This is a genomic window from Streptomyces sp. R818, assembly GCF_056172735.1.
In genome coordinates this window covers 95,166-151,105 of the sequence record NZ_JAOCNE010000002.1, presented here as the reverse complement: position 1 = coordinate 151,105, position 55,940 = coordinate 95,166, and the positions used below count along the sequence as shown (strand labels likewise).

The window sequence follows — 55,940 nt, the reverse complement described above, 5'->3', positions numbered from 1 at the left end:
GCCACCGCGCGCGCCGGGTCAGCACCCAGGAGCGGTACAGGGCGGCGAACGGATTGCGGCCCCCGACGACCGTCTCGGCGGTCGCCACCGCCAGGCGGGAGTACAGCAGCAGGCCGAGGCCCGCCATGGCTGCCGGGAACAGCCAGTCCGTCCACGACTCGTCGGCGCGTGCCGCGCGGTACCCCGACAACCAGGCCGCCACGCCCGCGGCGCCCACCGCCAGCCAGGTCAGCCCGCTGACCACGAAGGCCGCGGGCAGGCGGCGACGGCTGCGCCGCCACAGCTCGCCGGCGGAGAGCGGGCCGGCACCGTCGTCGCGCGCGGCGTGCGACGCGGCGACCGCGTATGCGCCGAGCAGGACGGAGACGACCAGCACGGCGAGGACGAGGAACAGCGGCGTCACCATGAAGAAGACCCTGGCCAGCTCGGGCATCGAGCCGTCGGCGTAGGCGTAGTAGGAGTCCTCGTCGGCGATGCTGCGGTCCGCGTACTCCCGGACGCGTCCGAAGGTGTCCCAGGCGGCGGCGAAGGCGCCGGCCAGGATCGCGCAGCCGAGCACGGCCGTCAGGGCGGAGACCCGGAGGGTGAATCCGTACAGCGCGGCCGGCCGTCGTCCGTCGTGTCGCATGGGCTGGTCCGACCTCCGCACGGTTCCGGGTGACGGTGGTCAGGACGCCGTGCGGGGCGTGCGGGGTTCCCGGCGCCGGTTCAGGCCACGGGCGGCAGCGCCAGCCACTCCCGCCAGCTGAGGTCGCGGCCGATGCGGCGGGGCTTCCGGAACGGCCAGTCGGCGGCGATCCACCGCGGCACCAGCGCGTCGAGCGCCCGCTCCTCCGCGCTGCCGACGAGGTCGTCCACGACCCACCAGGAGATCTCGGCGTCGGCGCCGGTGCGCTCGGGCGGGTCGACGTAGACGCAGCCGAGGAGCTTCGTCTCGTCCTCGTCCAACAGGGCGTAGTTGAACGACTGGTGGGCCGCTATCTCCTTCTCGTGGCGCAGCAGGTCGATGCGGTCCTCGTCGTACGTCATCGTCGCCGCGGGCCAGCCCCAGGCGGGGCCGAAGATCTCCCACAGGCGCTCGCGCGAGCCCATGACGGCGGGGTAGTCGATCGGGGTGTCGGCCTCGCGGATGGGGCGCAGGTGCAGCGCGGTGGTGGGCACGGGGACGTGGACGGGGTGGACGAAATCGTCGGGCAGCCAGCTCATGAGGGGCGAGAGTACAGCCGAAGGCCCCGCGCACCGACTGGTTTTACCGGCGGTCCCGCAGCGGCGGCCGCCTCCCGCCAAGACGCCCGCCTCCGCGGTGGCCGGCCGCCTCCCGGGCGGCTCACCTCACGCCAGCACCTCATGGTTGGCCCAGGCGACCTTGTACGGGTGCCGCGCCTGCCAGTGAGCGATGACGTCGTGCAGGGCGGGCACGGTGAACGCCTTCGCGAGGGTGTCCATGTCGGCGACGGCGAACCGCACGACCACGGTCGCGATCAGGGCCGGGATCGCCTCCTCCCCGGGGACGGGCAGGTGGCGGCGGGCCGCGAAGGACTGGACGAGGCCGCTGTCGGCCATGACGCGTTCGATGTCCGCGAGGTACTGGTCGAGGTCGGAGTCGGGCGGGGTCTCGTCGAAGGAGACGATCATCGTGTGCTGGATCATGTGGCCATTCTTGGCCGCACCGACCCCGGCCGTCCAAGACCGGTCGGCCATCCGGCGATAACCTGTGGGCATGGATGAGCGAGACCCCTGGCCCCCGGACGAGCTGGAGACCCGCGAACTCCGCTACGTCGTCGCGGTCGCGGAGGAGCTGCACTTCGGCCGGGCCGCCGCCCGGCTGTCGATCGCGCAGCCGGCGCTGTCGAAGGCGGTCCGGCGCGTCGAGGCGCGGCTCGGTGTCCCGCTCTTCGTCCGCTCCAGCCGCCACGTCGAACTGACCCCGGCGGGTGAGGCGCTCCTCGAACACGGACGGCACGCGCTGAACGCGGTCGCCGCCGCCGTCCGCAGGGCCCGCGGCGCCGGTGACAGCCGGGCCCCGCTGCGGCTCGTGCTCAAGCCCGGCGGCGACGCGGGCCTGCTGTCCGGGCTGCTCGCCGCCTACGCGCAAGAGCCGGATGCCCGGCGGGTCGACATCCTGTTCAGCGGCCCGGCCGACCGGACCGACTTCCTGCGCGACGGACGGGCCGACGTGGGCCTGCTCCACACGCCGTTCGACGCCCTCGACGGACTCGACCACGAGCCGCTGCACACCGAGGGCCGGGTCGCCGTCGTCCCGGCCGGTCACCGGCTCGCCGGGCGCGCGGCCGTGCGGATGGCGGACCTGGAGGGCGAGACGCTGCCGCGTTGGCCGGGCGTACCGGGTGCGCCCGCGGGCGGCGGTACCGGCCCCGAGGTCGCCGACGTGGTCCAGCTCCTGCACATGATCACGACGGACCGGATGATCGCGGTACTGCCCCGCTCCCTGGTCGCACCGCTCCCGCCAGGCCTGGTCGCCGTACCGGTGGCCGACGCTCCGGCGAGCACCCTCGTCCTCGCGTGGAACGAGCGGGACCGCCGACCCGTGGTCGCCTCGTTCGTCGCGGCCGCGCAGAGACTGGGCGAGGAGAGCCCGGAGTGATCAGCGACACACTCGTACAGGCGTCCGGACAGGGTTGAGAGTCAAGATCGGGGACACCCCATAGCAGGATGTGCTGCGGGGGCGGTCGTAATCACTGGGGAGTGTCAGACCGCCCCCGCACCACTCTGTCCGGGCGCGGCCGTCGAGCCGCGCGGGGTGAGCGTCGGTCGCGGTACCGGGTGCGCCGGAACCCGCTCGCCCTCCAGGATGTCGTGGAGCGTACGGGCGACGTCGGCGCCGAAGGCGTGGATGTCATGGCTCATCGCGGAGAGCGTCGGGTGGGTGAGGCGGCACAGCTGCGAGTCGTCCCAGGCGAGCAGGGAGAGGTCGGCGGGGACACGGAACCCCATCTCGGCGGCGACCGAGAGTCCGGCGACCGCCATCAGGTCGTTGTCGTAGAGGATCGCCGTGGGGCGGCGCGCGGCGGTGAGCAGCGAGCGGGTGGCCCTGGCGCCCGACGCGCCGGAGAAGTCCGTGTCCACCTGCAGTCCGGCGCCGAGCCCGAGCCGGCCCATGGCCCTGGCGAACGCGGTGCGGCGGATCACGCTGTGCCCCAGCTCCGGTGAGCCGCCCACGCGGGCGATGGCGCGGTGCCCCAGCGCCGCGAGATAGCGCACCGCTTCGGCGACCGCCGTGGCGTCGTCGGTCCAGCGCGAGGTGAACGGCCGCGTCAGGGACGGGTGGCCGACCGCGACGGCCGGTATTCCGAGCCGGGCGAGGACGGGCCCGCGCGGATCGTGCTCGCGGAAGTCGACCAGGACCGAGCCCGCGATCCGCCGGGTCCGCCACCAATGGCTCTGCAGGGCGATCTCCTCGCCCACGGTCCGCACCAGGCGCAGGAGCACCGCGCCGCAGTGGTCCGAGACGACGCTCTCCAGACCCGACAGGAACTCCATGTAGAAGGGTTCCAGGCCGAGTTGGCGCGCGGGCCGCCGCACGACGAGGCCGATCGTGCCCGCGCCCTGCCGGTTGCGGGTCCCCGCCGCACGGTTCGACCGCCAGCCCAGGGCTTCGGCGGCGGCGAGGATGCGGGCCCGGGTCGCGTCGGAGACGCCCGGCCTGCCGTTGACGGCCAGGGAGACGGCGGCGCGGGAGACCCCGGCGCGGGCCGCGACGTCGTGGATGGTCACCCGCTGTTCACCCATACGGCCACCCGTCGCTCGTCCATGAGGCGCTCCCCATAGACCGGTTGAGTCGACAACTGCCCAGCTCGGCAGGAAAGGGACTCGGGAAAGCCCTTGCATTACTTGCATTTTACTTAACTTGCTCAACGCCTAGACAACGATGTCGGCGGTGTGCAAAGTGTCCCGCCAGCACGGTCTCCATCCACTCCCCCCTTGGAAGGGAACCCGTCCCCATGAGCACAGCTCTGCACAGAAAACCGCTGACACGGGCGCGCGGCCTCACGCTGCTCACCGCTCTTGTCGTCTCCGCTCTCGTGGCGCTGACGCTGGTACCCGACGCCGAGGCGTTCCCCAGCCGCTCCCGGCAGCAGGTGATCGACTACCTCAAGTCCATCAGCGGCTCGAACATCGTCTCCGGTCAGCACAACAAGGAACCGGCCAGCAACCCCGGCCAGTACACCCAGCAGGTCAAGGACATCACCGGCCAGTACCCGGGCCTGTGGGGCGGTGACCTGATGTTCAACGCCACGGACGTGGCGAACCGCCAGCGCGTGATCGACCAGGCGAAGACCGAGTGGAACAACGGCTCGCTGGTGACGCTGACCTGGCACGTCTGCCCGCCCACCCAGGGCAGCTCCTGTGCCTTCGAGGGCGGCGTCAAGTCGAGCATCAGCGACACCCAGTTCAACCAGATCGTCACCGACGGCACGTCGCTGAACACCGCGTGGAAGCGCCGCCTCGACGAAGCGGTGCCCTACCTCAACCAGCTGAAGAGCGCGGGCGTGCCCGTCCTCTTCCGTCCGCTGCACGAGATGAACGAGACGTGGAACTGGTGGGGCCACCGCCCCGGCGCCAACGGCAGCGCGAAGCTCTACAAAATCACGCACGACTACCTCGTCGGCAAGGGCCTGGACAACCTGATCTGGGTGTGGAACGTCCAGGACAACCCCGCGGGCGGCTGGTCGAACTACTACCCGGGCTCCGCTTACGTGGACGTCGTGTCCCTGGACGTCTGGTACAAGAGCTACCCCAGCTCGTCGGACTACTCGCAGATGCAGTCCATCGCGGCGGGCAAGCCGATCGCCCTCGCCGAGACGGGGAAGATCCCCACCGCCTCGCTGCTCGACAGCCAGACCCGCTGGGCCTACTTCATGATGTGGTCCGAGCAGTTGCGGGGCCAGAACAGCAACACCGAGATCCAGAACGGCTACTTCCACCCGCGCGTCCTCAACCAGGGTGAGGTGAAGCTGTAATACCACCGGAGGTCATCCGTGGATGACTGTGGCCCGTCCCCCGAGAGGGGCGGGCCAGAGTCATGTGTGCGGTCGGCCGGTCAGCCGCGTCGGGCGCGCGGCGCCGCCGTCGAGGCACGGGGTGTCAGCGACGGCATGGGCACCGGGTGGGACGTGACGGTCCTGCCCTCGATGAGGTCGAACAGCACACGGGTGACATCGGCGCCGAAGCCGTGCACGTCATGACTCATCGCCGACAGGGTCGGGTGGGTGAGCCGGCACAACTGCGAGTCGTCCCAGGCGAGCAGGGACAGCTCGTCCGGCACGGAGACACCCATCTCGGCGGCCACACCGAGCCCGGCCACCGCCATGATGTCGTTGTCGTAGACGATGGCGGTGGGCCGCTCCGCGCGCAGCAGCAGCGAGCGGGTGGCCCGCGCGCCCTCCTCACCCGCGAAGCCGGACGCCATCTGCAGCGTGCCGTCGAGCCCCAGCGACTCCAGGGTGCCGCGGAACGCCTCCTCGCGGATGGCGCTGTGGCCCAGGGCCTCCGGACCGCCGACCCGGCCGATCCTCCGGTGGCCGAGGGCGGCCAGGTAGCGCACCGCCTCGGCCATGGCGGTGGCGTCGTCGGTCCACACCGACGGGATGCCGCCCGTCAGATCGGGGTGGCCGACGGCGACCGCCGGCATACCCAGCTCCCTGAGCGGGCCGATGCGCGGGTCGTCCTGGTCGAAGTCGACGAGGACGGACCCGCCGATCTGCCGCTCGCGCCACCACGTCTGCTGCAGCTCGATCTCCTCCTCCCGGCTGCTGACCAGGCGGAGCAGCAGGGAGCACGAGCGCTCGGCGAGGACGGACTCGATGCCGGAGATGAACTCCATGTAGAACGGTTCGAGCCCGAGGAGCCGGGCCGGCCGGCAGATCGCCAGGCCGACCGTGTCCGTGTGCTGCCGGGACAGGCTGCGCGCCGAGGAGTTCGGCGCCCAGCCCATCTCCCGGGCCACCGCGAAGATCCGCTCCCGGGTCGCCTCGGAGAGCCCCGGTTTGTGGTTGAACGCGATGGAGACCGCGCCCTTGGAGACCCCGGCGGCGGCCGCGACGTCCTTGATGGTGACGCGCTGCGTGGGAGCGCTCACGCGGGTTCCACGCAGAAGAGGGCGGCCCGTACGGTGTTGGCGCCCGCGCCCCGCGTGCCGTGCACACGGATGCGGGTGGACTCACCGGGCAGCAGGGTGATCAGGCCGCGCTCGGCCCGGGCGTGCGGGTCGATGCGGTCGGCCTGGAGGAGCAGGTCGCGTACGAGAGTCTGGGCGGTCACCACGACATCGACTGTATCCCGCTCCTGGCCGACGGTCTCGACGGCGATGTCGAACCGGGGCTCCGGGTAGTCGAAGTCCTTGTCGCGTGCCTCGAAGTGCAGGGCGCGCAGCTCGTCGGCGTCGGCGACGAGGTACTCCTTGCCGGAGCCCGTGGCCGGGGTGACCTCCGGCGGCACGGGCAGCCGTACGGTCTCGCGCGGCCCTGCGCTCAGCCCGAGGGAGACGCGGGCGGCGAGGGTGCCGTCGGCGCGCATCAGGCGCAGCGTCACGTCGCAGCTCCACGGCGTGGGGCCCTGGTTGGACAGGACGAGTTCGGGGCCCTCGGCGCCGGGCTGCACGGTGAGCAGGCGGTCGGCGTAGAGGCGGCGCAGCTCGTGGTAGAGGGGCTTGAGGCGGCCGTCGCCGTCGATCGCGGCCCAGGAGCTGACCGGCCAGCAGTCGTTGATCTGCCAGACGACGGTGCCGGCGCAGCGCGGCCAGTTGGAACGCCAGTGCTCGATGCCGGTGGCGACGGCGCGGGCCTGGGTCACCTGGGTGAGGTAGTGCCAGCGGTCGAAGTCGCCCTCGGGCAGCGTGAAGTGGCGGGCGACGCCGCGGTTCAGCTTGCCGTTGCCGTCCTCGGCCTTCTGGTGGTGGAGCATGCCGGGCGAGTCGGGGGCCAGTTCCTCGCCGGGCAGGGCGCGGCGCAGGGTGGCCATGGCCGGGGGCGCCTGCCAGCCGAACTCGGAGACGAAGCGCGGCACGTCGGCGCGGTACTCGGTGAAGTCCTGCCGGTTCCACACCTCCCACGAGTGGTAGGTGCCGTGGTCGGCGTCGTTGGGGTGGTGGTCCCACGAGCCCGACCAGGGGCTGCCCGCCATGTAGGGGCGGGTGGGGTCGAGTTCGGCGACGACGCGGGGCAGCAGGCCGAGGTAGTAGCCCTCGCCCCAGGAGTCGCCCGCGAGCTGCTCCTCCCACTCCCAGTCGCGGAAGCCCCACAGGTTCTCGTTGTTGCCGTTCCAGGCGACGAGGCTGGCGTGCGGCATGAGGCGGACGACGTTGTCGCGGGCCTCGGCCTCGACCTCGCCGCGCAGCGGCTGCTCCTCGGGGTAGGCGGCGCAGGCGAAGAGGAAGTCCTGCCAGACCATGAGGCCGAGCTCGTCGCAGATATCGTAGAACGCCTCGTCCTCGTAGATGCCGCCGCCCCAGACGCGGACGAGGTCGACGTTGGCGGCGGCGGTCTGTTCGAGGCGGGTGCGGTAGCGCTCAGGGGTGATGCGGGAGGGCAGCACGTCGTCGGGGATCCAGTTGACGCCGCGCACGAAGATACGGGTGCCGTTGACGACGAAGGTGAATCCTGTGCCCTGCTCGTCGGCGGAGCGGTCGATCTCGATCGTGCGGAAGCCGACGCGCCGCTGCCAGGTGTCGAGCTGCCCGCCTTCGGCGGTGAGCGTCAACTCGACGTCGTAGAGCGGCTGTTCACCGTAGCCACGCGGCCACCACAGGTCGACGTCGGGGACGTCGAGGACGAGGGTGAGGCTCTCGCCGTCGGTCTCGGTGGTGGCCGTGATCCCGGCGACGGTGGCGTGTGCGGCGAGCCGGCGGCCGGCGCCGCCGGCGGTGCGCTCCAGGTCGACGCGGAGTTCCACGCGACCACGGGTGCCGTCCACGGTGACCAGCGGGCGGACCTGGGCGATGCGCGCGGTCGACCAGCGTTCGAGCCGGACCTGGCGCCACATGCCCGCGGTGACGACGGTCGGCCCCCAGTCCCAGCCGAAGCTGCACGCCATCTTGCGGATGTACTGGAACGGCTCGGGATAGGCGTTGGGCCGCTCCCCCGTCAGCGCCTTGACGGCGTTCGCCTCGTCGTAGGCGGAGTCGAAGGTGACGTCGAGCGCGCCGGAACGGCCCGTGACGTCGAAGCGGTAGGCGCGGTGCATGTTGCGGGTGCGCCCCAACTCCTCTCCGTCCAGGGCGATGCGGGCCACGGTGTCCAGGCCGTCGAAGACCAGGTCCGTGCGCTCGAAGGCGCCGGCCGCGGTCTCCTCGGCCGGCAGGTCCCGGCTGTAGGTCCACGCGCGGCGGCCCACCCAGGCGATGTACTGCTCGTTCCGCCCGATGAACGGGTCCGGAATCAGGTCGGCGGCGAGCAGGTCGGCGTGGACGCAGCCGGGGACCTGGGCGGCGATGCGCGTCCCTTCGTGCTCGAGACTCCATCCCTCGCTGAGCTGGGCGGTGGCCTTCATAGGGCGACTCCAATCGGACGGACGCGGGCCCGGGTTCGTATGAGACGTCCGCCAACCTAACCCCTGGTTCATTAACCGGTCTAGTCCTCGTTCAGTGGCGACGGCCCCACCCATCAGCCCTGGTGAAGCGCTTGCGCACACCGGTCCGCCTCAGAGCACGGTAACGATTGGGTATCGCGGCGGAAATCGAGGCTTTACCGGTTCATAGATGGCTGACATAGTCGCCGTCAGCCCGCTGGGCCTGAGCCGTGACCCTTGGAAGGAGTTGGGCACATGAGGACGAAGCCGCTGAGCGCGATGGCGCTGGCCGCCGCACTGCTGACCGTCGCGGGGTGCGGCGGCGGAGGGAGCTCCTCGGGGGAGGCGGCCGGCTCTCCCTCCGATCCCGCCAAGGTGTCGGGCACCATCACGGTGCTCACCAACCGCACCGACCTCGTGCAGGACGGCACGATGAAGAAGTACGCCGCCGAGTTCAAGAAGACGTACCCCAAGGTCGGCGTGAAGTTCCAGGGCATCACCGACTACGAGGGGGAGGTGAAGATCCGGATGAACACCGAGAACTACGGTGACGTCCTGCTGATCCCCGGCGCGATCGCCAAGGGCGACTACCCCAAGTTCTTCGCCCCGCTCGGCGACACCAAGGACATGGCCAAGAACTACCGCTTCACCGGCAAGACCGACGTCAAGGGGAAGACGTACGGCATAGCCAACTTCGGCACCGCCAACGGCTTCGTCTACAACAAGGCCGTCTGGAAGAAGGCCGGCATCGAGGAGTGGCCGACCAGCCCGGAGGAGTTCCTGGCCGACCTGAAGAAGGTCAAGGACAAGACCGGAGCCACCTACTACACCAACTTCAAGGACGGCTGGCCGCTCAGCGGCGCCTGGACCAACAACGTCGGCTCGGTCACGTGCGACGGCAAGGCGTGGGACGGGCTGGCCTCGGCCGACAAGCCGTGGCAGTCCGGCAGCGAGCTGAACACCGTCGACACGCTCCTCTACGACATCGTGCACGACAAGCTGGCGGAGAAGGACCCGACGACCACCAACTGGGAGGACTCCAAGACCCAGCTGGCCAAGGGCAGGATCAGCAGCATGATGCTCGGCTCCTGGGCCGTGAACCAGATGCGCGGCGCCGCGAAGGACGCCGGGGAGAACCCGGACGACATCGGCTTCATGCCGTTCCCCGCGCAGAAGAACGGCAAGTACTGCGCCACGCTCGTCTCCGACTACCAGCTCGCCGTGAACACGCACTCCGACCACAAGCCGGCCGCCCGCGCCTGGATCGACTGGTTCACCGAGAAGTCCGGCTTCGCCGCCAAGGAAGGTGGCGTCTCGGCGCTCACCTCCATCAGCTTCCCCGAGGTCCTGAAGCCCTTCCAGGACAACGATGTCACCCTCATCGAGCGCTCCGAGGCCAAGACGGAGCAGGTCAACGCGATCGACGACGCCGCCGAGATCGGTCTGTCCAAGCCCGACTACCGGCAGAAGCTGATCGACATCGCCCGCGGCGCCCAGAAGGGGTCCCTCCAGGACTACTTCGCCGACCTGGACAAGCGCTGGGCCGAAGCGGCCTCGGTCGCGGGGAACTGAACCACCCGCGCACCGAACCACCCGCGCACGCGCACGGGGCCCGCGCTCTCCGTCCGGGCCGGGCCCCGTCCGCCAGTCGCCCAGTCGCTCGTCCTGCTCGTCGCGGACCATGAAAGGGCCGTCCCGCATGACCCACACCACTTCGAAAGCGCCACCGGCACCGGGGCGGCGCGCCGCACCCGCCCGGGGCCGCTCCCGCCGCAGCGCCCCGCCCGCACGGTCCTGGCGCGACCACCCGATCCGCAAAGTCACCCCGTGGCTGTTCCTGATCGCGCCGCTCGCGCTGCTCGTCACGTTCACCTACGTGCCCGTGGGCAACATGATCTACTACAGCTTCACGGACTGGGACGGCGTCAGCCCCGACCGGAACTACACGGGGTTCGACAACTACACGCAGCTGTTCACGCGCCCCGAGCTGTTCCGCGTCTTCTTCGTCAGCTTCTACTACCTGGCCGCGTCGGCCGTGCAGATCGTGATCGCGCTGTACTTCGCGACGCTCCTCAGCTTCGACCTGCGCTTCCGCAACTTCTTCAAGGGGATCCTCTTTTTCCCCTACCTGATCAACGGCGTCGCCATCGGCTTCGTCTTCCTCTACTTCTTCCAGGACGGCGGCACGCTCGACTCGGTCCTCTCCTGGTTCGGCGCCGGCTCCGACCACGCCTGGCTCGGCGACCCCGAGTCGGCCAACACCTCGCTCGCCGGGGTCTCCGTCTGGCGGTTCACCGGTCTGAACTTCGTGCTCTTCCTCGGCGCGATCCAGTCGATCCCCGGTGAGCTGTACGAGGCCGCGCAGCTCGACGGGGCGAGCCGCTGGCAGCAGTTCCGGCACATCATCGCGCCGGGCATCCGGCCGGTGCTGAGCCTCAGCGTCATCCTGGCGATCTCCGGCTCGCTCGCCGTCTTCGAGATCCCGTACATCATGACCGGCGGCGCGACCGGCACGTCGACCTTCGTCATCCAGACGGTCAAACTCGCCTTCCAGTTCAACAAGACGGGCCTGGCCTCGGCCTGCGCCGTCGTGCTGCTGCTGATCATCCTGGTCGTCACCTGGATCCAGCGGCGGCTCGTGCCCGACGACAAGGTGGACCTCGTATGACCACGCTCACCACGGACGAACGGCCCACCGCGCGCGGCGGCCGGTTCCGCTTCTCCACGGCGCTGAGCTACCTGTCGCTCGTCGTCGCCTCGCTCGTCGTCCTCGTCCCCCTGGTCGTCATCTTCCTGACCTCGCTCAAGACGTCGCGGGAGGTGGCCGACGGCGGCGCGCTCAGCCTGCCGCACGACTGGTTCAACCTGTCCAACTACGCCACCGCGTTCACCGACGGACACATGCTCACGGCGTTCGGGAACACGGCGTTCATCCTGCTGTTCTCCATCACCGGGACCGTGCTCATCGGCTCCATGACGGCGTACGCCATCGACCGCTTCGAGTTCCGGTTCAAGAAGACGGTGATGGCCCTGTTCCTCATCGCCACCCTGGTCCCCGGCGTGACGACCCAGGTCGCGACCTTCCAGGTCGTCAACAGCTTCGGCCTGGTGGACACGCGGTGGGCGCCGATCCTGCTGTACATGGGCACGGACATCGTGTCGATCTACATCTTCCTGCAGTTCATCCGGGGTATTCCGGTCTCGCTCGACGAGGCGGCCCGGCTGGACGGAGCCAACACCTTCACCATCTACCGGAAGATCATCCTGCCGCTGCTCAAGCCGGCGATCGCGACGGTCGTCATCGTCAAGGGCATCACGACGTACAACGACTTCTACATCCCGTTCCTCTACATGCCCTCCGAGGACAAGGGGACGATCTCGACGGCCCTCTTCCGCTTCAAGGGGCCGTTCGGCGCGCACTGGGAGGCGATCTCCGCCGGGGCGATCCTGGTGATCCTTCCGACGCTGCTCGTCTTCCTCTTCCTGCAGCGCTACATCTACAACGGGTTCGCGCAGGGGGCCACCAAGTAGGTGAAGTGGAGGAGCGGAAGCGGAAGTTGACACGTGGAGTTTCCGCGAACGGGTTGTGTTGAACGTGTGAGCGAATCAGGATGGGGGCGCCTCCCACGCTTCGCGCTCCTCCTGCCCGCCCGCACCCTCCCTCCCTCACCCTCTCTTGCCCGAAGGGGTTCGCCATGCCCGAAGCTCTGCCCCCGCTGTGGCTCCAGGGCCGCTCCGCGGTGATCGACGCCGCGGACGCCGCCGACTGGCGCGAGGGCGTACCGGACTACCACCTCTCGCACACGGTGATGCCCGCCCAGCGCACCACCGAGCACGCACCCGGGTCCCTCGAGGCGATCGTCGAGGGGCTCGTGCAGGTCTTCGAGATGGAGGTCTCGCACAAGCACGACCCGGCGAAGTGGGTCTCCATGGTCGCCGACCGGTTCCGTACGCGGATCAACGGCGGGCCGTGGGCCGACGCCGCCGAGATCGCCGACCGCGGCAGCTACAACGTCCTGATCGGTGACAGCGTCTTCTACGGCGCCGAGGACTTCCGCTCCTCGCACCACGTCTTCCACGAGGCGTTCCCCGGCGGCTTCTACTGGGAGGTGACGGAGGTGCTGTCCGCGCCGCCGTCCATCGCGTTCAAGTGGCGTCACTGGGGCGCGTTCGAGGGCCCGTACAAGGGGTTCGAGCCGGACGGCGAGCAGGTCGAGATGTACGGGATGAGCGTCGCCCGCGTCGACGAGGACCTGCGCCTGCTCGAGGTCGAGCACTACTACGACCCGAACGCCTTCCTCGGCAAGCTCACCCGGGGCTGCCCGGTGACCGGGCAGCCCTGACCCCCTCCCTCCAGGGGCAGGAGCCGGCGCGCCGTCCGCGACGTGCCGGCCCTCACCGGCCGTGCCGCGCCTGCTGCTCTTCTCCGGAGGCGGAGCCGGACTCCGCCTCGGCGGCGGAGGCGGCGCCGGCCGACTCCTGCTCGTTCTGCGCCTTCTCCTCGGCGCCGACGAGGTAGTCGAAGGTGCCGGTGATGGTGAGGAGGCGGTCCAGGCGCGCGGAGCGCTCGACGATCCGCAGGCTCGCCCCGAGGGTGTCGAGGCGGCGGCGCAGGCCGAGGAGCGTGGACAGGCCCATGGAGTCGACCCCGCTGAGCCCGGAGCAGTCCAGGCGCAGGACGCGGATGCCGGAGTGGTCCAGGAGGGCGCGTCCCGCGTGGTCGGTGAAGTACCCGCTGGTGTCGTAGTCCAGAGCCCCCTCGACCGCGAGCGTGAGCACTCCGTCACGCGGTCCGGAGGCGGTGAGGTGCAGAGCGGCGTATGTGGTCATGCGGGCTGCCCGGGTCCGGGGACGGTCAGGGTCTTGCGGGCCGCGGTCAGGATGCCGGTGGCGCGCGGGAAGTCGTTGAGCTGGTGCAGCAGGGAGTCCAGGGCGGGCAGCAGGGACTGCGGGGGGACGCCGCGGGCCTGGAGGATCTCGGCGGTCCAGGTGACGAAAGTCCTGAACAGCTCGGCGTCGTCGACGTAGAGCGCCGTGACCAGGTACGTGACGATGTGGTCGAGGTCCTCGGCCGTGCGCTCCATCTGCAGCTCGGTGTAGGAGCGCATCGGCGGGAAGACGTCCTCGACATCGGCGAGGGTCTGTTTGACCAGCCGCCGCTTCGTCTGTCTGACCAGCGTGTACTCCTGGTCGGTCAGGTGCGGCAGGTCCAGGTCGGGCAGGCGGGCCGCCTCCACCGTGGGCCGCTTCAGCCCCTGCTCCAGGAGCGCGTGGGCGCTGAGCGCGTCCGGCGCCCACACCGCCTGCATCCGCCGGGCGTACCTGCCGTCCGGGCCGAACGCGGCGCCGCCCGCCATGACGGGGGTGCCGGTCGTCTGGCAGGAGCTGATCGCCGTGTGCGCGGTGGGCAGGTGCGAGGGGATCGAGGAGGAGAGCAGCACGGCCTCGGGGGTGCGCTGGTGCAGGTGGGCGATCAGGTGCTCGGTGGGGACCTGCGCGCCGAGGTAGTCGACGCTCCAGCCGCGAAGGCGCAGGACCTCGGCGACCAGGCGGGCGGGGAGCGCGTGCCATTCGCCGTCCACGCAGGCGACCGTGAGGCGGCCCCGGTGCGGGGCGGGCGCGGCCGCGTCGGCGATGGCGGAGACGCACCGCTCGTTGATCGCGGTCGCCGCGTGCTCCTGCGCGACCGTGATCCGGTTGGCCGCCCATTCGACGCCGACCCGCTGCTGCACCGGCGCGATCAGCTCCAGGAGCACGCGCTCCGCCGCCCCGGGCCCATGGGCCGCGGTGCCCTCGCCCGCGGCGAACCGCACGAGGGCGACCGCGTGCGTGTCGTCGCAGTCGATCAGCGCCCGCCACAACTGCTCGCGGAGGTCGCCGAAGGTCGGCAGCGCGGAGGTGCCCGCGCTCGTCTCACCTGTCGTCATGCTGTAAACCTGCCCCGAGTATGCCCATCCACCGCAGTGAGGTGATTGTTGCGCGGCGCGGTGATGGCCAGGAGGGCCATGTCGTCGTGCGGACCACCGTCGATCCACCGGGAAGCGATCATCTGTACGTACTCGGTGACCGCCTCGGCGGGCAGCCCCGCGCACTGGGCGAGCGCGTGGCGCAGCCGCTGTTCACCGAACATGGTGTCGCCGAGCGGGCCGCCCTGCGCCTCCGTGATGCCGTCGGAGAACAGCAGGCACGTCTCCCCCGGCCCGAGGTCCACGGTGGCCGTGGTGACCTTGAGCATCTCCGTCGGCAGGGCGCCGATCAGCATGCCCATCGTGTCGGCCGCCTCGACCCGCCCGTCACTGCGCACGATGAGCGGCGTGGGGTGCCCCGCGCTGGAGACGCGGAGCCGCACGCGGCTCCCCTCGCGCTTCACGGACGCGAGGGCGAGCGTGGCGAACCGGGTGTGGTGCGAGGTGAGCAGCGCGTTGTTCAGGAGCGTGAGCAGCCGGTGGTGGTCCGGCGCGAACGGCAGCAGCGCCTCGATGGTGTTGCGGATCTTGCCGGTGAGGACGGCGGCCTCGAGCCCCTTGCCGCACACGTCGCCGAGGACGGCGAACGTCTCGGCGTCGTCGCTGTCGGCGGGGTAGACGTCGTAGAAGTCGCCGCCGATCCGCTCGCCCGCGGCGGCGGCCCGGTAGCGGCCGGAGAAGTCGACGCCGCGCACGCCCTCGAGGACGGGCGGCAGCAGCTCCCGCATAAGGACGTCGGTGATGTGCGACTGCTCGGCGTATATCCGGGCGGCCGACAGGGCGGCGCCCGCGCGCGCGGCGAAGAGCCGGGCGAACGCCTCCTCGGCCTCGGTGAACGCGGCCTCGCGGCTGTGGCGCATCATCACGATGGCCCCGGCGGGCAGGCCGTGCCCGGGCAGGGGCACGACGACGACCGAGCCGATCTGCCCGCCGTCCGCGGCGAACCCGGCCGGGATCGCCCACGCGGGCACCTGGGCCGGGTCGATCCAGCGCGAGGGCACCGGCGGGAAGCCGAGCAGTGCCTCCGACAGGCCCGGCAGCTCGGAGGGGTCGAGCGGGATCCGCTCCTGCACCACCGGCTCCCCGGTCGTGCAGCGCGTGACGGGGTAGGTGCGGCCGGAGCGGACGCCGACGATGACCGCCGCGTCCGCGAGGTGCTGTGCGGCCATGCGGGCGGTCACCTCCATGCAGCGCTCGGCGTTCAGCGAGGCCAGCAGTTCGCTGGAGACCTCCTGAAGGACGCGCGAGCGGGTCCGCTCGCTCTCCAGCTGCTCGCGGGCGAACCGCAGGTCGCCGTCGTCGACCAGCCACCAGGACACTACGCCGTCCGCGCCCCGGCTGGGAAAGGCGTCGACCGACCTGTCGCCGAGGCGGCCCGAGGCCACCGGCAGATCGGGCCCTTCGCTCCCGGCCACCGCGGCATGCGCCTCGGCCAGCCAGGCGGGCGCCGCGTCCGCGAGCTGTCCGCCGGTGACGAGCCCCGGGAGGAGCGCACCGGCCTGTTCATTGCGGGACAGGACACGGCCTGTCCGGTCCACGGTGACCGTCGGGTACGGGTTACGCGGCCCGACGGCCGTGTCGACCTCTACGCCTCGGGAGCTCATCGGCTCCGTGGAGGAAACCATCACGTGGGACCCGCTGCGCAGGTCCCCACCACCCTTCGCTGGGAATCTCAGGACAGCGACCGCCGTTGCGCACAGCGGGCTCGCGGGAGCCCGGCATCAGCACCGACGGTCACAGTTTCCATAGGGCAACAGTTGCACGGTCGAGGGTGTCGGGGCAACCAGGCCCACTCCAACGAGTTCCCCAGGGCCGCCGCGTCCGTGGCGAGTACCGCGGAGCGCCGCACTCACGCCTCGGCGGTGCGGCCGAACCAGTCCAGGCACACCACGAGGGCGTCGTCGCCCGCGACCGCGTTCACGTGCGCCGCCAGCTCCTGCAGGATCGCGCGGGGCACCGCCGACGCGGGCAGCAGGCTCGCCCGCTGGATCGCACGCGCGAGCATACGCTCGCCGTACTCCTCGCCCGTCTCCGACAGCGCCGCGTAGACACCGTCACTGACGAACAGCAGCCGGTCGCCCCGCCGAACCTCGAATTCCTGTACGACATAGTCGGTCTCCTCGAACATGCCGAGGGGCAGTTGCGCGTCGAAGGGCACCTGCTCCACCGCCATGCCGCGCTGGCGCCACAGCTGCGGCGAACCGGCGTCCACGACCTGGACCCGCCCGGTCTCCAGCTCGAAGGAGAGCAGCAGGGTCGAGACGTACTCCTCGCCCCGGTGCTGCGCGTACAGCGCCTGGTCGGCGAGGGCCGCCTGGTCCGCGAGGCCGATCCCCGCCCGGCGGGCGTTGCGCAGCGCGTTCACGGCGAGGTTGGTCAGGAGGGCGGCGCCGATCCCCTCGCCCATGCCGTTGGTGATGGTGAGGGTGAGCTCCTCGCTGGTCACGGCCCAGTCGAAGTTGTCGCCGTGGATGGCGTACGCGGGCTCCAGCTGGGCACCGATCGCGTACTCGGCACGGGTGCAGGACCGCCCCGGCAGGAGCTGCCACTGCATCTCGGCCGCCAGGGTCAGCCGGTTGGCGCGGCGCGCCTGGAGATAGACGTCGGTGTCCCGGTCGGCGACGACGATCTCCCGGCCCAGGATCTCGGCGAGGGCGGTGAGCTCCTCGATCTCCTCGGGCGTGCATCTTCGTTCCGGCACGCGCACGGAGAGGATGCCGAGTCTGTCGCCGTGCACGGTCACCGGCAGGTACAGATCGACCGCTCCCCCGCCGCGCACGACATGGCTGCGCGGGTCCTGGCTCTCGAAGGCCCGGCCCGCCGGGCTGTCGCGGAGCGGGAGCGCCGCCGCGGTGTGCGGCAGCTCCGTGACCTGCTGCAGGACGGTGAGCCCGTAGTCGGCCATCAGCAGGTCGACGCGGAGGGCGCCGTAGTGCTCGGTCAGCGCGGCGCGCACCGCGTCGAGCAGCGCGAACGGCGCGGCGTTGCGGACCGCCTTCTCCACAGCCAGGAAATTCTTCACAGCAGCCTTCTTCAGAGGGTCGAGCCGGCTGCCGAGCGGGGACACGCTCCGCGCCTACGAGCCGAGCGGGAACGCAGAAGCACAGTAACGATTGCCATGGGGCAACTGTTGACGAAGTGTATCCCGCGCAGGGCCGCCACAGCGGAAGAGGTCAGGCGATGGCTTCGGACGATTCTCCGGCCTCGCCCGGGACCGGGCTCGGCGCGATGTGCGCCGCGGCGGCGTCCTGGAACTGTTCGAGCCCTTCGGCCAGTGTCCGCAGGTGCGCCGGGGACATGGACTGCAGGACCGCCTCGATCTCCCGCGCGCGTGACGCCCGGAAATCGTCGAGGACGGCCGCCCCGCGGCGGCTGAGCCGCAGCACCACCTCACGGCGGCTGGTGGCGCTGGTCAGCCGCTCCACCAGGCCCGCGGCCTCCAGCCGGTCGCACAGACGGCTCACCGAGGAGGGGCGCGAGCCGAGCGCCTCGCCGAGGACCCGCTGATTGACCCCCTGCTGCTCCTCGATCACGGTGAGCGCCCGGAACTGCGACGGCGGGAGCGGTCCTGCCGCCGTGGCCTCCTGCCCGCGCCCCCACAGCACGTCGAGCAGTTCCGAGACCCGGCAGGCGACCTGCGCCACGTGTTCAGCGCTGCGGAAGGGCAGACTCTGGGGCATTCCCAGCACCCTCCCGTCCGAAAGTGGGGTCGACGGTCCACGAGCCTACAGGGCCCGACCCGCCGTCGTCTCGGGCCGGGTGCGGGCGGCTTTCGTCACACCCGCACCTTCACCACACTGAATTCCGGCGCGTACTTCCGCGCGAAACCGTCCAGATCGACCACGTGGATCAGCCCGTCCGCCGGGTCCCAGTAGCGCAGGAGGTCCGGCTTGGCCGCAGCCCTGCCGACGGCCAGGGCGACCACGAAGTGCTCGTCGATGGCGAGGGCGGCCGGAAAGGCCGCCCGGGCGTGGTCCGGCGTCCACTCCCGCGGGCACCACTCGTCAAGGATCACGAGGCGGTACCCCTGGGCCCGCTGGTTGAGCTCGGCCACCAGCGCCTCGGTCTCCTCCGCCCCCTGACCCTCGACCAGGTCGGCCAGCGGGGCGTCCAGGGCCACCTTGCTCCACCCCACCCCGAGCACCGCGCCCAGGCAGTACGCCCAGCAGTCCGACGTGTTCGCCCTCTGCTGGCGGGCGGTGTGGGCCAGCGACTGCTTCCCGTAGAACGTGTACGCCGTCGCCACCGTGTCCACGTCCACCCGCTCGGTCCATTGGTCGGACATCTGCCCTCCCCGTGTGTGTGCGTGCCGTGGCGGGGCGGACCGTACTGCCGCCGGCCGGCGCGCGCTACGGGCGGCGGCGCCTCCGCTCGGCCGCCGCGCGTGCCAGATACGGGGCGGTGGCGCTCCGCTTCGACGTGGCGACCTTCGCGGGCGTCCCCGTGGCGACCACCCGGCCGCCCGCGTCGCCCCCGCCGGGCCCGAGGTCGACGACCCAGTCCGCGGTGGCGATCGTGTCCAGGTCGTGCTCGACCAGGACGACCGTGTTGCCCGCGTCGACGAGGCGGTGCAACTGGCGCAGCAGGAGCGCGATGTCGGCGGGGTGCAGGCCCGCGGTCGGCTCGTCGAGCAGATAGAGCGCGTGGCCCCGGCGGGCCCGCTGCAGTTCGGTGGCGAGCTTGATGCGCTGGGCCTCGCCACCGCTCAGCTCGGTGGCGGGCTGTCCGAGCCGCAGGTAGCCGAGGCCCACGTCCCGCAGGGTCTGCAGGCTGCGTGCGGCGCCCGGCACGTCGGCGAGGAAATCGGCCGCCGTGTCGACGGACATGGCGAGCACGTCCGCGATGTTCCTGCCCCGGTACGTGACCTCGAGCGTCTCTGCGTCGTACCGCGTGCCCCCGCAGGCCGGGCACGGCGCGTACGTGCCCGGCAGGAACAGCAGCTCGACGGCGACGAACCCCTCGCCCTGACAGGTCTCGCACCGCCCCTCGGCGACGTTGAAGGAGAACCGCCCGGCCGTGTAGCCGCGCGCCACGGCCTCGTCGGTCGCCGCGTACAGCTTGCGCACCGCGTCGAACATGCCGGTGTACGTGGCCAGGTTGGAGCGGGGCGTCCGGCCGATGGGCCGCTGGTCGACCAGGACGAGCCGGTCGAACGCCTCCACCCCGGAGACCTCGCCCACCTCGCCCTCGGCCATCTCGCCCTCGGCCACCTCGGGGGCGCCCTCTTCGGGTGCCGGCGCGAGATGGTCCCGTACGACGTCGGCGAGGACCTGGGTGACCAGCGTCGACTTGCCCGAGCCCGACACCCCGGTGACCGCCGTGAGGACGCAGAGGGGCACGGCCACGGACACGTCGTGCAGGTTGTGCCGGGACACGCCCGCGAGGCGCAGCCACCCCTGCGGCGTACGCGGACGGTGTTCGAACGGTTCGGCGCGGCCGAACAGATGACGGCTCGTCGCCGACTCCGCGACCTGTTCGAGGCCGGGCACCGGACCGCTGTAGAGCACCCGGCCGCCGCCCTCGCCCGCCCCGGGGCCGATGTCGACGACCCAGTCCGCCCGGCGTACGACGTCCATGTCGTGCTCCACGACGAACAGCGAGTTGCCCGCCGCCTTCAGCCGCTCCAGGACGTCGAGCAGCGGCTCCGCGTCCGCCGGGTGCAGCCCGGCCGACGGCTCGTCGAGGACATAGACCACGCCGAAGAGGCCCGAGCGCAGTTGCGTCGCGATGCGCAGGCGCTGGGCCTCGCCGGGCGAGAGCGTCGTGGATCGGCGGCCGAGACCGAGGTAGCCGAGGCCGAGGTCGAGCAGCACCTCCACCCGCGCGACGATGTCGGCGCAGATCCGCACCGCGACCTCGGTCCGCTCCCCCGACCCGGCGCTCTCCGTGGCGGCCTCGGCGTGGGACAGTTCGGCAACCGGACGCAGGAGCTTGACCAGGTCCTTCAGGGGCAGCGCGTTCATGGCGGCGATGCTGTGCCCGGCGAACGTCACCGCGAGCGCCTCGGGCCTCAGCCCGCTCCCCTCGCACTCCGGGCACGGCACACTGCGCACGAACCGCAGCGCCCGCTCCCGCATCCGTTCGCTCTTGGAGTCGGCGAGGACGTGCATGACGTGGCTGCGCGCGCTCCAGAACGTGCCGTAGTAGCCGTAGTCGACGCGTCCCTCCTCCGGCTCGATGAGCACGGAGGGCTGCTCGTCCGTGTACAGCAGCCAGTCGCGGTCCTTCTTGCGGAGCCTGCGCCACGGCTTGTCGATGTCGATGCCCAGGGCGTGCACGATGCTGCGTAAATTCGCGCCCTGCCAGGCGCCCGGCCAGGCGGCGATGGCGCCTTCGCGGATGCTGAGCGAGGGGTCGGGGACAAGCAGGTCCTCCGCCACGTCATGCACGACGCCGAGCCCGTGGCAGTGCGGGCAGGCGCCCGCCGCCGTGTTGGGCGAGAACGCCTCCGCCTCCAGGCGCGCGGCGCCCTTCGGATAGCTCCCGGCGCGTGAGTACAGCATGCGCAGGAGGTTGGAGAGGGTGGTCAGGGTGCCGACGGTGGAGCGGGAGCTGGGGGCGCCGCGCCGCTGCTGGAGGGCCACGGCGGGCGGCAGCCCGGTGATCTCCTGGACGTGCGGGGCGCCGGCCTGTTGCAGCAGCCTGCGGGCGTACGGCGCGACGGACTCGAAGTACCGGCGCTGCGCCTCGGCGTAGAGCGTGCCGAAGGCGAGCGAGGACTTGCCCGAACCGGAGACCCCGGTGAAGGCGACCATGGCGTCGCGCGGCACGTCGACGTCCACGGTGCGCAGATTGTGCTCGCTCGCGCCGCGTACGTGGACGAACCCGTCGGAGGTGGTGCCTGTCACGCGGTCTACCGGTCCGGCAGGGTGGTGTGGTCGGCGCGGCCGCCCCGGCCCAGCGGGCCCGTCTGCTCCAGGGTCCGGTCGGCCGCCAGGCGTGCGTAGTGCGCGCGGGCGCGGCGGCTGATGACGGGTGGCAGGAACCCCCGCCCCAGTTGCGCGAGGCGCACCCAGCCGGGCGCGTAGACCGAGGTCGTGCGCTTCTCCACGGCCCGCGCGAGCCGCTCCCCGACCGGGCTCGCCGCCATCTTCTTGCGGGCGAGCGGCGGCAGCATGGAGCGCATGTCGCTGAGCGCGGGGTGCTCGTCCGTGCGATGGATCATCTCGGTGTCGACCCAGTTGAGATAGGCGATGCCGACCGCGACGCCGCGGTGCGCGGTCTCGGCGCGCAGGGCGTGCGCGAACGCCTCCGCCCCGGCTTTGGAGGCGCAGTACGCGCTCATCATGGGGACGGCGCCGATGGAGGCGAGGGACGCCACTTGCAGGTAGTAGCCGCGGGTGTGCAGCAGGTCCGGCAGGAACGTCTGGGCGGTGTAGGCGCTGCCGGTGAGGTTCACGTCGACGACCCTGCGCCAGGACGCCGGGTCCGCCGTGCGCAGCGGCCCGGCCTCCGCGACGCCCGCGTTGGCGACGACGGCGGAGGGCCGCCCGAGGCGGGTCCGCACCGTGTGGGCCGCGGATTGCAGTGCCCCGGTGTCGGTGATGTCCACCTCCAGCGTCAGCGAGGGCGTCGCCAAGGAGTCCGCGACGCGGTCCAGCGGCGCCTTCTCGTGACCGAGGAGGGCGACCCGGGCGCCGCGGTCGGCCAGTTCACGGGCGACCGCGGCACCGATGCCCCGTGCGGCGCCGGTCACCACGACCGTCCGGCCGGTCAGCGGGCTGTCGCTCATGAGCGCTTGCGGCCCGTACGGTCCCGGTTCGCCAGCAGGCGCTGGGCCGCGGCGAGCGGGGCCGGCGCGTGGCGGCGCAGCGCGGCACGGGCCGCGTTGGCGCCGGGGGCGCCGTGGACGCCGCCGCCGGGATGGGCGCCCGCCGAGGCGAGGAAGAGTCCCGGCACGGGGGTCTCCGCGCGGCCGGTGCCCGGCACGGGCCGGAAGATGAGCTGCTGGTGCATGGCGGCGGTGCCGCCGTTGATGGCGCCGCCGTGCAGGTTGCCGTTGAGGGACTGCAGGGTGGGCGGCGCGAGGATGCGGCGGGCCCGGATCCGGCCGCGGAAACCGGGGGCGAACCGCTCGACCTGCCGCTCGACGCGGTCGGCCATGACCTCCTGCTCGCGCTGGTCCAGGAGCCGGTGAGGTGCTCGTCGCCGCGTCGCCGCGGATGTGCTGCGGGATGTGGGTGTAGGCCCAGGCCGACTCGGTCCCGTCGGGCGAGCGCGAGACGTCGGAGGTGGTCATCTGGCCGAAGAGCAGGAACGGCTTCTCGGGGACCTGCCCCATCGCGATCTGCGCGGCGAACGCGGTGAGTTCGTCGACGCCGTCGGCGAGGTGGACGGTGCCCGCGTGCGCCGCCTCCTTCGCCTCCCACGGCACCGGTCCGTCGAGCGCCCAGTCGACCTTAAAGGTGGCGAAGTCCCACTGGAAGCGGCGCAGGTCGTCGATGACCTGGGCCGGCAGGTGCTCGGCCGCGACCAGGCCCCCGTACAGCGCGGGGACGGAGACGTCGGCGAGGACGGCCCGGGACGCGGGCACGGCCTCGCCGTCGGCCGTGCGCACCCGACGGCCCGGCGGCCCCGCACGACGACCTCGGTCACCTTGCGGCCGCACTGCACGCTGCCGCCGAGGGATTCGAGGCGGGAGATCAGGGCCCGGACGAGTTCGCCGGAGCCGCCGACCGGGACGGGGAAGCCGTAGGTCTGGCCCAGCATCGCCATGAGCCAGCCGAAGCCGCCGCTGCGGCCGCCTCGGGCGCGAGGTCGGCGTGGAGCGCGTTGCCCGCGAGCAGGATGCGGCCGCCTTCGCCGGTGAACTCCTCCTCGCCGAGGCGGCGGGCCGGGAGCACCAGCGAACGGGCCAGGCGCAGGCCGCCCGCGGAGCGGAGCCGGTAGGCGAGCTTCGCGCCCGCCTTGACCGCGGAACGGGGTGAACAGCGCGTTCAGGATGTCCGGCCGGACGTCGTCCCACACGTCGTGCAGCCGGTGCCAGGCGTCGCCGTCGCCCGGGAGAACGCGTCCAGGAGTCGGCGGTGACCTCCACCCTGCGGTTGAGGACCGCGCCGCGAGGACGCTGGGCCGCGTGGCTCCCAGCGGCAGCCCGTGCTCGTCGAGGCGCAGCCCCCTTCAGGACCGGGGAGGCCGCCGCGGAGCGGGTAGAAGGAGCTGAAGAGGGTCGCTGACGAAACTCCGGGTCGACGCCCCCGGTCGTGCGGACGCCCGCGTCGTGGCGGACCGCGCCGCGGGCTCCGGCTGCTCCTCCAGGACGGTCACGGCCCATCCGGCGTCCGCGAGGACGTTGGCGGCCACCAGGCCGTTGGGCCCGGCACCGATCACCACGGCGTCAGGCATGGCGCGCTCCGCCCGCCCGGTACCGCGCCGCATCCTCGGCGTTCTTCGGGTGGGCCTGCTCGTCCTCGCAGACGGCGGCAAGGCGCGCGAGCATCGCGCGGTGGCGGAGCTGTATCACGGTCTCCACCCCGAAGTTGTGCAGGGCGCCCGCCGCCCCGCGCAGCGGATGCTCGTCCACCGTCACGAGGCAGTGGTCGCCCCACGGGCGCAGCTGCAGGGAGATCCGTGCGGTGCCGAGGGGCCCGGCCTTCGCCTCCAGTTCGAGGAGGGTGCCCTCCTCGCAGTACCGGACGACCGTCTCGTTGGTGAGGTGCACGGGGCCGAGCTGCACCTCGTAGCGGAGGGTCGCGCCGACCTCCGGCCACTGCCCGCGCACCGGCTCGGACGACTCCGTGCCGACCACCCAGTCCGCGTACTTGCTGCCGTCCGCGAGGACGGCCCACACCGCCGCCGGGCTCGCCTTGATCACTCGATGCCGCCGCGCCATTCCGCCTCCCGCGTCGCTGTTCCGTACGTGTCTGTCCGCGTGTGGTGGTCAGTCCGGCCAGACGCCGGTCAGCTTCTTCGTCGTCCGCGCGCCGCCCCGGACGACGGTCGCCCGCACGACGGCGAAGATGGCCCCCTGCAGGGCGGCGGCCAGCAGGATCTCGCGCCACTGGCGCTCCTCGTCGGTGGCGTCGGGGGCGTCGTCGTCGTGCCCGAGGCGCTTCCAGACCTGCCCGAAGACGGCGCCGCTGACCGCGCCCGCCGCCATCCCGAGGCCGATGCCGAACGGTTTGTAGGCGATCTTGACCAGATTCATTGCTGCCTCCGCTTCCTTCTCGCTCATACTGCGGCCGGTCGCCGCGGACGGCATGTCCGCCGTGTCGTCCGGCCGCCCCCACCGCGTGCCCCGTCCGGGTGCCGTCGAACGTGAACGACCTGGGGCAAGGCAGGCTTTCAGTGCTGTGGCAGCTCCTGCCGGTAGTGCTCGTCGATCCGCGCGCGGTAGCCCGGGTCGGTGACGCGCATGTCCGGGTCGAACCGCGGGGCCGCCTTGACGAGGTCGCGCGGGCGGGCGACGTACAAGGTGCGGTCCGCCTCGTCGACGCGGGCGATGACCCAGCGCGGCAGCACCACCTTCTTGCTGAGGAGCGGGCCGCCCGTGTCGATGACGAGGTGGTTCGGGGCCACCTCCTCGGAGTGGGCGTCGACGCTGCCGACGGAGCCGTCGTCGGCCTCCACCGCGTAGCCGAGGAGGTCCGCATGGGTGAGGTGGGAGCCGGTGGGCTCGGGGTGGGTGAGGGGCGCGGCAGTGGTCTGCGCGTGGGTGGGGTCGTAGGGGTGGACAACTCTGTCGGTCATCACAGCGGTCCTTTCCGCTCGGCTCACTCTGCCTCCCCACATGTCCCGGCCGTCTGCGCCGAAACGTCCCCCGGCGGGTGACAACGCCGCTCGCGCGGGGGCCGGTTGGCGGTCCGCTCCCGGACCGTTGCGGGACCTTCACACGGACGGGCCCGTGAAGGCCGGGGCGCCGGGCAACCGGGAGGGAACGCCGCGGGGAGGACGCCGCCGATGCTGATAGTCGCTGTCGCACTGCTGCCCGTCATGGGTCTGCTGCTGCTCTGCATGGACCGGATAGAGGACCGCCTGAGCGGCGGGGCCCGCCCACCGGCGGGCCGCCACCGGGGCCGCCACCTCCGGCTCGTCACGGGTCACGGCCGGGACGGTCACGGCCGGGACGGTCACGGCCCGGACGGTCACGGCCGAACAGGCCCCCGTGAGGAACCGGCTACCGATCACCGCCGCGGCCGGGCGGCATGACCTCCCGCCCGGTGACCGCCATGAGCAGGGAGAGCGCGGTGCCGGTGATTTCCGAGGGGCCGTCACCGACCGACAGACCGGCGTCCGTCGCCGTGAGCCGGACGCGGGACGTGAGCTGCCTGGCACCGCCGAACGCCTCCGGGGTGCGCGCGAGCAGCCGCAGCGACCTGACCACGGCGTCCGGCTGATACGTGTGCTGGAGGCCGAGTGGTCGGCGGATGTCCTCGCCGTGGACGATCTCCTCGACGAGCCGGGTGCCGAGCGGGGCCGGTGGCGTCGAGGTCCGTTCCGCCACCGCACGCAGCCGCGCGAGGGTGTCCCCCGGTGTGGCACCGCGTGCGCGTCGCACCCCCCGCTCGTTGTGCCGGTCGAAGTCGCACCGGGCCAACGCGAGACCGACGACGAAACGGGTGCGGGTGGTGCGCGCGGTGTCGACGAGATGGGCGGCCACATCGTGCACCGACCAGCCCGCGCACAGCGAAGGTGTCTCCCACTGCGCGGCGTCGAGCCCCGCGAGGTCGTCGATGAGCGCCGCGCGCTCCGCGTGCACCATCCGCCACACATCGCTGCGCGTCTCCGCTTTCCGCACGACTGCCTCCCGCTCGCCCTCGCCTCGGTCACACCTGCGTCACACCTGTCACGGGGAGAGACTGCCGGAGCGGCGCGAACTCATCGCGGCCCGCCGGTGAAGGAGGCGGACAACCCCGCCTGTGCGCGGGCCAGTTGTGGACCGGCCCGGTGGCATAATCGCGGAAACCTCGTCTTGCACCACCCCCGCGCGCGTTGGAGTCACGTATGACGGCACAGTCCTCCGCAGGCCGTATCGACACGAGCAGGCCCCATCCGGCACGGGTCTACGACTGGCTGCTCGGCGGGAAGGACAACTACGCCGTCGACCAGGAGGTGGCGGAGAAGCTGCCTCCCGAGGCGCGGCTCAACGCCATGCGCAACCGGGCGTTCATGCACCGCGCGGCGGCCTGGCTGGCACGCAACGGCATCGACCAGTACCTCGACATCGGTACGGGCATCCCGACCCGGCCGAACCTGCACCAGATCGTGCAGGACATCGTGCCGACGGCGCGGGTCGCGTACGCCGACAACGACCCGATCGTGCTGCGGCACGCGGAGGCGCTCCTTGTCAGCGATCCGGCGGGGGCCACCGACTATCTGGAGGCCGACGTCCGCGAGCCCGCGGTGATCCTGGAGCACGCGCGCCGGTTCCTGGACTTCGAGCGGCCGGTCGCCCTGTCGATGATCGCGCTGATGCACTTCGTCACCGACGACCAGGACCCGTACGGCCTGACGCGCAAGCTGGTCGAGGCACTGCCGTCGGGCAGTTACCTGATGTTCTCGCACGGCACCACCGACGAGCACCCGCACCTGGTGAAGTCGGTGACGACCACCTACCGCGAGGGCGAGATCCCGCTGCGCATGCGGACGCGGGACGAGATCGAGCCGTTCTTCGACGGCCTGGAGCTGGTGGAGCCCGGCCTGGTCACCGCCACCAAGTGGTACAAGGACACCCCCGCTCCGCGCGAGGAGCTGTCCGGCTTCTACGTGGGTGTGGCGCGGGTTCCGTAGAGCCGTGGGAACACGTGTGCCGGCCCGGACGGCGGTGCGCCGCTGTCCGGGCCGGCCTGTGGGTCAGGCGGTGCCGAGCGCCGTCCGCAGGGTGGCGACGGCCTGGCCGATGGCGGCCTCCGCGGCGTGCGTCCCGCGCAGCGCGTTCAGCATGACGAAGTCGTGGATGACGCCCTGGTAGCGCACGGCGGTGACGGGGACACCGGCCTGGCGGAGCTTGTTGGCATAGGCCTCGCCCTCGTCGCGCAGCACGTCGGCCTCGCCGGTGATGACCAGGGCCGGGGGCAGGTCCTTGAGCTGCTCGACGGTGGCGCGCAGCGGGGACGCGGTGATCTCGGCGCGCTGCTTCTCGTCGGTCGTGTACTGGTCCCAGAACCACTGCATGCCGTCGCGGCGCAGGAAGTAGCCCTCGGCGAACTGGTGGTAGGACGGCGTGTCGAACGAGGCGTCGGTGACCGGGTAGAACAGCACCTGCTGGACCAGCGGGACGTCGCCGCGCTCCTTGGCCATGAGGGTCAGCGCGGCGGACATGTTGCCGCCGACGGAGTCACCGGCGACGGCGACGCGGGCGGTGTCGAAGCCGTTGTCGGCGCCCTCGCGGACGACCCACTGGGCGACGGCGTAGATCTGCTCGATGGCGACCGGGTAGCGGGCCTCGGGCGACAGGTCGTACTCGGGGAAGACCACGGCCGCGCGGGCGCCGACGGCGAGTTCGCGCACCAGACGGTCGTGGGTGTGGGCGTTGCCGAAGACCCAGCCCGCGCCGTGGACGTAGACGATGACGGGCAGGGTCGCCGGGGCGTCGACCGGCCGGACGATGCGGGCGCGGACCGAACCGGTGGGGCCGCCCTGGACGGTCACCCACTCCTCGGCGATCTCCGGCTTGTCGATCTCTCCGGACTGCACCTCGTCGACGGTCTTGCGGCCCTCGACGGGGCCGAGGTCGAAGAGGTAGGGCGGGTTCGCGGTGGCCTCGGCGAACGCGGCGGCGGCCGGTTCGAGGACCGGGGGCGTGACGGACGCGGCGGGCGCGACGGGCTCGGACATGGGGGTGCTCCTCACGATCGTGCCGGCGGCCTGGGCGGCCGTCCGGCGACAGAAGAAACCTACCGCTCGATTCAGTCGCGCACAACTGAATCGAGCGGTATCACATCGTGAACGGCGGGAAGAGTAGGGTGAGCGGTCGCCCGGAAACCGACGTAAGGACCGCAGCCGTGGACGACGCCGCAGAGCCCAAGGGCTCGCTCCTCCTCCAGGACCAGTTGTGCTTCGCCCTGTACGCCGCCTCGCGCTCCGTCATCGCGCGGTACAGGCCCCTGCTCGACGCGCTGGAGCTGACCTACCCCCAGTACCTCGTCATGCTGGTCCTGTGGGACCAACGCACCGCATCCGTACGGGAGTTGGGCACCGCCCTGCAGCTGGAGTCGAGCACGCTCTCCCCGCTCCTCAAGCGCCTGGAGGCCGCCGGGCTGATCCGCAGGCAGCGGCGCACGGACGACGAGCGCTCGGTCTCCATCACCCTCACCGACGCCGGTGCGCGGCTGCGGAAGACGGCCGAGGCCGTCCCCCTGGCGATCGGCGAGGCCATGGGCCTGACGCCCGAACAGGACGCCACGGCCAAGCAGTTGCTCAGGCTGCTCACCGCCAACGTCAACCGCGCCTGACGACTTCTCCGATCCCTGTCTGTCGTTCGGCTGCGTCGATACGATGGGCCACGGCCGCACATGCCCTTCGGTGAGGGTCTTTGAGCGCTCAGGTCCGACGGGGGTGTGCCGTGAAGTCACCGACCGATCCCTGGCAGGCACTGACCGACCCCGACGGCGCCGGTGTCGGCTGGCAGTTCCGACGGCCGGGGCTCGCGCTGCGGGCCGGACCGTTCGGCTTCGTCGCCGTGGTGGCGGCCGTCAGCGCCCTGGTCCCGGGCGCGGGCTTCGAGTCCTGGCCGGTGTACCTGTCCAGCGTCGCGCTTCTCCTGCTGTGCGCGGGCGCCTTCCTCCTGCCGTGGCAGCGGCTGCCCGCCTGGACACCGGTCCTGGTGCCGCTGGTCTACACCGTCTCGGTCCTTCAGCTCATCCTGGCCTCGGGCACGGTCGCCGGGCTCGGCCTGGTGCTCCTCGTGCCGCTGATCTGGTCGGTCCTCTTCCATCGCCGGTGGGAGACGGGGTGCGTGGTGGTGGCGGTGGTGGCCGTCCAGACCGCCTCGTCGATCGTGCAGGACACGCCCGCGGCCGTGATCGGCAGACGCGTCGTGCTCTGGAGCGTCCTCAGCCTGCTGATCGCGGTGGCCGCGCACGGCCTGCGGGACCGCGTCAGCGCCTCCCTCGTGGCCAACGCCGCGCTCCACGCGGAGGTGCGCGAGCTCTCCCTGGCCCGCGAACGGGACCGGATCGCCGCCGACCTCAGGGAGAGCGTCGTGCGCAGGATCTTCGAGGCCGGGCTCAGCCTGCACAGCACCGCCGCGATGATCGGCGAGGGTCCCGCGCACACCCGGCTGATGCGCGGGGTCGCCGAACTCGACGGGGTGATCCGCGCCCTGCGCGAGAGCGTGTTCGACCTCAACGAGAACGACCCCCCGGAGCGGCCGGGCCCGGACGAGGACCCCGGCGAGGACTGAGCACCGCTCAGTGCTTCAACTGCCCGTCCAGCCACTCAAGCACCTCGGGCGTCACCGGGTCGGTGATGTCCGCGTACTCCTCGTGCTTCTTCAGGAACTTCGCCACGTACGGGCAGACCGGCACGATCTGCAGCCCGGCACGGCGCACGTCGTCCAGGGCCTCCCGTACGAGGACGGAGGCGAGGCCCTGTCCCGCGTAGGCGTCGTCGATCTCGGTGTGGAAGAAGACGCGCCGGTCCCCGCGGTCGCGGTAGGCGGTGAATCCGGCGGTGTTGCCGCCCACGGCGATCGCGTAGCGGTGACGTGCGTCCACGCGCTCGACGGTGGGCGCGGGCGGGGTGGCGGGCTCGGTCATCGGTGGCCTCTCAGTGCCGGTCAGTGCCGGGTCGGGTTCTTGCGCGGGGTGATCGTGGCGTGCGGCAGGGCGGGCGCGGGGAGCCGGTCGCCCCGGTAGCCCTCGACGGCGCCGAACCGGTCGGAGGCGTCCTGCCACTCCTCGCGGGCGTCGGCGATGTCCTGGTGGCTGCGGCCGATGAAGTTCCACCACATGACGATCTCCTCGCCGAACGGCGGCCCGCCGAGCACGATCAGGCGTGCCGTGGCGTCCGTCTCGTTGGTGAGGGTCAGCGTCGTGTCGCCCGGGGCCAGGTAGCCCAGTTCGGCGCGGGCCAGTGTCGTGCCCGAGAGGGTGACCGTGCCCTGGTCGACCAGGACGCCGTGCTCGAAGTCGCCGTCCACGTCGAGGGTGACGGTCGCGCGGGGCGCGAGGAGGAGTTCCGCGCCGAGGAGCGGGGTGAAGGTGCGCACCGGCGAGGTCGCGCCGGCCAGGGAGCCGAGGAAGACCCGGGCCTCGGCGCCGTCGAGGCGGACCGGCTCGGGCGCGTGGTGCTGGAAGTCGCGTGCGGTGTGCCGGTGCCCGTCGGGCAGCGCCACCCAGAGCTGGACGCCGTGCAGGACGGTCGTGTCCGGGGTGGAGACCTCGGAGTGGGCGATGCCGTGGCCGCCGGTCATGAGGTTCAGCTCGCCGGGGCGGACCATGGCGTGGTTGCCCATGCTGTCCCGGTGCTCGATCTCGCCGGTGAACAGCCAGCTCACCGTCTGCAGCCCGGTGTGGGGGTGCGGCGCGACGTCCATGCCGCCCGTGCGCGCCACGTCGTCGGGGCCGTAGTGGTCGATGAAGCACCAGGCCCCGATCAGCGTGCGGGCACGCTGCGGCAGCGTCCGCCGGACCGGCATGGCGCGCGGGCCGCCCAGCGGCACGTCCCGGGCGGTGAGCACCTCGACGGTGTCGCTCATCCCTGCCCCTCCTACCCCAAGTGTCTTCGCGAGTGTCGTCAAGTATTTTGAGATTCAACAACTACGGATGATCATACGGCGCGGCGCCCCGCGAAGCGAGCCCGGCCGTGCGAGCGCCCCTCAAGGAGACCAAGTTGAGCGACCGCAGCGACCTCGGACGTGACCTCGGACATGAGCGCGGACATGACCTCGGACGTGTCTACATGGACAAGCAGAGCCCCAAGGCGTACCACGCCCTCGTGCAGACGTCGGAGGCCGTCCGGGCGACCGCCGCCGACGCCGGGCTCGACCGGCTCCTCGTCGAGCTGGTCAATCTACGCGTCTCCCAGCTCAACGGCTGCGCCTACTGCCTCGACGTGCACACGCGGGCCGCGCTCCGGGCGGGCGAGACCACGCAGCGCCTCGGCACGCTCGCCGCGTGGCGCGACACCGAGCTGTTCACCGGGCGGGAGCGGGCCGCGCTCGCGCTCGCCGAGGCCACCACGCACCCCGCGGACGCGGCCGCGCAGGAGGACGCCTACGCGGCGGCCCGCGCGGCCCTGACCGAGGACGAGATCTCCGCGGTGCTGTGGGTGGCCGTCACGATCAACGCGTTCAACCGGGTCTCCATCCTCAGCAAGCATCCGGTCCGCGCCCCGAAGGCCTGACGGGCCTCACGCCCACTCCGCCGCGCACCGCAACAGCCGGCCGATCTCGGGGTGGAAGACTCGGTGGTGCCCGCCCATCGGCACGTCGTCGCAGCGGATCACCTCGGAGACGTCCACGTTGAGGTACGGCGCCTGCCGGCCGTCCTGCTCCGGTGCCTCCTTCACCTCGACCGGCGGGGGCCCGTCGACCCCCTGGATGCCGTCGAAGCCGAGCGCGCCCCACTTGCGCGCGGTGGTGGCCAGTTCGCTGGAGTCGCCGATCATCTGGGCCGACAGCGGGTAGAGCACGCCGAGATGGGAGTCGAGGTGCGAGAACGTGCAGAGCAGCGGCCCCTGGACGAGGCGGCGGCGGCTCCACAGCGCGCCGTGGCCCGACACCTGCTGCGGCAGGCTGTCGGCGAAGGCGAAGTGGGACATCTCGCCCTGGAGGAAGGTGAGGGAGGACAGGGCGACGGGGTCCGCGCCGCTCTCCTCCAGGCCGCGCAGCGCGAAACCGGCGAGCCGCGCGCCGAGCCCGTGTCCGACGAGGTGCAGCCGCACGTCGGTGCCCCGCGCCAGCATCGGCAGGCAGGGGCCGAGGCCCGCCTGGCCGATCAATCCGGCCCTGCGGCGCAGGACATGGCGGACGACCTGCCGGAACAGTTCGCGGGCCCCCGTCCACAGGTCGGCGAGGTCCGCCGCGCGGGCCGTCTCCCCCACCGGGCCGCCCGCGGCGACCGTGCCGGCCCTGTTCACCCGCTCGCTGAGCGGGCGCGCGGGGCGCGGCCCCGCCGTCCGGGTCTCCAGGAGCGTCCCCTCGTCGGACACCTCGGAGGCGGCGGCGCCGCTCTCGTGGCGCGCGGGCTCGCCCGCCTTGAGGGTGAGGGCGCGGCGCAGGTCCCGCAGCGCGCCCGCGAACTCGGCGCACACCGTCCGGGTGTCCTCGAAGAGCATGAGGGGGTCGGCCTGCGGCAGCACCTCGCCCTTCGTGTCGGAGGTGAACTCCGCGACTGGGTCCTGCAAGGGGATCTCCGCCAGGCGGCGCAGCGCGGAGCCGAAGTCGTCGAAGGCGAGGCCGCGTTCGGGCCGCTCGTTCAGCAGGGCGATGATGTCGCTCAACGGGCCTGCACTGTCCGGGAGTTGGCGGTGCAGGTCGTCCGCCGTGGCCCCGGTGATCCCCTCCTCGTCGCCGTCCTGCGGGGTGATTCCGGGTGCGCCCTCGTCCCTGAAGCACAGCGAGGGCCAGTGCACACCGAGGAATCCGGCCTCGGGTGTCCCGCCGTCCCACGCTTCGGCGAGCAGGTGCCGGAACGCGCCGTCGGCCGCGGCACTCGCGTCCTTGTCGTTGTGGACCCCGTGGACCACGACGTACAAGTCACGCACTCCACTCCCCCGGACCTCCTCGCACACACTTTCCACGTGAGCGGGCTCGAACTGCGCCCGGCTGCCGAAGAACAGGGCCCCGAAGTCGTGGATTCCGGCGGGCTGCGACATGGCTCACTCCCTGAGGGACCACCGGCGATGCGGCGGATCGGGGCGCCGGGCCCTGGCGCCCGTCGCACGAAGCACTCCACGTTCCCGCCGCGCCTGCGCACACGTGCCCCGCACCCCGATGTACGGCGTTTCTACGTCATGCAGTAGGCGCTGTCCTAGACTCGGTCAATCATCAGGTCCTCCGCCTTATCCGCTCATCGCCGGACCAGTGAACCCAGGAGCTTCTCGTGACGGACCCCAAGCCCGGTAACCCGAACGTCAAGGAACAGTACGCGGCCCAGGTCGCCGCCGATCTCGAGCGCAACGCGAAGGAACAGGAGGAGATCGGCACCGAACTGGAGACGCTGCAGAACAAGTTGCGGGCGCTCCAGGACGACCAGGCGATCCTGGTCAGCATGCAGCAGGCGCTCGGCGCCGAGGGAAGCACCCTCGCGCCGGACAAGGCACCGCGCCGCAAGTCCGCCCCCGCCGCCGCGAGCGCGAAGAGCGGCGCGCCCAAGCAGCGCAAGCAGCCGCGCGCCACGAAGGCCGCGTCCGGCAGGACCGCGCCCGGCAGGACCGCTGCCGGCAAGACCCCTGCCGGCAAGGCCGCTTCCACCGCGCGCCCCGCCCGCAAGGCGTCGGCGAGTGCGCAGCCGACGCTGGTCAACCTCGTGCAGGAGTACCTCAAGCAGCAGACGGAGCCGCGTTCCGCGGCCGAGCTGGCCGACGCGCTGACCGCGGCGCACCCGGACCGTACGTTCAAGAAGCCTGTCGTGCGGACGACGGTCGAGGGCCTTGTCGCCAAGGGTCTCGCCCAGCGCAGCAAGCAGGGTTCGTCGGTCTTCTACAGCACGCCCGAGCAGGCCAAGTCGCCCGAGCCCGCGGCCGAGTAGGGGCAGTTGTGCCCGGCGGCTGTCGGACGGTACCGGCTCCATTACGCTGACAAGGTGCGGCCGGCGGCCGCCGCGCCGCTGGGGAAGCACCGACGAAAGCGTGTGCGGAAATGAGTTCCACTGTGCGCGACCTTCTGGCCAGTCTGCACGCGGCGACGAGCGACGAGGAGCGCCGGTCGTGGGCCGCCGCGTCCGCGCGGGCGCTCGGCCTCGGCGGCATCGCCGTCACGCTCGGGCAGGAACTGGTGTGGTTCAGCGATGCGACCAGCGCGCGCATCGAGGACCTTCAGTTCATCCTCGGGCAGGGCCCCAGCCGGCTCTTCCGGGAGGACGAGACGGGGGTGCGCGAGCTGCCCGATCTGGGGCGGCTGCTCACCCGGCAGTGGCCGCAGTTCGCCGCCGAGGCCGAGGAGCTGGGCATCGCGGCACTGTTCGTCTGGCCGGTCCGCATCGGCGCCGTCCAGGTCGGCACGATGACGGGTCACCGGCGCACCCCGGGGCCGCTCACGGCGCTGCAGTCCACGCACGGCCGGCTGGTCGCCGACGCGCTGGCGCAGCAGATCCTCAACCGGTGGCCGGAGAGCGGTGACACCGGCGCCGCCCCCGGTCTGGCGGGGACGGTGGGCCTGCACCGGGCCGAGGTGCACCAGGCCACCGGGGTGCTCAGCGAGAAGATGGGCGTCACGCTGGCCGAGGCCCTGGACCGGTTGCGCGCCCAGGCCTACGCCTCGGGCGAGTCGTTGTCGGAGACCGCCCACCGCATCATCCGGCGGGAGCTGCCGCATGATCCGAACTGATCCGTCAGGCCGCGCCGGGCACGCTCCGCGCGGCTGCCGAGGAGTACACCCATGAGCAGGGAACAGCACATCGCCCGAGCCTTCGTGGAGCTGGCCGACACCTTGGTGGAGGAGTTCGACGTCATCGACTTCCTGCACCAGATGACCGTCCGCTGCCAGGAGCTCCTGGACGTCACCGACGCCGCCGTCTTCCTCGCCCACCCGGGACCGCATCTGCACAGCCCGGCGCCGTGCGATCCCAGCCCCGCCCTGCAGCGGGTCCTGGACGTCGCGTGTGTCGAGGGCCCGGCCGTGGAGGCGCACCGCACGGCCCAGGTGGTCACCGCGCGGGACCGGGCCGACGCGGCCACGCGCTGGCCCGAGTTCCTCCGCCACCGCGAGGCCGTCGGCTACACGCTCGCCACCGCCGTGCCGATGCGGCTGCGCCAGGACAATCTCGGCAGTCTCCTGCTGCTGCGCACCAAAGACCGGCCGATGAGCGCCGACGACCTCGCCCTCGCGCAGGCCCTTGCCGACGCCGCCACGATCGGGCTGCTTCAGGCCCGTGTCATCCACGAGCAGCACACGGTCAACGAGCAGCTGCACACGGCCCTGCAGACCCGCATCGTCATCGAGCAGGCCAAGGGCGTCCTCGCGGTCCGCGGCGGCATCACCCTCAACCAGGCCTTCGACGCGCTGCGGCGGCACGCCCGGCACCACCGCATCCTGCTGAACGAGGTGGCCCGGGAGGTCATCGAGAACGGGCTGCTGCCCGCCACCGTCACATCGGAGTGAGCCAGACCGCCGCCAGCGGCGGAAGGCGCAGGGTGAGCGACACCGGGAAACCGCCCGACGGCTCGGGTTCCTGGTCCACCGGCTCCGCGTTGCGCACATCGCTGCCGCCGTACCGTGTCGCGTCGGTGTTGAGGATCTCCCGCCACTGCCCCGCGGCGGGCGGCACGCCCAGGCGGTAGCCCTCGCGGACCACCGGGGAGAAGTTCACCACCGCCAGCAGCGGAGTGCCGTCGGCGGCGCGGCGGACGAACGCGAAGACATTGTCCTCGGCGGCGTCGGCCGCACTCCACTGGAACCCCTCGGGGCTCGCGTCCTGTTCCCACAGCGCGGGATGGGAGACGTACAGCCGGTTGAGGTCGCCCACGAGCCGCTGGACCCCGCGGTGGTCGCCGGCCGCCGGGTTGGCCTCGTCGAGGACCCACCACTGCGGCCCCTCGTCCTCCACCCACTCGGCGCCCTGCGCGAACTCCTGCCCCATGAACAGCAGCTGTTTGCCGGGGTGGGCCCACATGTGGGCGAGGTAGGCGCGGTGGTTGGCGCGCCGCTGCCACCAGTCGCCGGGCATCTTCGAGACCAGGGCCTGCTTGCCGTGCACGACCTCGTCGTGGGAGATCGGGAGCACGTAGTTCTCGCTGTAGGCGTACACCATCGAGAAGGTCATCTCGTTGTGGTGGTACTTGCGGTGCACGGGTTCGTGCGCGATGTACTCGAGCGAGTCGTGCATCCAGCCCATGTTCCATTTGAGGCCGAAGCCGAGGCCGCCGAAGCCGTCGGGGCCGATGTCGTGGGTGGCCCTGGTGACACCGTTCCAGGCGGTGGACTCCTCGGCGATGGTGACGACGCCCGGCACGCGCCGGTAGAGCGTGGCGTTCATCTCCTGGAGGAAGGCGACCGCGTCGAGGTTCTCCCGGCCGCCGAACTCGTTCGGGGCCCACTGTCCCTCCTCGCGCGAGTAGTCGAGGTAGAGCATGGAGGCGACGGCGTCGACGCGCAGGCCGTCGATGTGGAACTCCTCGCACCAGTACAGCGCGTTCGCCACCAGGAAGTTGCGGACCTCCTTGCGCCCGTAGTCGAAGACGAGCGTGCCCCAGTCGGGGTGGGCCGAGCGGCGCGGGTCCTCGTGCTCGTACAGATGGCGGCCGTCGAACTCGGCGAGGGCCCACTCGTCGCGCGGGAAGTGCGCGGGGACCCAGTCGAGGATGACGCCGATGCCGGCCTGGTGCAGGGTGTCGACGAGGTACTTGAAGTCGTCGGGGCCGCCGAGGCGGGCGGTGGGCGCGTAGAAGCCGGTGACCTGGTAGCCCCAGGAGCCGCCGAAGGGGTGCTCGGCGACCGGCATCAGTTCGACATGGGTGAAGCCGAGCGCCGACACGTACTCGGTGAGTTCGTGGGCGAGGCGGCGGTAGGTCGCCCCGGGCCGCCAGGAGCCGAGGTGCACCTCGTAGACGGACATGGGGGCGGCGTGCACCGGGCGGTCGCCGCGGTGGCGCAGCCACGTGTCGTCACCCCACTCGTAGGCGCTGTCGCACACGATGGACGCCGTCGCCGGGGGGACCTCCGTGCGCCGCGCCATCGGGTCGGCCCGCTCCAGGCGCTGCCCGTCGGGCCCGGTCAGCTCGTACTTGTACGTGGCGCCGGGGCCGATCCCGGGGACGAACAGCTCCCACACGCCGGAGGAGCCGAGGGAGCGCATGGGCAGCGCCGTGCCGTCCCAGTGGTTGAAGTCGCCGCGGACCCGGACGCCGCGCGCGTTCGGCGCCCAGACGGTGAAGCGGGTGCCGGGCACGCCGTCGCGTTCGAGCACGTGCGAGCCGAGCGCCGTCCACAGCTGCTCGTGGCGGCCCTCGGAGATGAGGTGCAGGTCGAGTTCGCCGAGGGTGGGCGGGAAGGCGTAGGGGTCGGCCGTCTCGACGGCGCCGTCGGGGTAGGTCACGCGCAGCCGGTAGGGGGCATGGCCCTGGCCGGGGATGCGGCCCGCGAACAGGCCGTCGCCCTCGTCGCGCAGGTCCCACACACGTGTGCCGACGACGACGGACACGTGGGTCGCGTGCGGGCGCAGGCAGCGCACGGCGAGCCCGCCGCGCACGGGGTGGGCGCCGAGGACGGAGTGCGGGTCGTGGTGGGCGCCGGACAGGAGCCGGGCCCGTACGTCGTCGTCCAGGGGGGCGAGCGGGGCGACGTCGGACACGCGGTCCACCGGTTCGACGAGCGGCTCCGACGTGACCAGCGGCTCGGCCGGCTCCAGCGCTACGGGGTCGGCGACGGACATGTCAGGCCTCCTGGGCGGGCAGTTGGTCGGACCTGTGCGGGGCGCCTGTGCCCGCGGTGCCGCCCGCGCACAGGCGGGCCACCGCGCTCATCGGCACCGTGAGCAGTTCGGGGCGGTACACCGACTCGTAGACCACCTCGTAGACGGCGCGGGCCGCCTCGTGCGCGCGGAGCGCGGCGGGGACGGCGCGCGGGTCGAAGCCGCCGGACTCGCCGTATCCGGCGCAGAAGGCGTCCCGGCAGCGGTCGGCCCAGCGCGGGTGGAACTCCCCGCCGGAGCGGGCCGCGTAGTCGAAGGAGCGGAGCATCCCGGCGACGTCCGCGATCGGCGAGCGGTCGGCGCGGCGCTCGGGGACGGGCTTGGCCGGCTCGCCCTCGAAGTCGACGATGTGCCAGCGGCCGTGGGCGTGCATGACCTGGCCGAGGTGCAGGTCGCCGTGGGTGCGCTGGAGCGGGGCGTCGCCGCCCTCGGTGACGGCCGCGGCGTAGACGTCCTGGAGGTCGGGCACGAACGGGCGCAGCTCGGGGACGCTCGCGGCCGCGCGGAGCAGCCGGTGCGTCATCGCGTCGGCGAGCCGCGCCGACTGGTCCGCGGCGCGCTTGGCGGTCGGGAACGCCTTGGCGAGGGCGACGTGCAACTCCCCTGTCGTACGGCCGAGTTCGCGCGCCTCCTCGGTGAAGCCCGTGCGGCGGCGGCTGGATTCCAGGGCCAGTGTCCAGCCGTCCGTCGACTCGGTGAGGAACGGCTGCACCATGCCGAGCGTCGACCAGAACGGGGCCTCCGTCTGGAACCAGCCGATCGGCGCGGGGACCTGGGTGAAGCCGTGCCGGGCCAGGGCTCCGGTCACCTCCAGGTCGGGGTTGATGCCGGGCTGGATGTGGCGGAACAGCTTCAGGATGAGTTCGTCGCCGTAGACGATCGAGGTGTTGGACTGCTCCACATCCAGGACGCGCGGGGTCAGTCCGCACGGCACCGAGGTGCGTGGCAGCGACTCGAAGCGCAGGTGGCCCGCGGAACCGCCCCTGCGCAGCCGTTCGAGGAGCACGATCGCGGCGCGGTGGTCGTGGACGGCGTCGTAGACCATCAGCCGCTCGCCGGGCCGCGCCTCGACCTCACCGATCATGTGGGGGCTCATGCGTGGCGGCACGTGCGTGGCCACGCCGAGGAGGACCTGATAGTGCGCGCCGTCCGAGGAGCCACGCTGATCGACGCGGACCAGGAGGTGGTAGCAGTCCGTCGTCAGCGCCGTCGCCGCGGCCACGGAGACACCGGTGACGTCCCGGCCCTGGCCGGTGAACCAGCGCTGGCGGGGAAGCCAGCGCGCCAGGAGCGCCGCGAGGGAGGAGGCGGGCACCTGGGCGGGACCGACGGCCGTATCGGACAGCAGAGGCGAAGTCATGGATTCAGGTCCAATCGTGGTGTGCCATGCGGGGCGTCATGCTGGTGCCCCGCAGCCGGAACCAGTAGAAGCCGTGTCCCGCCAGGGTCAGGAGATAGGGCAGTTCTCCGATCGCGGGGAAGCGGACGTTGCCGATCAGTTCGACCGGGTGGCGTCCCTCGTACGCCCGGAGGTCGAGCTCGGTGGGCTGCGCGAAGCGGGAGAAGTTGTGCACGCACAGCACCAGGTCGTCCCCGTACTCGCGGAGGAAGGCGAGCACGGCCGGGTTGGAGGAGGACAGTTCGGTGTAGGACCCCATGCCGAACGCCGGGTTCTGCTTGCGGATCTCGATCATGCGGCGGGTCCAGTGCAGGAGCGAGGAGGGTGACGCCATCTGGGCCTCGACGTTGGTGACCTGGTAGCCGTAGACCGGGTCCATGATCGTCGGGAGGGAGAGGCGGCCGGGGTCGCTGGAGGAGAAGCCCGCGTTGCGGTCGGGGGTCCACTGCATGGGTGTGCGTACGGAGTCGCGGTCGCCGAGCCAGATGTTGTCGCCCATGCCGATCTCGTCGCCGTAGTAGAGGATCGGCGAGCCCGGGAGCGACATGAGGAGCGCGGTGAACAGCTCGATCTGGTTGCGGTCGTTGTCGAGCAGCGGGGCGAGGCGGCGGCGGATACCGATGTTGGCGCGCATCCGCGGCTCTTTCGCGTACTCCGCGTACATGTAGTCGCGCTCTTCGTCGGTGACCATCTCCAGGGTCAGCTCGTCGTGGTTGCGCAGGAAGATGCCCCACTGGCAGCCGGACGGGATGGCCGGGGTCTTCGCCAGGATCTCGGAGATCGGTTCGGCCGTCTCGCGGCGGACCGCCATGAAGATGCGCGGCATCACCGGGAAGTGGAACGCCATGTGGCACTCGTCGCCGCCCGACGCGAAGTCCCCGAAGTAGTCGACGACGTCCTCGGGCCACTGGTTCGCCTCCGCCAGGAGCACCACATCGGGGTAGTTGGCGTCGATCTCCTTGCGGACCCGTTTGAGGAACTCGTGGGAGGCGGGCAGGTTCTCGCAGTCGGTGCCGTCCTCCGCGTAGAGGTAGGGGACGGCGTCCAGGCGGAAGCCGTCGATGCCCAGGTCCAGCCAGAAGCGCAGCGCGGCGATCATCTCCTCCTGGACGGCCGGGTTCTCGAAGTTGAGGTCCGGCTGGTGGGAGAAGAAGCGGTGCCAGAAGTACTGCTTGCGCACCGGGTCGAAGGTCCAGTTGGAGACCTCGGTGTCGACGAAGATGATCCGCGCGTCCTCGTACTTCTTGTCGTCGTCGGACCAGACGTAGTAGTCGCCGTACGGCCCGTCCGGGTCGGTGCGCGACTGCTGGAACCACTCGTGCTGGTCGCTCGTGTGGTTCATGACGAAGTCGACGATGACGCGCATGCCCCGCTGGTGCGCCGCGTCCACGAACTCCACGAAGTCCGCGAGGTCGCCGAACTCGGGCAGCGTGACGATGTAGTTCGCCACGTCGTAGCCGCCGTCCCGCAGCGGGCTCGTGTAGAACGGCGGAAGCCACAGACAGTCCACGCCCAGCCACTGCAGATAGTCCAGCTTGGACGTGATGCCCTTCAGGTCGCCGACGCCGTCGCCGTTGCTGTCGCAGAAGGAGCGGACGAGCACCTCGTAGAAGACGGCGCGCTTGAACCACTCGGGGTCGGGTGACTTCGTGGGCATGTACGAGGCCTGCGCAGCCTGCGCCATGTCGTCCGTGGTCATTCGGGTCTGCCTCCGAGGACGCGGAATGAGGAGAGTGAGGGGCGGTGTCCGCCGGCGCGGGGTCAGCCGACGGTGAAGACGTGGGCCGGCGACTCCCCCGGCACGAGGCGCACGTAGTTGCTCGCACCCCACGTGTAGGTGGCGCCGGTGAGTTCGTCGCGCACGGGGAACGCGGTGTCGGCGCCGGTGCCAAGGTGCGCGAGGTCGAGCCGGACCGTCGTCTCCTGAGCGTGGTGCGGGTCGAGGTTGACCACCACCAGGACCGTGTTGGGGCCGCTGCGTTTGGAGTACACGATCACGGCCTCGTTGTCGGCGTGATGGAAGTGCACATTGCGCAGCCCGCGCAGCGCCGGATTGCGGCGCCGGATGGCGTTGAGCGTGGTGATCAGCGGGGCGATGGTGCGCCCCTCGCGCTCGGCCGCCGCCCAGTCCCGCGGGCGCAGCTCGTACTTCTCGGAGTGCAGGTACTCCTCGCTGCCGGGGCGCAGCGGGGTGTTCTCGCACAGCTCGTAACCGCTGTAGACCCCCCAGGCGGGTGAGAGGGTCGCGGCGAGGACGGCGCGGAGTTCGAAGGCGGGCCGGCCGCCGTGCTGGAGGAACTCGTGCAGGATGTCCGGCGTGTTGACGAAGAAGTTGGGCCGCATGGCGGCGGCCGGCTCACCCGCGAGGTCCTGTACGTACTGAGTCAGCTCGGCCTTGGTGTTGCGCCAGGTGAAGTACGTGTACGACTGCTGGAAGCCCGCCTCGGCAAGGGACCGCATCATCGCCGGACGGGTGAACGCCTCGGCCAGGAAGATGACGTCGGGGTCGGTGCGGCCGATCTCCGTGATCACCCGCTCCCAGAACGCGACCGGCTTCGTGTGTGGGTTGTCGACCCGGAAGATGCGGACGCCGTGCGCCATCCAGTGGCGGAGGACCCGCACCGTCTCCGCGACCAGGCCCGGCAGGTCGCGGTCGAAGGCGATCGGATAGATGTCCTGGTACTTCTTCGGCGGGTTCTCCGCGTACGCGATGGTGCCGTCCGGGCGGTGGTGGAACCACTCCGGGTGCTTCTCCACCCACGGGTGGTCGGGTGAGCACTGCAGCGCGAAGTCGAGCGCGACCTCCAGGCCCTCCCCGCGGGCCCGTGCCACGAACGCGTCGAAGTCGTCCAGGGTGCCGAGGTCGGGGTGGATCGCGTCGTGCCCGCCCTCCGCGGAGCCGACCGCCCAGGGCACGCCGACATCGTGCGGGCCCGGCGTCAGACTGTTGTCGGGCCCCTTGCGGTGCGTCGTGCCGATGGGGTGGACCGGCGGCAGGTAGACGACGTCGAAACCCATCGCCGCGATGGCGGGCAGACGGCGCGCGGCCGTGGCGAAGGTGCCGCTGACCGGCGCGGAACCCGGCTCGACGACGGCGCCCTCCGAGCGCGGGAAGAACTCGTACCAGGCGCCGTACAGGGCGCGTTCCCGCTCCACGAGCAGGGGCAGCGACGGGCTCTCGGTGAGCCGGTGGAGCAGCGGGTGGGCCGCGAGGACCGCGCACACCTCGGGCGCCGTGGCCGCCGCGAGCCGCTCCGCGTCGTCCCGCGCGGCGTCCGCCAGGACCCGGATGGCCTCGAACAACGTACGCCTGTCCGCCTCGTCGGTGACCCGGCCGAGGGCGCGCTCCAGGTGCTCGGCGCCCTCTTCGAGGGTGATGTCGCTGTCCACGCCGGCCGGCACCTTCAGGGCGGCGTCGCGCTGCCAGGCGGCGACGGGGTCGACGTACGCCTGCACGCAGTAACTCCACCCGCCGGTGGAGGTCGGCGTGACGGAGGCGCTCCACCGGTCCTCGCCCGGGACCAGTTCGCGCATCGGGACGCAGTCGACGGTGCGTCCTTCCGGGTCACGCAGGACGGCGTGGGCCCGTACGACGGCGGACCCCTCGGCGAACACCAGGGCCGTGACCGGGAACGCCTCACCGACGACGGCCTTCGCCATGCCGCGGCCGCCGTGGACCCGGGGACGCACGTCCTCGATCTGCACGGGAACCAGCTGTGCCCTACTCGTCATCGCTCTCACCTCCAGTGCTCTGCTCGGCGGTCGGGCTCATGGGGCCGGCCTCGTCGGCCGCCGCCCGTCCCCGCCCGTGGGACGGACGGCGCGCACATGGCGCTCGGCCGTGGACGCCGCCTCGCGGCCGCATCGCTCGCCGGTCGCGGCGCACAGCGCCGCGACGGCCAGCTCGAACCGCGCGCGGACCCTCGCGTCTGTGGGAGCCGCCAGGAAACGCCGCTCCCACCACCGGTATCGCTTCAGCTGTCCCTCGATCTCCACGCCGACCTGTGATGCATCCATGGCATCCGTCGACCTCCTGGAATCCGCGGGGTCATGACCCCACGGGTTGCCGAACATGCACGGAGTGAGAGCGGACCGTCACACAGGGCCGCTCGTCACCATGGTGCGGGGTGATCGGCGATCCGTCCTGTTGAGCGGAGCGTCACGGGCCGGTCACGCTCGTGTTGCACCAATGGAGTATGCGGTCAAGGCTGGTCATTGACTCTCGAGCGAGCAGAGCTCACGCGATGTGCGCACGAGAAGCCGTCGCGTCCAGGCGTGAGTCACGCGGTGAGGAGCACGAACCATGAACCGGACAGAGCCCCGCTACTACCACGTCGAGGTGGAGTCCTCGCCGGAGCGCGTCACACAGATGCAGCGCGTCGTCGCGGCCCACCTCCGCTACTGGGGGCTGCAGAAGCTGGTCACGTCGGCGACCCGCGGGGTCGGCCTGCTGCTGCACGCGGCCGCCGAGGGCCCGGTCGAGCGCGTGGCGATCGAGACCTGGTGGACCGGCCAGCACCTGATCACCGCGGTGTCGCACCACGACGCCTCCGAGGCCGAGCGCCCCGACGACGAGCGGTCGCACCTGCTGGAAATAGCGACATTGAGCGACGGCTGGGGCAGCTGCACCACGAACAGCCGGCGCATCATCTGGTTCTCCCTGCGCAAGTCCGACCACGACCGCGAGCCGCTCGCAGGCAAGGAGCCCGCGCCGTGGTCCAGCGAGGCGCTGACCCTGCCGCAGACCCCGATGGCACCCGGGAGCGCCGTGCGCGAGATCATCCGTGCCGTCGAGAGCGCGCCCGCCCTGGAGAGCGCCCCCGCCGGAACCGCCTCGTGACGGGCCGCCCGACGGACACCGGGGACGAGGGCGTCAGGGCCGGGCGCCCCTACCCGCTCGGCGCCACGTTCGACGGCCGGGGCACGAACTTCGCGCTGTTCAGCGCGGTCGCCGACCAGGTCGATCTGATCCTGCTCGACCCGGACGGCGGCGAACGAGCGGTGACGCTGCCGGAGATCGACGGCTGCGTGTGGCACGGCTACCTGCCGGACGTGGGCCCGGGTCAGCGGTACGGCTACCGCGTCCACGGCCCCTGGGAGCCCAGCTCGGGACACCGCTGCGACTCCTCGGCGTTCCTCCTGGACCCCTACGCCCTCGCGGTCCACGAGGAGCCGAAGCGCCGGGGCGAGTCGGGGCACGGACTGTGCGGGGTCGTCGTCGACCGCTCCTTCGACTGGGGCGCGGACAAGCCGCCGTCGTACTCGTACACCGACTCGGTCATCTACGAGGCACACGTACGGGGGCTCTCGCGCACCCATCCGGGTGTGCCCGAGGAGCTGCGCGGCACCTACGCGGGGCTCGCGCACCCGGCCGTCGTCGAGCATTTGAAGTCCCTCGGCGTGACCGCGGTCGAGCTGATGCCGGTGCACCAGTTCCTCCAGGACGGGTTCCTGCTCGACCAGGGCCTGTCCAACTACTGGGGCTACAACACGATCGGTTTCTTCGCGCCGCATCACAGTTACGCCGCCCGGGGCACGCTCGGCGAACAGGTCACCGAGTTCAAGCAGATGGTGAAGGACCTGCACGCCGCCGGGCTCGAGGTCATCCTCGACGTGGTCTACAACCACACGGCCGAGGGCAACGAGAACGGGCCGACGCTCTCCTTCCGGGGCATCGACAACGCCTCGTACTACCGCCTCTCGGACGAGGACTTCAGCCGCTACTACGACACCACGGGCACCGGCAACAGCCTCCTGGTGCGCCACCCGCACGTCCTCCAGCTCATCATGGACTCGCTGCGGTACTGGGTGACCGAGTGCCATGTCGACGGCTTCCGCTTCGACCTGGCCGCGACCCTGGCCCGCCAGTTCCACGAGGTGGACCGGCTCTCCGCGTTCTTCGACGTCATCCAGCAGGACCCGGTCATCAGCCGGGTCAAGCTGATCGCCGAGCCGTGGGACCTCGGCGACGGCGGCTACCAGGTCGGCAACTTCCCGCCGCTGTGGTCCGAGTGGAACGGCAAGTACCGCGACTGCGTACGGGACTTCTGGCGCACCACCGACCACTCCCTGCCGGAGTTCGCCTCCCGCCTCACCGGCTCCGCCGACCTGTACGAGCACGAGGGGCGACGGCCGCGCGCGAGCGTCAACTTCATCACCGCGCACGACGGTTTCACCCTGCGGGACCTGGTCTCGTACAACGACAAGCACAACGAGGCCAACGGCGAGGACAACCAGGACGGCGAGAGTCACAACCGGTCCTGGAACTGCGGCGCCGAGGGCCCGACGAAGGACCCGGCGGTACGGGAGCTGCGCGCACGCCAGCAGCGCAACTTCCTGACCACGCTCATGCTGTCGCAGGGCATCCCGATGCTGAGCCACGGCGACGAGCTGGGCCGTACGCAGAACGGCAACAACAACGCGTACTGCCAGGACAACGAGGTGAGCTGGATCGACTGGGACCTGGGCGAGGAGCAGCGAGAACTGCTCGGCTTCACCCGGGAGCTGATCGCCCTGCGCCTGGCCCATCCGGTCCTGCGCCGCCGTCACTTCTTCGAGGGTGTCCCGCAGGAGGACGGGCAGCTGCCGGACCTGGTGTGGCTGCGGCCGGACGCGGCCGAGATGACCGCGAAGGACTGGGGCCGCCCCGACGCGCACGCGATCGGTGTGTTTCTCAACGGCGACGAGGTCTCGGCGCCCGCCTCCCGCAACCGTACGGCCAGGGACGACTCCTTCCTGCTGTTGTTCAACTGCTTCTGGGAGCCGACGGAGTTCGTGCTGCCCGAGGCCTGCTTCGGGACGCGCTGGACCACGCTCATCGACACCGCCGAACCCAACGGCACCGTGGACGAGCGGGAGCACAAGGCGGGGACCTCGCTGCTCGTGACGGAGCGGAGCCTGGTCGTACTGTCCCGCCCGCCGGGCGAGACCGAGGGCAGGCGGAGACGCCGGTAGCCCACACCTGTTCACACGTATGCCGTCACCGGGGCGCCCGCCCGGGTGACGGCATCGTTTTTGCAACGATGCATTGACGGGACGGCACCTGAGGAACAAAGATCGACGGGCACGTATGACAACGTTGTCGCACGAGAGGATCGCGATGCGAGCGTGGAAACGCCTGTCCACCGCCTTCTTGGTCATCGCCACCATGGCCACGGCCACCGCCACCACGACCGGCGCGGCGTACGCCCACGAGCGGGGGCCGCGGTTCGCCGAGGACCCCACCACCCTGGTCGACACGTCGATCGGCAACAACGGTGACGGCACCACGTTCCCGGGCGCCACGACCCCGTTCGGCATGGTGCAGCTGAGCCCCGACACCCAGCTGAACAAGTACGCGTCCTACGACTACGCGCAGGACACCATCCTCGGCTTCAGCCACACGCACCTGTCGGGCGTCGGCTGCCAGACGATGGGCAACATCCGGTTCATGCCGACCACGGGCGCGGTCACCTCGTCCGACCCGGCCCAGTACGCCGCGAAGTTCAGCCACGACAACGAGCGCCGCTCGCCCGGCTACTACGGCGTCACGTTCGACAACGGCATCGAGGCCGAGCTGAGCGCCACGCAGCGCACCGGCCAGCACCGCTACACGTTCCCCGGCGGATCGGGCGCCCAGAACGTGCTCATCGAGGCCGGCGAGAGCAACGGCAGCACGTACGCCGGTGACATCGAGGTGGTCGGGAACGACACCGTCGAGGGCTGGGTCCAGGGCGGCAACTTCTGCGGGGAGACCGGCAAGGAGCGCTACCGGGTCTACTTCAGCGCCAAGTTCGACCGCAAGTTCAAGACGTTCGGCACGTGGACCGACTCCACGCTCACCCCGGACCGGCGCGAGGCGTCGCGCGGCGCCAAGCGCGCCGGCGCCTGGCTGTCGTTCGACCCCGCCAAGGGCGACCGGGTCGGCTCCTCGGTCGGCCTGTCCTACACCTCGGTCGACGGCGCGCGGCTCAACCGCAAGGCGGAGCAGCCCCGTTCGTTCGACAAGGCGCGCACGAGCGCGCACGACACCTGGCGTGACGAGCTGAACCGGATGCGCGTGGCGGGCGGCTCCACCGCCGACCAGCGCACGTACTACAGCGCGCTCTACCACTCGCTCCTGCACCCCTCGATAGGCTCCGACGTCGACAACCGCTACCGCGGCTTCGACGACAAGGTGCACAAGGCGGACGCGCCGTACTACCAGATGTTCTCCCTCTGGGACACCTACCGCTCGCAGAACCAACTGGTGGCGCTGCTCGAACCGGACAAGGCCGCCGACATGGCCAAGTCGGTCCTGCGGATCCACGAGGACGGCGGCTGGCTGCCGCGCTGGGGACTCGGCGGTGGTGAGACCAACGTGATGAGCGGCGACCCCGTCACCCCATGGGTCGTCGACCTGTACAACCGGGGCCTGCTCGACAAGCGCACGTCGGCCAAGCTCTTCGACGCGCTCTGGAAGAACGCGAACGAGGTCCCCGCGGACCAGTCCCTCTTCCGCGGCCGTGACGGCAACCCGACCTACGTGAAGAACGGCTTCGTCGGCTACCAGAGCCTGCCGGGCTACAAGTTCGGCGACAGCCGCCAGGCGGGCTCGGCGACTCTTGAGTACGCCCTGGCCGACTGCTCCCTGTCCACGATGGCCGCGGGCCTCGGCCACAAGGACAAGGCCGCGACGCTCGCCTCGCGCTGCGACAACTTCACCAAGCTGTGGGACACCTCCGTCACCTCGCAGGGCTACACCGGGTTCCCGGTCACGAGGAACGCCGACGGCAGCGTCGCCGGTGACCCCGACCCGACGCAGTCCGGCGCCTTCCACGAGGGCACCGCGTGGCAGTACCAGTGGCTGGCGCAGCAGGACCCGAAGACCCTGTTCGGCCTGATGGGCGGTCAGAAGAGCGCGGAGCAGCGGCTCGACACGTTCTTCGACCTGCCGACCGTGCTCACCGACCCGGCGAAGGCCGCCTCGGAGTCCTGGGTGACGGGCGCCTACGACTACCACAACAACTTCGCCTTCAACCCGAACAACGAGCCCGACTTCCACGCGCCGTGGATGTACGCGTGGACCGGTTCGCCGTGGAAGACGTCGGCGGTGCTGCGCGCGCTGCGGACGCTGTACACCGACGACGCGTACGGCATGCCCGGCAATGACGACCTCGGCTCGACGTCGTCGCTGCTCGTCTTCGCCATGGCGGGCGTCTTCGAGGCGCAGCCCGGCTCGGCGCGCTACATCCTGTCGGCGCCCATGTTCGACAAGGTCGAGATCCGGCCCGCGCACGGCCGCCGCATCACCATCGCGGCGCCGGGCGCGGACGCCTCGAAGGCGCAGTACGTGTCCTCCGTGCGGACCGGCAAGGGTGCGCTGCACCGGAGCTGGCTCTCCCACAAGGACCTGCTCCGCTCCGGGACCATCACGGTCAAGCTCTCGGACAGGCCGACGAGCTGGGGTGCGGGCATGGCTCCGCCCGCGCTGGCCGCCGCCAAGCGCTGAGCGCGACGAGTGCGGCCCTCGCTCCCGGGGGGCCGCACTCGCTGCCGCGAAGGCGCACCCGTCCCCGTCGACGGCAGCCCGACCCCGGGCGAACGCGGGGAGCGCTTCCTGTCCGGGCCGGGCGATAGCATCCCTCCGAGGGCGCCGGGGAGCGCTCCCCGGTTCCCAGGCACGGCCCCGACGGAGGACGACCATGACCCACGGCGCAGACCGCGCGGCGGCCCCACGGCGGCGCGACGCGCGCCGCAACCGCGAGCTGCTGACCGAGGCGGCCCGCGAGGTCTTCCGCGAGCAGGGCCTGGAGGCGCCGCTCGACGTCATCGCGCGCCGGGCCGGGGTCGGCAACGCGACGCTGTACCGGCACTTCCCGACGCGCGTCGCCCTCGTCGACGCGGTCTTCCACGAGCCGCTGGCCGACACGATGACCGCGGGCGACGCGGCCCGGGAGGCCGATGACGCGTGGGCGGGCCTCACCGCCTACCTCGACGCCGTCTTCACCGTCCTCGCCTCCGACCGCGGCACCAACGATCTCATGACGACGCCGCTCCGGGGCATCGAGGCGCTGGAGGCCGTGCACGCGCACAACCGCCGCACCCTGGAACTCCTCCTGGAGCGCGGCCGGGAGCAGGGCTCCGTCCGCGCCGATGTCACCCCCGAGGACGTCCTCTTCGCGCTGGCCGCGCTGGGCCGCGCCGTCCCGGCCCTGACGAGCGCGACCACCGCCGACGCCTGGCGCCGCCCGCTCGCGCTGTTCCTCGACAGCCTGCGCGCCGCACCCGACGCCTCCGCCTCCCTCCCCTCCCCCGCGCTCACTCCCGCGCAACTGGGCGCAGTGCTCGGGGAGTTGGGTCCGCACCGGGCCCCGAGCACTCCCACCGCGTAGGCGATTTCCGGCCGCAGTCCACCCCGTACGGAATTCGGCGCGCCCGAAGCGTTGACGTGTCCCTGGCGAGTGCGTAGAAACTGCCCTTACAACGATGTAAGAACGCGCCGCACGACCCCGGTACGACTTCACGGATCCACCCGGCCGCGACCCGCGACACGAGGAGCTCCGATGCGCCATCGACCCCTGCCCCGCGTTTCAGACCGGCGCGCCACGCGCTCGGCATCCTGCTCTCCGCCCTGGCCCTGCTCCTGGGCGGCGCCACCGCTCTCGCCCCCGCCGCGCAGGCGGCGCCCGCCGCCTGGACCCCCAAACCGGCGCCGATGACCACGCCGTGGACCGATCAGGTGTCCCGGGACGCCCCGCTCCCGGAGTATCCGAGGCCCCAGCTGACCAGGCCCGACTGGGCCAACCTCAACGGCATCTGGGACTTCGCCGTCACCTCGGCGAGCGCCGGGCAGCCGGCCTCGTTCAGCGAGCAGATCCGGGTGCCGTTCGTCGCGGAGTCCGCGCTCTCCGGCATCCAGCGGAAGATCACCCAGAACGACAAGCTCTGGTACAAGCGCACCTTCACCGTGCCGTCGAACTGGAACGGCCGCCGCGTCCAGCTCAACTTCGGCGCCAGTGACTGGCGTACGACGGTGTGGGTCAACGGGCAGCAGGCGGGCGCCGTCCACAGCGGCGGTTACGACGCCTTCGGGTACGACATCACGCCGCTGCTCAACGGCGGCACGAACACGATCGTGGTCTCCGTCCTCGACCCCACCCAGACCGGCGGCCAGGCCGTCGGCAAGCAGCGCATCAACGACGTGACCCCGCATCCGGGCGGCGGCATTTTCTACACCGCCGCCTCCGGAATCTGGCAGACCGTGTGGCTGGAACCCACCGCCCCGGCGCACATCACCCGCCTCGACATGGTGCCGAACCTGTCCGACTCGACCCTGCGCGTCACCGTCCGCGGCGACGGGATCAGCGGGCAGAGCGCGCGGATCACCGTCAGCTCCGGAGGGACGACGGTGGGCACGGTCACGGGTGCGGTCGGCTCGCAGCTCTCGGTGCGCATCGCCAACCCGCGCCTGTGGTCCCCCGACGATCCGTTCCTGTACGACGTGCGGGCCGAACTCGTCTCGGGCTCCACGGTCGTCGACACCGTCGGCTCGTACGCGGGTATGCGGTCGATCTCGCGCGGCACCGTCGACGGCAGGCAACGCCTGCTGCTCAACGGCCAGTTCGTGTTCCAGACCGGCACCCTCGACCAGGGCTACTGGCCCGACGGCATCTACACCGCGCCCACCGACGACGCCCTCAAGTACGACCTGCAGAAGCACAAGGACCTCGGCTTCAACATGGTCCGCAAGCACATCAAGGTCGAGCCGCAGCGCTGGTTCTACTGGGCCGACCGGCTCGGACTCCTCGTCTGGCAGGACATGCCCGCGATGGACACCCGCACCCCGGACGCCGCCGCCCGCACCCAGTGGGAGGCCGAGTTCGACCAGATCATCGACGAGCACCGCAGCTCGCCGTCGCTGGTGATGTGGGTCGACGAGAACGAGGGCTGGGGACAGTACGACCAGGCCCGCATCGCCGACAAGGTGAAGGCGGCCGACCCCTCCCGCCTCGTCGACAACATGAGCGGCATCAACTGCTGCGGCGCCGTCGACGGCGGCAACGGTGACGTCATCGACCACCACAACTACGTGGGACCGGGGGTGACCCGTCCCTCGGCCACGCGGGCCGCCGTCCTCGGCGAGTTCGGCGGGCTCGGGCTCCGGGTGTCCGGGCACGAATGGTCGCCGGGCAACGGGTTCTCGTACGAGGACCAGGCCGACGCCGCGCATCTGAACAACCGGTTCATCGGCCTGATCGACGCGCTGCGCCTCCAGCAGATGCCGGCCGGTCTGTCGGCCTCCGTCTACACGGAGATCACGGACGTCGAGAACGAGATCAACGGCCTGCTCACGTACGACCGGCAGGTCACCAAGGTCGACCAGGCGCGGGTCAAGGCGGCGAACCAAGCGCTGATCAACGCCTCGAAGAGCCCGGCGGCGCCGGTCACGCTGCCCACCGGGTACAGGTCGCTGCGGGTCACCACGCCCGGCTACACCGACCGCTACCTCCGGCACAAGGACGCGCTCGCGTACACGGACGTCGTGAACAGCGGCAGCAGTGCGCTGCTGAAGAACGACGCGACCTGGCGCGTGGTGCCCGGGCTCGCGGACAGCGCCTGCTACTCCTTCGAGTCCCGCAACTACCCGGGCGAGTACCTGCGCCACCGCGACTTCCGGGTGCACCGGGAGGCCGGTGACGGCTCGGCGCTGTTCCGCGCGGACGCCACCTTCTGCGCCGTGCAGGGGCAGGGCGGGGTCCGGCTGATGGCCCAGAACTTCCCGGGCCAGTACCTGCGCCACTACAACGCCGAGATCTACCTCGCCGTGCCCGGTGGCGCGCGGGCCGCCGACAATCCGGCGTCGTTCACCGAGGACACGACGTGGGCGGTGGAGGCGCCCTGGGCACCCTGATGCCCTGACCTGTCGCGGTCCCGCCCTGTTACCCGGGCGGGGCCGCCTACCCGCGTGGCGCCGAAGGTGCCGCCAGGCCGTCGCTCAGCAGGCGGCTGTCGATCTCGTCCAGGGCCAGGCGCAGCGCGCCGAGGGCCACGCTCTCGTCGCCCAGGGTCGAGACGCGCAGCTCCGGCAGGCGCAGGCAGTGCTTGGTCAGTTCACGGCGGAGCGGTTCGAGGACCACGTCGGCGGAGCGGGAGAAGCCGCCGCCGTAGACGACGACCTGCGGGTCCAGGGCGAGGACGAGCGCGGCGACGCCCACGGCCAGGTCGCGGGTGTAGCGGCGGACGGCGGTCTTGGCGTCCTTGTCGCCCTCGCGGGCCGCCTGGAACACCCAGGCCGCCGCCTCGCCCGCCGTCGCGGGGACGCCGGGGCAGTTCTCCAGGTGGTCGGGGGCGGTGAGCCAGCGGACCGCCTTCAGCGCGCCGATCTCGCCCGCCGCGCCGCCGTGGCCGCGGCGCAGGGTGCCGTCGAGGATGAGTCCGGCGCCGGTGCGCAGCCCGGCGAGGAGGAAGACGATGTCGTCGGCGTCCTGCGCGACGCCCTTCCAGCGCTCGGCGACGGCGGCGAGCTTGCAGTCGTTCTCCACCTGGACCGGGCAGGTGAAGCGGGCCGCCAGGTGCGCGGCCGGGTCGGTGGTGTGCCAGCCGGGCAGCGGCGTGAACAGGGTGGTGCGGCCCGAGGCGTCGACCGGCCCCGTCACCCCGACCGTGACGGCCCAGATGTCGGACGGCGTCATGCCCGCGCCGCGCAGCACCTCGTCGATGACGGCGTCGACCACCGCGAGCCGTGCCTCGGGTCCCGCCTCCGGGTCGACGGGGCGGCGCCCGGCCCGGACGATCTCCCCCTCCAGGTCGCTGACCATGACGAGGATCTTGTGGACGCCGATGTCGATGCCGAGCGCGTGGCCCGCGCTCGCCCGGAACCGGAAGCGCCGCGCGGGCCGTCCGACCACGCTGCTCGCCCCCGGCTCCTCGACCTCGGCCCAGCCGTCGGTCACGAGCCCCTGCACCAGCACGTCCACGGCGGGCCGGGACAGACCGGCGCGCCCCGCCAGCTCGGTCACCGTGGACGGCGGGTTGCCGCGCAGCGCCCACACGATCGACAGCTGGTTCATCTCGCGCATCCGGGACATGTCTGTTCCGGTCGTCGCCATCCTGGTGCTCCCTGGAGGGGTTGCGGGCCCGCTACTGAATATTGCTGAAGAGTTTACTAATGCGGGGCGCGATGCTTGAGCCGAACGCGGGCGATGAGCCGTATTCAGGCGATCGGATAGCGCTGCTCCGTCTCCGGGCTGACCGCGGGCGTGAAGTCGACCTCCCTCCCGTCGAGCGCGAACCGGTAGCGGCCGAGCCTGCGGACCTCGGGCCGGTGCTCCAAGTAGGCGGTCATGGCCTGCAGTTCGTCGGGGCGCAGCCACCCCGGCGGGTCGGACACGGCCCGGAACCCGCAGATGTCGGCGAGGTCGCGCAGCCAGCTCTGCTGCTGCTCCGTCAGGAGGTTGAGGCGGCTGCGGAAGTAGACGACATCGGGGTCGACCTCCAGGAGCGGCGACTGCCACAGCCGGTGGAGCGTATTGACGACGGCGTTGCGGGCCAGGGCGTCCGACGGGTCCTGGGTCGCGTAGTGCTCCCACAGCGGCGCGACGTCGGGGCCGCTGCGGATGCCGTCGACGAGCCCGAGCGACGGCAGCAGGGGTGCGCCGCTGCCGAGCAGATAGGCGTCCGGGCCGGCCTCCTCGCGGATGATGCGCAGGCCGAGCCGGTAGGACTCCTCGCGGCCGAGGTCGGTGGCGCGTACGCCGGGTGCGGTGGCGGCGCCGATGAAGTCGAGCTTGAGGTAGGTGAACCCCCACTCCTGGACGACCCGGCGGATCGTCTCGCGCAGGTGGTCCTGGGCGGCGGGCAGGGTGAGGTCGAGGGTGAAGTAGCCGGTGCCCCAGTTGTGCCCGGCGATCACGGGGTCGCCGTGTGCGTCGCGGAGCAGCAGCTCGGGCCGCTCCCGCGCCGTACGGGATCCGGGCAGGGCGATGAACGGGGCGATCCACAGTCCGGGCCGCAGCCCGGCCTCCTTGATGCGATCGGCGAGCGCGCGCATTCCGGCGGGGAACTTGTCGTTGGCCTGCCAGTCCCCGACCGTCCGCTCCCAGCCGTCGTCGACCTGGACGACGTCGAAGGGCAGGCCGCGCAGGGCGGTGATGTCCTTGGTGAGCTGTTCCTCGGTGATGTTCTCGTAGTACGCGTACCAGCTGCACCACACGTCGCCCGCGCGCTTGCCGCTGCGGCCGAGGCGGTCGGCGAGGTGGCGGGTGTAGGCGGCGAAGACCTCGTCCTCGGCGCCGTACGCGAGGAACCAGGGTGCGCCCTCGCGCTCGTACCAGCCGGCGAGAGTGTCCTGGTCGGCGGTGAGGCGCGGGGTGTCGAGGCCGAGCGCGCCGAGGAGCAGCACCCGACCGTCCGGGCCCCGCAGGGCGGCGACGGCGGACGAGTGGTGGCGGGCGGGGTCGTCCCACACGGTGTCGTCGGCGGTGGTGCGGCGTTCGGCGCTCTCGATGCGCAGCGGCTCCTCGGACAGGCGGCGCCAGCCGCACGGGCTCCAGGAGTTGTGTCCGTGCCGGTAGAACAGCGCGTCGCCGAGGCCGTGCAGCAGCGCCACCCGGCCGGGCGGCAGCAGCAGTCCTCCGTCGACGGGCTCGGGCCGGGTGCCGCCCGCGAGCTCGACGGCGAACGCGCGCCCTCCGGCGTCTACGACCTGGGGCATGTATCTCCTTGTGGGTGTCTCCGCTGGATACGTGTGTCTGTACGTGTGCGGGGGTCGCTACTTGAAGAGGCCGTTGACCTTGTCGTTGGCCGACTTCAGGGCCGACGCGGGTGAGGTCTGGCCGAGGATCGCCGACTGGATGGCCTCCTGGACGATCGGGCCGATCTCGGTGCCGTGCTCGGTGACGGGCAGCTGGAACGTGGTGTCCTTGTCCGCCGCCGCGTCGGTGAAGACGTGCACGTCACGCCCGTTCGCCTGATGGGTGGCGAGCGCCTTCTCGGTGGCGGACCTCAGCGCGGGGAAGACGACGGCGTGTTCGGCGACGAGGTTCTGGCAGTCCGGCGAGGCGAGGAACTTGACCCATTTCCATGCCTGGTCCTTGCGCTCGGAGCCGGCCCAGATGGCGTCGGAGAGGCCGTTGATGGCGCTCTTGCGGCCGCTCGGTCCGGTCGGCAGCGGCGCGAACGCGAGCTTCTGCTTGATCTTGGGGTCGGTGAAGGTGGGGATGGTCCACGAGCCCGCGACCATGATGGCGCCCTTGCCCGCGGTGAGCAGTTCGGAGTTGGCGACGGTGGACTGCTTGTCGAAGCGGGGCGCGTACCCCTTGTCGATGAGGTACTTGAACCAGCCGATGGTCTCGGCGAGCTTCGGGTCGTCGTAGCGGTACTTCGTGCCCCACGGGTTCTTGTCGAGGTAGGTGAACCCGTTGGCGGCGGCGAGGTCGCCCCAGCCGTTCTGGCCCTGGGAGCCGTCGGCCCATTCGGGCAGGAAGCCGTAGGTCCGCACCTTGTTCTTGTCGAAGCCGGGGTCGAGGCCGTTGCGACCCCTGTCGTCGACGGTGGCCTTGGCTATCGCCTGTTCCA

At 71.6% G+C, this 55,940-nt stretch carries 49 protein-coding genes and 1 pseudogene (1 of these 50 only partly in view); 18 read left to right on the top strand and 32 right to left on the bottom strand.

Translation table 11 applies throughout. The features are described 5' to 3' along the window. From N5I75_RS03430 to N5I75_RS03420, 3 genes are all read right to left on the bottom strand, one after another. On the bottom strand, positions 1-628 hold the 5' portion of the coding sequence (locus tag N5I75_RS03430; RefSeq protein WP_476674121.1) for a hypothetical protein. Its footprint begins 254 nt before the window's first position; 628 of the gene's 882 nt are visible here — the first part of the coding sequence; the start codon lies at positions 626-628; the stop codon falls past the left edge of the window. Positions 629-708: 80 nt separating this feature from the next. Next, entirely contained in the window at positions 709-1,206 is a 498-nt protein-coding gene (locus N5I75_RS03425; RefSeq protein WP_476674119.1) for a GNAT family N-acetyltransferase, read from the bottom strand. 126 nt (positions 1,207-1,332) lie between these two features. Then, complete coding sequence (locus tag N5I75_RS03420) at positions 1,333-1,650, bottom strand: hypothetical protein (protein ID WP_476674117.1); 318 nt, start codon at positions 1,648-1,650, stop codon at positions 1,333-1,335. A 70-nt stretch (positions 1,651-1,720) separates the two neighbouring features. Here N5I75_RS03420 and N5I75_RS03415 point away from each other — a divergent pair, with 70 nt between their 5' ends. After that, entirely contained in the window at positions 1,721-2,605 is an 885-nt protein-coding gene (locus tag N5I75_RS03415; protein ID WP_476674115.1) for a LysR family transcriptional regulator, read from the top strand. Positions 2,606-2,709: 104 nt separating this feature from the next. Here N5I75_RS03415 and N5I75_RS03410 read toward each other — a convergent pair whose 3' ends face one another. Next, entirely contained in the window at positions 2,710-3,750 is a 1,041-nt protein-coding gene (locus tag N5I75_RS03410) for a LacI family DNA-binding transcriptional regulator (protein ID WP_476674113.1), read from the bottom strand. 212 nt (positions 3,751-3,962) lie between these two features. Between N5I75_RS03410 and N5I75_RS03405 the strand changes: the two genes are divergently transcribed. Next, complete coding sequence (locus tag N5I75_RS03405; RefSeq protein WP_476674111.1) at positions 3,963-4,982, top strand: glycosyl hydrolase; 1,020 nt, start codon at positions 3,963-3,965, stop codon at positions 4,980-4,982. 80 nt (positions 4,983-5,062) lie between these two features. On the opposite strand, the gene N5I75_RS03400 is transcribed toward N5I75_RS03405, so the two are convergent. Then, entirely contained in the window at positions 5,063-6,100 is a 1,038-nt protein-coding gene (locus N5I75_RS03400) for a LacI family DNA-binding transcriptional regulator (protein ID WP_476674109.1), read from the bottom strand. After that, a complete protein-coding gene (locus N5I75_RS03395) occupies positions 6,097-8,508 on the bottom strand; it encodes a glycoside hydrolase family 2 protein (RefSeq protein ID WP_476674107.1) in 2,412 nt (803 codons plus the stop codon). Before N5I75_RS03395 ends, N5I75_RS03400 begins: the two co-directional genes overlap by 4 nt. Before the next feature lie 273 nt (positions 8,509-8,781). Here N5I75_RS03395 and N5I75_RS03390 point away from each other — a divergent pair, with 273 nt between their 5' ends. The 4 genes from N5I75_RS03390 to N5I75_RS03375 all read left to right on the top strand — a co-directional run bounded on the left by N5I75_RS03390 (position 8,782) and on the right by N5I75_RS03375 (position 12,869). Beyond that, complete coding sequence (locus tag N5I75_RS03390; protein ID WP_476674105.1) at positions 8,782-10,098, top strand: ABC transporter substrate-binding protein; 1,317 nt, start codon at positions 8,782-8,784, stop codon at positions 10,096-10,098. A 127-nt stretch (positions 10,099-10,225) separates the two neighbouring features. Then, on the top strand, positions 10,226-11,194 hold the full coding sequence (locus tag N5I75_RS03385; RefSeq protein ID WP_476674103.1) for a carbohydrate ABC transporter permease: 969 nt from the start codon (positions 10,226-10,228) through the stop codon (positions 11,192-11,194). Next, positions 11,191-12,057 (top strand): carbohydrate ABC transporter permease, encoded by an 867-nt coding sequence (locus N5I75_RS03380; protein WP_476674101.1) that lies wholly within the window; start codon positions 11,191-11,193, stop codon positions 12,055-12,057. Before N5I75_RS03385 ends, N5I75_RS03380 begins: the two co-directional genes overlap by 4 nt. A gap of 164 nt (positions 12,058-12,221) precedes the next feature. Beyond that, positions 12,222-12,869, top strand: coding sequence for a SnoaL-like polyketide cyclase (locus N5I75_RS03375; RefSeq protein ID WP_476674099.1), 648 nt, complete (start codon positions 12,222-12,224; stop codon positions 12,867-12,869). Between the two features lie 52 nt (positions 12,870-12,921). Here N5I75_RS03375 and N5I75_RS03370 read toward each other — a convergent pair whose 3' ends face one another. From N5I75_RS03370 to N5I75_RS03305, 14 genes and pseudogenes are all read right to left on the bottom strand, one after another. Further along, positions 12,922-13,356, bottom strand: coding sequence for an STAS domain-containing protein (locus N5I75_RS03370; RefSeq protein ID WP_476674097.1), 435 nt, complete (start codon positions 13,354-13,356; stop codon positions 12,922-12,924). Further along, positions 13,353-14,453 carry a cobalamin B12-binding domain-containing protein gene (locus N5I75_RS03365; RefSeq protein ID WP_476674095.1) on the bottom strand — a complete coding sequence of 367 codons (1,101 nt, stop codon included), beginning with the start codon at positions 14,451-14,453 and terminating at the stop codon, positions 13,353-13,355. The genes N5I75_RS03370 and N5I75_RS03365 overlap by 4 nt, the downstream gene beginning before the upstream one ends. Then, positions 14,450-16,096 (bottom strand): PP2C family protein-serine/threonine phosphatase, encoded by a 1,647-nt coding sequence (locus N5I75_RS03360; protein WP_476674093.1) that lies wholly within the window; start codon positions 16,094-16,096, stop codon positions 14,450-14,452. Before N5I75_RS03360 ends, N5I75_RS03365 begins: the two co-directional genes overlap by 4 nt. A gap of 245 nt (positions 16,097-16,341) precedes the next feature. Next, complete coding sequence (locus N5I75_RS03355) at positions 16,342-17,514, bottom strand: PP2C family protein-serine/threonine phosphatase (RefSeq protein ID WP_476674091.1); 1,173 nt, start codon at positions 17,512-17,514, stop codon at positions 16,342-16,344. A 151-nt stretch (positions 17,515-17,665) separates the two neighbouring features. Then, on the bottom strand, positions 17,666-18,172 hold the full coding sequence (locus tag N5I75_RS03350) for a MarR family winged helix-turn-helix transcriptional regulator (RefSeq protein ID WP_476674090.1): 507 nt from the start codon (positions 18,170-18,172) through the stop codon (positions 17,666-17,668). Between the two features lie 95 nt (positions 18,173-18,267). Continuing rightward, positions 18,268-18,777 (bottom strand): hypothetical protein, encoded by a 510-nt coding sequence (locus N5I75_RS03345; RefSeq protein WP_476674088.1) that lies wholly within the window; start codon positions 18,775-18,777, stop codon positions 18,268-18,270. A 64-nt stretch (positions 18,778-18,841) separates the two neighbouring features. Continuing rightward, positions 18,842-21,340 (bottom strand): excinuclease ABC subunit UvrA, encoded by a 2,499-nt coding sequence (uvrA, locus tag N5I75_RS03340; RefSeq protein ID WP_476674086.1) that lies wholly within the window; start codon positions 21,338-21,340, stop codon positions 18,842-18,844. Between the two features lie 5 nt (positions 21,341-21,345). Then, positions 21,346-22,224: an SDR family oxidoreductase gene (locus N5I75_RS03335; RefSeq protein ID WP_476674084.1), complete on the bottom strand. Its 879-nt coding sequence runs from the start codon at positions 22,222-22,224 to the stop codon at positions 21,346-21,348. Then, positions 22,221-23,837, bottom strand: a pseudogene (locus N5I75_RS03330) (phytoene desaturase family protein). Before N5I75_RS03330 ends, N5I75_RS03335 begins: the two are co-directional and overlap by 4 nt. Next, positions 23,830-24,324, bottom strand: coding sequence for an SRPBCC family protein (locus N5I75_RS03325; protein ID WP_476674082.1), 495 nt, complete (start codon positions 24,322-24,324; stop codon positions 23,830-23,832). Before N5I75_RS03325 ends, N5I75_RS03330 begins: the two are co-directional and overlap by 8 nt. 48 nt (positions 24,325-24,372) lie before the next feature. Further along, positions 24,373-24,639, bottom strand: a complete 267-nt coding sequence (locus N5I75_RS03320) for a DUF4235 domain-containing protein (protein WP_476674726.1) — start codon at positions 24,637-24,639, stop codon at positions 24,373-24,375. 137 nt (positions 24,640-24,776) lie between these two features. Then, the gene (locus N5I75_RS03315; protein WP_476674080.1) at positions 24,777-25,181 is read right to left on the bottom strand and encodes a PRC-barrel domain containing protein; all 405 of its coding nucleotides are present in this window, start codon (positions 25,179-25,181) and stop codon (positions 24,777-24,779) included. Positions 25,182-25,319: 138 nt separating this feature from the next. Further along, positions 25,320-25,565 carry a hypothetical protein gene (locus N5I75_RS03310; RefSeq protein ID WP_476674078.1) on the bottom strand — a complete coding sequence of 82 codons (246 nt, stop codon included), beginning with the start codon at positions 25,563-25,565 and terminating at the stop codon, positions 25,320-25,322. Between the two features lie 43 nt (positions 25,566-25,608). Next, complete coding sequence (locus N5I75_RS03305; protein ID WP_476674724.1) at positions 25,609-26,193, bottom strand: maleylpyruvate isomerase family mycothiol-dependent enzyme; 585 nt, start codon at positions 26,191-26,193, stop codon at positions 25,609-25,611. Between the two features lie 242 nt (positions 26,194-26,435). On the opposite strand from N5I75_RS03305, the gene N5I75_RS03300 reads away from it, so the two are divergent. Beyond that, the gene (locus N5I75_RS03300) at positions 26,436-27,221 is read left to right on the top strand and encodes an SAM-dependent methyltransferase (protein ID WP_476674076.1); all 786 of its coding nucleotides are present in this window, start codon (positions 26,436-26,438) and stop codon (positions 27,219-27,221) included. 63 nt (positions 27,222-27,284) lie between these two features. On the opposite strand, the gene N5I75_RS03295 is transcribed toward N5I75_RS03300, so the two are convergent. Next, complete coding sequence (locus tag N5I75_RS03295) at positions 27,285-28,268, bottom strand: alpha/beta hydrolase (RefSeq protein WP_476674074.1); 984 nt, start codon at positions 28,266-28,268, stop codon at positions 27,285-27,287. A gap of 167 nt (positions 28,269-28,435) precedes the next feature. Here N5I75_RS03295 and N5I75_RS03290 point away from each other — a divergent pair, with 167 nt between their 5' ends. Then, positions 28,436-28,885, top strand: a complete 450-nt coding sequence (locus N5I75_RS03290) for a MarR family winged helix-turn-helix transcriptional regulator (RefSeq protein ID WP_476674072.1) — start codon at positions 28,436-28,438, stop codon at positions 28,883-28,885. Positions 28,886-28,995: 110 nt separating this feature from the next. Next, positions 28,996-29,835: a sensor histidine kinase gene (locus tag N5I75_RS03285; RefSeq protein ID WP_476674070.1), complete on the top strand. Its 840-nt coding sequence runs from the start codon at positions 28,996-28,998 to the stop codon at positions 29,833-29,835. A gap of 7 nt (positions 29,836-29,842) precedes the next feature. Here the strand turns inward: N5I75_RS03285 and N5I75_RS03280 are convergent, their stop codons facing one another. Both N5I75_RS03280 and N5I75_RS03275 read right to left on the bottom strand, forming a co-directional pair. Then, complete coding sequence (locus N5I75_RS03280; protein WP_476674068.1) at positions 29,843-30,190, bottom strand: GNAT family N-acetyltransferase; 348 nt, start codon at positions 30,188-30,190, stop codon at positions 29,843-29,845. Positions 30,191-30,210: 20 nt separating this feature from the next. Then, complete coding sequence (locus tag N5I75_RS03275) at positions 30,211-31,131, bottom strand: pirin family protein (protein ID WP_476674066.1); 921 nt, start codon at positions 31,129-31,131, stop codon at positions 30,211-30,213. Between the two features lie 203 nt (positions 31,132-31,334). Between N5I75_RS03275 and N5I75_RS03270 the strand changes: the two genes are divergently transcribed. Beyond that, positions 31,335-31,778 carry a carboxymuconolactone decarboxylase family protein gene (locus N5I75_RS03270; protein ID WP_476674722.1) on the top strand — a complete coding sequence of 148 codons (444 nt, stop codon included), beginning with the start codon at positions 31,335-31,337 and terminating at the stop codon, positions 31,776-31,778. Positions 31,779-31,784: 6 nt separating this feature from the next. Here the strand turns inward: N5I75_RS03270 and N5I75_RS03265 are convergent, their stop codons facing one another. Continuing rightward, the gene (locus tag N5I75_RS03265) at positions 31,785-33,251 is read right to left on the bottom strand and encodes a P-loop NTPase family protein (RefSeq protein ID WP_476674064.1); all 1,467 of its coding nucleotides are present in this window, start codon (positions 33,249-33,251) and stop codon (positions 31,785-31,787) included. A 227-nt stretch (positions 33,252-33,478) separates the two neighbouring features. Here N5I75_RS03265 and N5I75_RS03260 point away from each other — a divergent pair, with 227 nt between their 5' ends. The 3 genes from N5I75_RS03260 to N5I75_RS03250 all read left to right on the top strand — a co-directional run bounded on the left by N5I75_RS03260 (position 33,479) and on the right by N5I75_RS03250 (position 35,697). Then, a complete protein-coding gene (locus tag N5I75_RS03260) occupies positions 33,479-34,126 on the top strand; it encodes a hypothetical protein (protein WP_476674062.1) in 648 nt (215 codons plus the stop codon). 110 nt (positions 34,127-34,236) lie between these two features. Then, positions 34,237-34,923 carry an ANTAR domain-containing protein gene (locus N5I75_RS03255; RefSeq protein WP_476674060.1) on the top strand — a complete coding sequence of 229 codons (687 nt, stop codon included), beginning with the start codon at positions 34,237-34,239 and terminating at the stop codon, positions 34,921-34,923. 51 nt (positions 34,924-34,974) lie between these two features. Then, entirely contained in the window at positions 34,975-35,697 is a 723-nt protein-coding gene (locus tag N5I75_RS03250) for an ANTAR domain-containing protein (RefSeq protein WP_476674058.1), read from the top strand. Here N5I75_RS03250 and glgB read toward each other — a convergent pair. The 5 genes from glgB to N5I75_RS03225 all read right to left on the bottom strand — a co-directional run bounded on the left by glgB (position 35,684) and on the right by N5I75_RS03225 (position 43,421). Beyond that, complete coding sequence (gene glgB, locus N5I75_RS03245) at positions 35,684-37,966, bottom strand: 1,4-alpha-glucan branching enzyme (protein WP_476674056.1); 2,283 nt, start codon at positions 37,964-37,966, stop codon at positions 35,684-35,686. The genes N5I75_RS03250 and glgB overlap by 14 nt on opposite strands. 1 nt (position 37,967) lies before the next feature. Next, positions 37,968-39,365, bottom strand: coding sequence for a maltokinase N-terminal cap-like domain-containing protein (locus N5I75_RS03240; RefSeq protein WP_476674054.1), 1,398 nt, complete (start codon positions 39,363-39,365; stop codon positions 37,968-37,970). 4 nt (positions 39,366-39,369) lie between these two features. Next, positions 39,370-41,088, bottom strand: coding sequence for a maltose alpha-D-glucosyltransferase (treS, locus tag N5I75_RS03235; RefSeq protein WP_476674720.1), 1,719 nt, complete (start codon positions 41,086-41,088; stop codon positions 39,370-39,372). A 77-nt stretch (positions 41,089-41,165) separates the two neighbouring features. After that, a complete protein-coding gene (locus N5I75_RS03230) occupies positions 41,166-43,136 on the bottom strand; it encodes an alpha-1,4-glucan--maltose-1-phosphate maltosyltransferase (RefSeq protein ID WP_476674052.1) in 1,971 nt (656 codons plus the stop codon). Positions 43,137-43,172: 36 nt separating this feature from the next. Beyond that, complete coding sequence (locus tag N5I75_RS03225; RefSeq protein ID WP_476674050.1) at positions 43,173-43,421, bottom strand: DUF5133 domain-containing protein; 249 nt, start codon at positions 43,419-43,421, stop codon at positions 43,173-43,175. A 286-nt stretch (positions 43,422-43,707) separates the two neighbouring features. Between N5I75_RS03225 and N5I75_RS03220 the strand changes: the two genes are divergently transcribed. The 5 genes from N5I75_RS03220 (at position 43,708) to N5I75_RS03200 (ending at position 52,275) form a co-directional block, all read left to right on the top strand. Next, the gene (locus tag N5I75_RS03220; protein ID WP_476674048.1) at positions 43,708-44,244 is read left to right on the top strand and encodes a pep a2; all 537 of its coding nucleotides are present in this window, start codon (positions 43,708-43,710) and stop codon (positions 44,242-44,244) included. Further along, the gene (gene glgX / locus N5I75_RS03215; RefSeq protein ID WP_476674046.1) at positions 44,241-46,358 is read left to right on the top strand and encodes a glycogen debranching protein GlgX; all 2,118 of its coding nucleotides are present in this window, start codon (positions 44,241-44,243) and stop codon (positions 46,356-46,358) included. The genes N5I75_RS03220 and glgX overlap by 4 nt, the downstream gene beginning before the upstream one ends. Positions 46,359-46,503: 145 nt before the next feature. Continuing rightward, a complete protein-coding gene (locus tag N5I75_RS03210; protein ID WP_476674044.1) occupies positions 46,504-48,873 on the top strand; it encodes a GH92 family glycosyl hydrolase in 2,370 nt (789 codons plus the stop codon). 193 nt (positions 48,874-49,066) lie between these two features. Further along, positions 49,067-49,756, top strand: coding sequence for a TetR/AcrR family transcriptional regulator (locus N5I75_RS03205; protein WP_476674042.1), 690 nt, complete (start codon positions 49,067-49,069; stop codon positions 49,754-49,756). Positions 49,757-50,079: 323 nt separating this feature from the next. Further along, positions 50,080-52,275: an AbfB domain-containing protein gene (locus N5I75_RS03200; protein ID WP_476674040.1), complete on the top strand. Its 2,196-nt coding sequence runs from the start codon at positions 50,080-50,082 to the stop codon at positions 52,273-52,275. A gap of 46 nt (positions 52,276-52,321) precedes the next feature. On the opposite strand, the gene N5I75_RS03195 is transcribed toward N5I75_RS03200, so the two are convergent. From N5I75_RS03195 to N5I75_RS03185, 3 genes are all read right to left on the bottom strand, one after another. Continuing rightward, positions 52,322-53,473, bottom strand: a complete 1,152-nt coding sequence (locus N5I75_RS03195) for an ROK family transcriptional regulator (RefSeq protein ID WP_476674038.1) — start codon at positions 53,471-53,473, stop codon at positions 52,322-52,324. 104 nt (positions 53,474-53,577) lie between these two features. Next, a complete protein-coding gene (locus N5I75_RS03190) occupies positions 53,578-55,077 on the bottom strand; it encodes a glycoside hydrolase family 36 protein (RefSeq protein WP_476674036.1) in 1,500 nt (499 codons plus the stop codon). A 57-nt stretch (positions 55,078-55,134) separates the two neighbouring features. After that, positions 55,135-55,940: extracellular solute-binding protein (locus tag N5I75_RS03185; RefSeq protein ID WP_476674034.1), on the bottom strand; the 806-nt coding region annotated here is incomplete at its 5' end.

Excerpts from the sequence above, each read along its gene's own strand:
- N5I75_RS03255 (WP_476674060.1), top strand. The coding sequence starts at position 34,237 with ATGAGTTCCACTGTGCGCGACCTTCTGGCCAGTCTGCACGCGGCGACG.
- N5I75_RS03265 (WP_476674064.1), bottom strand. The coding sequence starts at position 33,251 with ATGTCGCAGCCCGCCGGAATCCACGACTTCGGGGCCCTGTTCTTCGGC.
- N5I75_RS03210 (WP_476674044.1), top strand. The coding sequence starts at position 46,504 with ATGCGAGCGTGGAAACGCCTGTCCACCGCCTTCTTGGTCATCGCCACC.
- N5I75_RS03420 (WP_476674117.1), bottom strand. The coding sequence starts at position 1,650 with ATGATCCAGCACACGATGATCGTCTCCTTCGACGAGACCCCGCCCGAC.
- N5I75_RS03415 (WP_476674115.1), top strand. The coding sequence starts at position 1,721 with ATGGATGAGCGAGACCCCTGGCCCCCGGACGAGCTGGAGACCCGCGAA.
- N5I75_RS03220 (WP_476674048.1), top strand. The coding sequence starts at position 43,708 with ATGAACCGGACAGAGCCCCGCTACTACCACGTCGAGGTGGAGTCCTCG.
- N5I75_RS03390 (WP_476674105.1), top strand. The coding sequence starts at position 8,782 with ATGAGGACGAAGCCGCTGAGCGCGATGGCGCTGGCCGCCGCACTGCTG.
- N5I75_RS03315 (WP_476674080.1), bottom strand. The coding sequence starts at position 25,181 with ATGACCGACAGAGTTGTCCACCCCTACGACCCCACCCACGCGCAGACC.
- N5I75_RS03370 (WP_476674097.1), bottom strand. The coding sequence starts at position 13,356 with ATGACCACATACGCCGCTCTGCACCTCACCGCCTCCGGACCGCGTGAC.
- N5I75_RS03275 (WP_476674066.1), bottom strand. The coding sequence starts at position 31,131 with ATGAGCGACACCGTCGAGGTGCTCACCGCCCGGGACGTGCCGCTGGGC.
- N5I75_RS03305 (WP_476674724.1), bottom strand. The coding sequence starts at position 26,193 with ATGGTGCACGCGGAGCGCGCGGCGCTCATCGACGACCTCGCGGGGCTC.
- N5I75_RS03300 (WP_476674076.1), top strand. The coding sequence starts at position 26,436 with ATGACGGCACAGTCCTCCGCAGGCCGTATCGACACGAGCAGGCCCCAT.
- N5I75_RS03410 (WP_476674113.1), bottom strand. The coding sequence starts at position 3,750 with ATGGGTGAACAGCGGGTGACCATCCACGACGTCGCGGCCCGCGCCGGG.
- N5I75_RS03425 (WP_476674119.1), bottom strand. The coding sequence starts at position 1,206 with ATGAGCTGGCTGCCCGACGATTTCGTCCACCCCGTCCACGTCCCCGTG.
- N5I75_RS03380 (WP_476674101.1), top strand. The coding sequence starts at position 11,191 with ATGACCACGCTCACCACGGACGAACGGCCCACCGCGCGCGGCGGCCGG.
- N5I75_RS03395 (WP_476674107.1), bottom strand. The coding sequence starts at position 8,508 with ATGAAGGCCACCGCCCAGCTCAGCGAGGGATGGAGTCTCGAGCACGAA.
- N5I75_RS03190 (WP_476674036.1), bottom strand. The coding sequence starts at position 55,077 with ATGCCCCAGGTCGTAGACGCCGGAGGGCGCGCGTTCGCCGTCGAGCTC.
- N5I75_RS03295 (WP_476674074.1), bottom strand. The coding sequence starts at position 28,268 with ATGTCCGAGCCCGTCGCGCCCGCCGCGTCCGTCACGCCCCCGGTCCTC.
- N5I75_RS03325 (WP_476674082.1), bottom strand. The coding sequence starts at position 24,324 with ATGGCGCGGCGGCATCGAGTGATCAAGGCGAGCCCGGCGGCGGTGTGG.
- N5I75_RS03230 (WP_476674052.1), bottom strand. The coding sequence starts at position 43,136 with ATGACGAGTAGGGCACAGCTGGTTCCCGTGCAGATCGAGGACGTGCGT.
- N5I75_RS03385 (WP_476674103.1), top strand. The coding sequence starts at position 10,226 with ATGACCCACACCACTTCGAAAGCGCCACCGGCACCGGGGCGGCGCGCC.
- N5I75_RS03360 (WP_476674093.1), bottom strand. The coding sequence starts at position 16,096 with ATGAGCTCCCGAGGCGTAGAGGTCGACACGGCCGTCGGGCCGCGTAAC.
- treS (WP_476674720.1), bottom strand. The coding sequence starts at position 41,088 with ATGGCGCAGGCTGCGCAGGCCTCGTACATGCCCACGAAGTCACCCGAC.
- N5I75_RS03350 (WP_476674090.1), bottom strand. The coding sequence starts at position 18,172 with ATGCCCCAGAGTCTGCCCTTCCGCAGCGCTGAACACGTGGCGCAGGTC.
- N5I75_RS03345 (WP_476674088.1), bottom strand. The coding sequence starts at position 18,777 with ATGTCCGACCAATGGACCGAGCGGGTGGACGTGGACACGGTGGCGACG.
- N5I75_RS03250 (WP_476674058.1), top strand. The coding sequence starts at position 34,975 with ATGAGCAGGGAACAGCACATCGCCCGAGCCTTCGTGGAGCTGGCCGAC.
- N5I75_RS03280 (WP_476674068.1), bottom strand. The coding sequence starts at position 30,190 with ATGACCGAGCCCGCCACCCCGCCCGCGCCCACCGTCGAGCGCGTGGAC.
- N5I75_RS03335 (WP_476674084.1), bottom strand. The coding sequence starts at position 22,224 with ATGAGCGACAGCCCGCTGACCGGCCGGACGGTCGTGGTGACCGGCGCC.
- N5I75_RS03225 (WP_476674050.1), bottom strand. The coding sequence starts at position 43,421 with ATGGATGCATCACAGGTCGGCGTGGAGATCGAGGGACAGCTGAAGCGA.
- N5I75_RS03365 (WP_476674095.1), bottom strand. The coding sequence starts at position 14,453 with ATGACGACAGGTGAGACGAGCGCGGGCACCTCCGCGCTGCCGACCTTC.
- N5I75_RS03195 (WP_476674038.1), bottom strand. The coding sequence starts at position 53,473 with ATGGCGACGACCGGAACAGACATGTCCCGGATGCGCGAGATGAACCAG.
- N5I75_RS03205 (WP_476674042.1), top strand. The coding sequence starts at position 49,067 with ATGACCCACGGCGCAGACCGCGCGGCGGCCCCACGGCGGCGCGACGCG.
- N5I75_RS03320 (WP_476674726.1), bottom strand. The coding sequence starts at position 24,639 with ATGAATCTGGTCAAGATCGCCTACAAACCGTTCGGCATCGGCCTCGGG.
- N5I75_RS03405 (WP_476674111.1), top strand. The coding sequence starts at position 3,963 with ATGAGCACAGCTCTGCACAGAAAACCGCTGACACGGGCGCGCGGCCTC.
- N5I75_RS03240 (WP_476674054.1), bottom strand. The coding sequence starts at position 39,365 with ATGACTTCGCCTCTGCTGTCCGATACGGCCGTCGGTCCCGCCCAGGTG.
- N5I75_RS03200 (WP_476674040.1), top strand. The coding sequence starts at position 50,080 with ATGACCACGCCGTGGACCGATCAGGTGTCCCGGGACGCCCCGCTCCCG.
- N5I75_RS03270 (WP_476674722.1), top strand. The coding sequence starts at position 31,335 with ATGGACAAGCAGAGCCCCAAGGCGTACCACGCCCTCGTGCAGACGTCG.
- N5I75_RS03375 (WP_476674099.1), top strand. The coding sequence starts at position 12,222 with ATGCCCGAAGCTCTGCCCCCGCTGTGGCTCCAGGGCCGCTCCGCGGTG.
- glgB (WP_476674056.1), bottom strand. The coding sequence starts at position 37,966 with ATGTCCGTCGCCGACCCCGTAGCGCTGGAGCCGGCCGAGCCGCTGGTC.